This window comes from Kitasatospora sp. NPDC040550 (assembly GCF_055594965.1).
The window spans coordinates 1-47,224 of sequence record NZ_JBVIWC010000023.1; the positions used below are offsets into that span (position 1 = coordinate 1).

General features: G+C 74.3%; 47 protein-coding genes. 22 read left to right on the forward strand and 25 right to left on the reverse strand.

The features are described 5' to 3' along the window. Positions 1-143 precede the first annotated feature (143 nt). The 4 genes from ACZ58X_RS28950 (at position 144) to ACZ58X_RS28965 (ending at position 2,969) form a co-directional block, all read left to right on the forward strand. Positions 144-653: an SRPBCC family protein gene (locus tag ACZ58X_RS28950; protein ID WP_470336535.1), complete on the forward strand. Its 510-nt coding sequence runs from the start codon at positions 144-146 to the stop codon at positions 651-653. A 98-nt stretch (positions 654-751) separates the two neighbouring features. Then, positions 752-1,411: a hypothetical protein gene (locus ACZ58X_RS28955; RefSeq protein WP_470336536.1), complete on the forward strand. Its 660-nt coding sequence runs from the start codon at positions 752-754 to the stop codon at positions 1,409-1,411. Between the two features lie 137 nt (positions 1,412-1,548). Further along, on the forward strand, positions 1,549-2,343 hold the full coding sequence (locus ACZ58X_RS28960) for a DsbA family protein (RefSeq protein WP_470336537.1): 795 nt from the start codon (positions 1,549-1,551) through the stop codon (positions 2,341-2,343). After that, complete coding sequence (locus ACZ58X_RS28965) at positions 2,340-2,969, forward strand: vitamin K epoxide reductase family protein (RefSeq protein ID WP_470336538.1); 630 nt, start codon at positions 2,340-2,342, stop codon at positions 2,967-2,969. Before ACZ58X_RS28960 ends, ACZ58X_RS28965 begins: the two co-directional genes overlap by 4 nt. Before the next feature lie 54 nt (positions 2,970-3,023). Here ACZ58X_RS28965 and ACZ58X_RS28970 read toward each other — a convergent pair whose 3' ends face one another. From ACZ58X_RS28970 to ACZ58X_RS28980, 3 genes are read right to left on the reverse strand one after another with little or no spacing between them, the layout of a single operon-like run. Continuing rightward, positions 3,024-4,022, reverse strand: coding sequence for an adenosine deaminase (locus ACZ58X_RS28970; RefSeq protein ID WP_470336539.1), 999 nt, complete (start codon positions 4,020-4,022; stop codon positions 3,024-3,026). A 47-nt stretch (positions 4,023-4,069) separates the two neighbouring features. Next, positions 4,070-5,401, reverse strand: a complete 1,332-nt coding sequence (locus ACZ58X_RS28975; RefSeq protein WP_470336540.1) for an MFS transporter — start codon at positions 5,399-5,401, stop codon at positions 4,070-4,072. Next, complete coding sequence (locus ACZ58X_RS28980; RefSeq protein WP_470336541.1) at positions 5,398-5,991, reverse strand: ArsR/SmtB family transcription factor; 594 nt, start codon at positions 5,989-5,991, stop codon at positions 5,398-5,400. The genes ACZ58X_RS28975 and ACZ58X_RS28980 overlap by 4 nt, the downstream gene beginning before the upstream one ends. 53 nt (positions 5,992-6,044) lie before the next feature. Between ACZ58X_RS28980 and ACZ58X_RS28985 the strand changes: the two genes are divergently transcribed. Continuing rightward, on the forward strand, positions 6,045-6,419 hold the full coding sequence (locus ACZ58X_RS28985; protein ID WP_470336542.1) for a DUF6158 family protein: 375 nt from the start codon (positions 6,045-6,047) through the stop codon (positions 6,417-6,419). A 114-nt stretch (positions 6,420-6,533) separates the two neighbouring features. Continuing rightward, positions 6,534-7,922: an NADP-dependent succinic semialdehyde dehydrogenase gene (locus ACZ58X_RS28990; protein ID WP_470336543.1), complete on the forward strand. Its 1,389-nt coding sequence runs from the start codon at positions 6,534-6,536 to the stop codon at positions 7,920-7,922. 90 nt (positions 7,923-8,012) lie between these two features. Here ACZ58X_RS28990 and ACZ58X_RS28995 read toward each other — a convergent pair whose 3' ends face one another. Together ACZ58X_RS28995 and ku are read right to left on the reverse strand one after the other, a co-directional pair. Further along, positions 8,013-8,297 carry a hypothetical protein gene (locus ACZ58X_RS28995; protein ID WP_470336544.1) on the reverse strand — a complete coding sequence of 95 codons (285 nt, stop codon included), beginning with the start codon at positions 8,295-8,297 and terminating at the stop codon, positions 8,013-8,015. Between the two features lie 50 nt (positions 8,298-8,347). Next, the gene (ku, locus tag ACZ58X_RS29000; protein WP_470336545.1) at positions 8,348-9,352 is read right to left on the reverse strand and encodes a non-homologous end joining protein Ku; all 1,005 of its coding nucleotides are present in this window, start codon (positions 9,350-9,352) and stop codon (positions 8,348-8,350) included. Positions 9,353-9,755: 403 nt separating this feature from the next. Here ku and ACZ58X_RS29005 point away from each other — a divergent pair, with 403 nt between their 5' ends. The 4 genes from ACZ58X_RS29005 to ACZ58X_RS29020 all read left to right on the forward strand — a co-directional run bounded on the left by ACZ58X_RS29005 (position 9,756) and on the right by ACZ58X_RS29020 (position 16,687). Continuing rightward, the gene (locus ACZ58X_RS29005; RefSeq protein WP_470336687.1) at positions 9,756-11,081 is read left to right on the forward strand and encodes an amino acid permease; all 1,326 of its coding nucleotides are present in this window, start codon (positions 9,756-9,758) and stop codon (positions 11,079-11,081) included. Positions 11,082-11,753: 672 nt separating this feature from the next. Next, a complete protein-coding gene (locus ACZ58X_RS29010) occupies positions 11,754-12,419 on the forward strand; it encodes an aggregation-promoting factor C-terminal-like domain-containing protein (RefSeq protein ID WP_470336546.1) in 666 nt (221 codons plus the stop codon). A 211-nt stretch (positions 12,420-12,630) separates the two neighbouring features. Beyond that, positions 12,631-13,635 (forward strand): glycosyltransferase family 2 protein, encoded by a 1,005-nt coding sequence (locus tag ACZ58X_RS29015; RefSeq protein WP_470336547.1) that lies wholly within the window; start codon positions 12,631-12,633, stop codon positions 13,633-13,635. Positions 13,636-13,780: 145 nt separating this feature from the next. After that, positions 13,781-16,687 carry an FAD-binding and (Fe-S)-binding domain-containing protein gene (locus tag ACZ58X_RS29020; protein ID WP_470336548.1) on the forward strand — a complete coding sequence of 969 codons (2,907 nt, stop codon included), beginning with the start codon at positions 13,781-13,783 and terminating at the stop codon, positions 16,685-16,687. A gap of 130 nt (positions 16,688-16,817) precedes the next feature. On the opposite strand, the gene ACZ58X_RS29025 is transcribed toward ACZ58X_RS29020, so the two are convergent. Continuing rightward, a complete protein-coding gene (locus ACZ58X_RS29025; protein WP_470336549.1) occupies positions 16,818-17,270 on the reverse strand; it encodes a CBS domain-containing protein in 453 nt (150 codons plus the stop codon). 91 nt (positions 17,271-17,361) lie between these two features. Continuing rightward, complete coding sequence (locus ACZ58X_RS29030; RefSeq protein ID WP_470336550.1) at positions 17,362-18,438, reverse strand: slipin family protein; 1,077 nt, start codon at positions 18,436-18,438, stop codon at positions 17,362-17,364. Positions 18,439-18,613: 175 nt separating this feature from the next. Here ACZ58X_RS29030 and ACZ58X_RS29035 point away from each other — a divergent pair, with 175 nt between their 5' ends. Continuing rightward, positions 18,614-19,387: a uracil-DNA glycosylase gene (locus tag ACZ58X_RS29035; protein WP_470336551.1), complete on the forward strand. Its 774-nt coding sequence runs from the start codon at positions 18,614-18,616 to the stop codon at positions 19,385-19,387. A gap of 68 nt (positions 19,388-19,455) precedes the next feature. On the opposite strand, the gene ACZ58X_RS29040 is transcribed toward ACZ58X_RS29035, so the two are convergent. Further along, a complete protein-coding gene (locus tag ACZ58X_RS29040; RefSeq protein WP_470336552.1) occupies positions 19,456-20,229 on the reverse strand; it encodes an SDR family NAD(P)-dependent oxidoreductase in 774 nt (257 codons plus the stop codon). Between the two features lie 117 nt (positions 20,230-20,346). On the opposite strand from ACZ58X_RS29040, the gene ACZ58X_RS29045 reads away from it, so the two are divergent. Both ACZ58X_RS29045 and ACZ58X_RS29050 read left to right on the forward strand, forming a co-directional pair. Further along, entirely contained in the window at positions 20,347-21,195 is an 849-nt protein-coding gene (locus ACZ58X_RS29045; RefSeq protein WP_470336553.1) for a helix-turn-helix domain-containing protein, read from the forward strand. Positions 21,196-21,326: 131 nt separating this feature from the next. Continuing rightward, positions 21,327-21,647, forward strand: coding sequence for a DUF6980 family protein (locus ACZ58X_RS29050; protein WP_470336554.1), 321 nt, complete (start codon positions 21,327-21,329; stop codon positions 21,645-21,647). A gap of 13 nt (positions 21,648-21,660) precedes the next feature. On the opposite strand, the gene ACZ58X_RS29055 is transcribed toward ACZ58X_RS29050, so the two are convergent. Beyond that, the gene (locus tag ACZ58X_RS29055; protein WP_470336555.1) at positions 21,661-22,539 is read right to left on the reverse strand and encodes a CHAD domain-containing protein; all 879 of its coding nucleotides are present in this window, start codon (positions 22,537-22,539) and stop codon (positions 21,661-21,663) included. Between the two features lie 222 nt (positions 22,540-22,761). On the opposite strand from ACZ58X_RS29055, the gene ACZ58X_RS29060 reads away from it, so the two are divergent. The 3 genes from ACZ58X_RS29060 (at position 22,762) to ACZ58X_RS29070 (ending at position 25,162) form a co-directional block, all read left to right on the forward strand. Next, the gene (locus ACZ58X_RS29060) at positions 22,762-23,436 is read left to right on the forward strand and encodes a hypothetical protein (protein ID WP_470336556.1); all 675 of its coding nucleotides are present in this window, start codon (positions 22,762-22,764) and stop codon (positions 23,434-23,436) included. Between the two features lie 145 nt (positions 23,437-23,581). Next, positions 23,582-24,388 carry a DsbA family protein gene (locus tag ACZ58X_RS29065; RefSeq protein WP_380401389.1) on the forward strand — a complete coding sequence of 269 codons (807 nt, stop codon included), beginning with the start codon at positions 23,582-23,584 and terminating at the stop codon, positions 24,386-24,388. 123 nt (positions 24,389-24,511) lie between these two features. Continuing rightward, the gene (locus ACZ58X_RS29070; protein ID WP_470336557.1) at positions 24,512-25,162 is read left to right on the forward strand and encodes a vitamin K epoxide reductase family protein; all 651 of its coding nucleotides are present in this window, start codon (positions 24,512-24,514) and stop codon (positions 25,160-25,162) included. Positions 25,163-25,171: 9 nt separating this feature from the next. Here ACZ58X_RS29070 and ACZ58X_RS29075 read toward each other — a convergent pair whose 3' ends face one another. The 4 genes from ACZ58X_RS29075 to ACZ58X_RS29090 all read right to left on the reverse strand — a co-directional run bounded on the left by ACZ58X_RS29075 (position 25,172) and on the right by ACZ58X_RS29090 (position 27,826). Continuing rightward, positions 25,172-25,672: an NUDIX domain-containing protein gene (locus ACZ58X_RS29075; RefSeq protein ID WP_470336558.1), complete on the reverse strand. Its 501-nt coding sequence runs from the start codon at positions 25,670-25,672 to the stop codon at positions 25,172-25,174. Between the two features lie 118 nt (positions 25,673-25,790). Further along, positions 25,791-26,864 (reverse strand): serine hydrolase domain-containing protein, encoded by a 1,074-nt coding sequence (locus tag ACZ58X_RS29080; RefSeq protein WP_470336559.1) that lies wholly within the window; start codon positions 26,862-26,864, stop codon positions 25,791-25,793. A gap of 29 nt (positions 26,865-26,893) precedes the next feature. After that, complete coding sequence (locus tag ACZ58X_RS29085) at positions 26,894-27,409, reverse strand: GNAT family N-acetyltransferase (protein WP_470336560.1); 516 nt, start codon at positions 27,407-27,409, stop codon at positions 26,894-26,896. A 24-nt stretch (positions 27,410-27,433) separates the two neighbouring features. Beyond that, the gene (locus ACZ58X_RS29090; protein WP_470336561.1) at positions 27,434-27,826 is read right to left on the reverse strand and encodes an ankyrin repeat domain-containing protein; all 393 of its coding nucleotides are present in this window, start codon (positions 27,824-27,826) and stop codon (positions 27,434-27,436) included. Between the two features lie 409 nt (positions 27,827-28,235). On the opposite strand from ACZ58X_RS29090, the gene ACZ58X_RS29095 reads away from it, so the two are divergent. The 3 genes from ACZ58X_RS29095 to ACZ58X_RS29105 all read left to right on the forward strand — a co-directional run bounded on the left by ACZ58X_RS29095 (position 28,236) and on the right by ACZ58X_RS29105 (position 30,810). Further along, complete coding sequence (locus tag ACZ58X_RS29095) at positions 28,236-28,430, forward strand: hypothetical protein (RefSeq protein WP_097238968.1); 195 nt, start codon at positions 28,236-28,238, stop codon at positions 28,428-28,430. Positions 28,431-28,544: 114 nt separating this feature from the next. Further along, positions 28,545-30,158, forward strand: coding sequence for a hypothetical protein (locus tag ACZ58X_RS29100; RefSeq protein WP_470336562.1), 1,614 nt, complete (start codon positions 28,545-28,547; stop codon positions 30,156-30,158). Positions 30,159-30,435: 277 nt separating this feature from the next. Then, entirely contained in the window at positions 30,436-30,810 is a 375-nt protein-coding gene (locus tag ACZ58X_RS29105; RefSeq protein WP_350506367.1) for an RNA polymerase-binding protein RbpA, read from the forward strand. A 133-nt stretch (positions 30,811-30,943) separates the two neighbouring features. Here ACZ58X_RS29105 and fxsA read toward each other — a convergent pair whose 3' ends face one another. From fxsA to ACZ58X_RS29130, 5 genes are all read right to left on the reverse strand, one after another. Continuing rightward, entirely contained in the window at positions 30,944-31,522 is a 579-nt protein-coding gene (gene fxsA, locus ACZ58X_RS29110; RefSeq protein WP_470336563.1) for an FxsA family membrane protein, read from the reverse strand. Between the two features lie 55 nt (positions 31,523-31,577). Continuing rightward, on the reverse strand, positions 31,578-33,218 hold the full coding sequence (gene lnt / locus ACZ58X_RS29115; protein ID WP_470336564.1) for an apolipoprotein N-acyltransferase: 1,641 nt from the start codon (positions 33,216-33,218) through the stop codon (positions 31,578-31,580). Between the two features lie 111 nt (positions 33,219-33,329). Further along, positions 33,330-33,782 carry a GNAT family N-acetyltransferase gene (locus tag ACZ58X_RS29120; protein WP_470336565.1) on the reverse strand — a complete coding sequence of 151 codons (453 nt, stop codon included), beginning with the start codon at positions 33,780-33,782 and terminating at the stop codon, positions 33,330-33,332. 86 nt (positions 33,783-33,868) lie between these two features. Then, positions 33,869-35,476 (reverse strand): amidohydrolase, encoded by a 1,608-nt coding sequence (locus ACZ58X_RS29125; protein ID WP_470336566.1) that lies wholly within the window; start codon positions 35,474-35,476, stop codon positions 33,869-33,871. 31 nt (positions 35,477-35,507) lie between these two features. Continuing rightward, a complete protein-coding gene (locus ACZ58X_RS29130) occupies positions 35,508-35,948 on the reverse strand; it encodes an Lrp/AsnC family transcriptional regulator (RefSeq protein ID WP_218200145.1) in 441 nt (146 codons plus the stop codon). Positions 35,949-36,180: 232 nt separating this feature from the next. Between ACZ58X_RS29130 and ACZ58X_RS29135 the strand changes: the two genes are divergently transcribed. Beyond that, positions 36,181-36,681, forward strand: coding sequence for a hypothetical protein (locus ACZ58X_RS29135; protein WP_470336567.1), 501 nt, complete (start codon positions 36,181-36,183; stop codon positions 36,679-36,681). Between the two features lie 193 nt (positions 36,682-36,874). Here ACZ58X_RS29135 and ACZ58X_RS29140 read toward each other — a convergent pair whose 3' ends face one another. Next, positions 36,875-38,038, reverse strand: coding sequence for an acyl-CoA dehydrogenase family protein (locus ACZ58X_RS29140; protein WP_470336568.1), 1,164 nt, complete (start codon positions 38,036-38,038; stop codon positions 36,875-36,877). 352 nt (positions 38,039-38,390) lie between these two features. Between ACZ58X_RS29140 and ACZ58X_RS29145 the strand changes: the two genes are divergently transcribed. Both ACZ58X_RS29145 and ACZ58X_RS29150 read left to right on the forward strand, forming a co-directional pair. Further along, positions 38,391-38,993: a uridine kinase family protein gene (locus ACZ58X_RS29145; protein ID WP_470336688.1), complete on the forward strand. Its 603-nt coding sequence runs from the start codon at positions 38,391-38,393 to the stop codon at positions 38,991-38,993. A gap of 388 nt (positions 38,994-39,381) precedes the next feature. Further along, positions 39,382-41,409 (forward strand): AAA family ATPase, encoded by a 2,028-nt coding sequence (locus tag ACZ58X_RS29150; protein WP_470336689.1) that lies wholly within the window; start codon positions 39,382-39,384, stop codon positions 41,407-41,409. Between the two features lie 21 nt (positions 41,410-41,430). On the opposite strand, the gene ACZ58X_RS29155 is transcribed toward ACZ58X_RS29150, so the two are convergent. The 6 genes from ACZ58X_RS29155 to ACZ58X_RS29180 form a co-directional block, all read right to left on the reverse strand. Further along, complete coding sequence (locus tag ACZ58X_RS29155) at positions 41,431-42,417, reverse strand: NAD-dependent epimerase/dehydratase family protein (RefSeq protein ID WP_470336569.1); 987 nt, start codon at positions 42,415-42,417, stop codon at positions 41,431-41,433. Positions 42,418-42,591: 174 nt separating this feature from the next. Further along, positions 42,592-43,638 (reverse strand): hemolysin family protein, encoded by a 1,047-nt coding sequence (locus tag ACZ58X_RS29160; RefSeq protein WP_470336570.1) that lies wholly within the window; start codon positions 43,636-43,638, stop codon positions 42,592-42,594. Further along, positions 43,635-44,978 carry a hemolysin family protein gene (locus tag ACZ58X_RS29165; protein ID WP_470336571.1) on the reverse strand — a complete coding sequence of 448 codons (1,344 nt, stop codon included), beginning with the start codon at positions 44,976-44,978 and terminating at the stop codon, positions 43,635-43,637. The genes ACZ58X_RS29160 and ACZ58X_RS29165 overlap by 4 nt, the downstream gene beginning before the upstream one ends. Before the next feature lie 229 nt (positions 44,979-45,207). Next, positions 45,208-45,675 (reverse strand): PH domain-containing protein, encoded by a 468-nt coding sequence (locus ACZ58X_RS29170; RefSeq protein WP_470336572.1) that lies wholly within the window; start codon positions 45,673-45,675, stop codon positions 45,208-45,210. 180 nt (positions 45,676-45,855) lie between these two features. Further along, a complete protein-coding gene (gene hisG / locus ACZ58X_RS29175; protein ID WP_387933582.1) occupies positions 45,856-46,704 on the reverse strand; it encodes an ATP phosphoribosyltransferase in 849 nt (282 codons plus the stop codon). Between the two features lie 49 nt (positions 46,705-46,753). Next, positions 46,754-47,026, reverse strand: coding sequence for a phosphoribosyl-ATP diphosphatase (locus ACZ58X_RS29180; RefSeq protein WP_097238956.1), 273 nt, complete (start codon positions 47,024-47,026; stop codon positions 46,754-46,756). Positions 47,027-47,224: the final 198 nt, after the last annotated feature.

The following is a 47,224-nucleotide window of genomic DNA, read 5'->3' on the forward strand; positions in this document are numbered from 1 at the left end:
CCAGCCCCCGGAGCACCCACCCCCGGAACCGCCCCCGGACCCACCCACCCTCCCGAAAGCCCACCCCCACACCCCAGCCCCGCGCAGCGGCCCCCTTTGCCCCACCCCCCAACAAGGCGCAGGCTGGTTCCGGAGGAGGCCCCATGACCACCCTTGAGGAACAGATCGACATCTCCGCCCCCGCCCTGGCCACCTGGGAGCAACTCCACCGAGTCCACGAGTACCCCCGGTTCGTCGACGGAGTCCGCACCGCCCACCCGCACGGCCGCAACCACGCCCACCTCGCCATCCGCATCCACGGCGCCGAACGCTCCGTGGACACCGAGATCACCGACCGCGGACGGGGCCGGGTGATGGCCTGGCGCACGCTGGACTCCGTCCACCTGAGCGGCGCCTTCGCGCTGCTCCCCCTCGACCCCGAGCACACCCGCCTCCAGATCCGTCTGGAGTACGACCCGGAAGCGGTCCATCGCGAGTTCGGCGGCCCTCGCGGCTTCGCCCTGGCCGGAGTGATCGAGCGCACGGTCCGCGAAGACCTCGAACACTTCCGGGACCTCCTGGAGGCCAGGGTGAGCACCGCCAACGGCCACTCCCCTTCGAGCCCCGACGGCGACCCCGACGGCCACCCCCACGGGAACCCCCACACCCCGTAAGAACCGCATAAGCCCAGCTCAGCAGGGCCGGTGAGGCTCTTCACAGCCCGCCACCACCAAGACCGTTCCACTTTCAACCTGTGGCAGACTCGGATGCCATGGACATCGGCCCGGTCACCAGGACGCTCCGCGCGGCGGTCTTCGCCGCGCTGGTCGTGCTGCTCGCCGGGCTCGGCCAGGTGCTGGTCACCGGCCGTACGCTGCCGGTCGGGACGATGGGCCTGGCCTCGGCCGCCGTCTTCGTCCTGGCCTTCGCCCTGGCCGGCCGCGAGCGCGGCTACCCGGCGATCGCGGCCGCGTTCCTCCCCCTGCAGCTCGGCGTCAGTGCCCTGTTCGACCTGGCCCAGCGCTCCTGCCCGTCCCTGCCGCCCGACGCCGGACCGGGCCTGCGCCCGCTCCTCTGCGGCGGCGGCTCGCTCGGCGGGTTCCTGCTCGGCCACGGCGAGTCCGAGCGGACCGGCATCCTCGTGCTGCTCCTCCTGCACACCGTGATCGCCCTGGCCGGGGCCTTCTGGCTGCGCCGCGCGGACGCCGCGCTGAGCGGCCTCACCCGGGCCCTCGGCATGCTCGGCGAGTTCCTGCACCAGCACCTCCCCGCCGCCGCCCGCCGGCTGCGGCTGCTGGCCGCGCCCGTCCCGGCCCGTCCGGTGGTCCGGGTGCCCTTCCCCCGGGCCAGCCGTGTGCTGGTCCCGGCCGAGGACGCGGTGGTGCGCCCGGCCGTCCGGCGCGGTCCGCCGGTGTTCGCCCTGACCGTCTGAGCCCCTCAGCGCCTCGGCACCCCGGTGCCTCCGCGCCCGAGCCCCCTTCGCCCAGCGGTCCTCTCCCGCCCCGCGCCGACCCGGTTCGCCCGGTCGCGCCGCCCTTCCGTACGCCCGAGAGCACAGGACGACACCCCATGAGCAACACCCGTAAGACCGACCGGAAGACCAACGCCACCGACCGGATGCGCGAGGCCCGCGCCCAGGCCCAGCGCGCCGACCGGATCCGCCGCCGGGTGGTGGTCGGCGGCGCCTCCGTCGCCGTGCTCGCGCTCGCGGCCGGCGTCGCCTTCGCCGTCGGCGGCTCCTCCGGCTCCTCCTCGACGGCCGGGGCCGACGGCCCGCTGGTCGTCCCCGCCAACGCGACCGGCACCGACGGCACCGTGATCACCTACGGCAAGGCCGACGCGCCGCACACCCTGGAGGTCTACGAGGACTTCCGCTGCCCGTTCTGCGAGCAGCTGGAGACGACCACCGGCAAGGCCGTCCAGCAGCTCGCCGACAACGGCACGTACAAGATCGAGTACCACCTGGCGACGTTCCTGGACAAGAACCTCGGCGGCAAGGGCTCGCGCACCGCGCTGGCCGCCGCCGGCGCCGCGCTGAACGAGGGCGTGGACAAGTTCAAGGCCTTCCACGACGTGCTCTACGCCAACCAGCCGGACGAGCGCAGCGACGACTTCGGCGACGTCAACCACCTGCTGGACCTGGCCGGCCAGGTGCCCGGCCTCAAGACCGACGCCTTCGTGAAGGCGGTCACCGACCGGACGTACGCGCCGTGGGCGGCCAAGGTGAACGAGGAGTTCAACAAGAGCGACGTCACCGGCACCCCGACCGTCAAGCTCGACGGCAAGAAGCTGGACGTCCTGACCAACGGCAAGGCCGTCTCGCCCGAGCAGTTCACCGCCCTGGTCAAGCAGGTGACCGGGTGACGACGCCCGCCCCCGCCCCTGCCCCTGCCCGCCGGACCTTCGGCGCGAGTCGCCCCTTCGCCTGGCTGCTCCTGCTCGGCGGCGCGCTCGGCCTGTTCGCCTCCGCGGTCCTCACGCTGGACAAGATCCGGCTGCTCAAGGACCCGTCGTACGTCCCCAGCTGCAACATCAACCCGATCATCAGCTGCGGCTCGGTCATGCGCAGCGACCAGGCGGAGGCCTTCGGCTTCCCCAACTCGCTGATCGGCCTGGTCGCCTTCGGGGTGGTGATCGCGATCGGCGCCGGGCTGCTCGCCGGGGCGTCGTTCCGGCGCTGGTTCTGGCTCGGCCTCCAGGCCGGGACGGTGTTCGGGATCGGCTTCGTGACCTGGCTGATGTACCAGGCGCTGTACCGGATCAGCGCGCTCTGCCCGTACTGCATGGTGGTCTGGGCCGCGATGATCCCGCTGTTCTGGTACACCACGCTGCACAACCTGCGCTCCGGGGTGATCCCGGTCGGGCCGAGGATGCGGACGGTGGTGCGGGAGGCCGTGCGCTACCACTGGGTCGTCCCGGCGCTCTGGTACGCGGTGATCGCGCTGCTGGTGCTCAACCGGTTCTGGTACTACTGGAGCACCCTGATCTGATGCCCGTCCACCGCCCGCTCCCGCCACCCGCCGCCGGGAGCGGGCGGCGGGCGGTCAGCCGTCGATCGGGTCGAAGGTGAACCGCTCGACCTCCGCGAGGAGTTCGGCCCGGCGGCGGTCGTCGATGAAGGAGGCCCGGAAGGAGTTGGCGGCCAGCCGGCGCAGGGTCTCCTGGTCGAGGGCCAGGGCCTGCCGGACGGCGCGGAAGTTGTCCTCGACGTAGCCGCCGAAGTAGGCCGGGTCGTCGGAGTTGACGGTGACCAGCAGGCCGGCGTCCAGCATCTCGCGCAGCGGGTGGTCGGCGAGGGTGTCGATGCAGCGCAGCCGGACGTTGGAGAGCGGGCAGAGGGTGAGCGGGACCTGCTCGCGGACCAGTCGGGCGACGAGTTCGCCGTCCTCCAGGCAGCGCAGGCCGTGGTCGATCCGCTCCACGCCGAGGACGTCCAGCGCCTCGGTAATGTACGACGCCGGGCCCTCCTCACCCGCGTGGGCGACCCGGCGCAGCCCGGCCTCGGCGGCCCGGCGGTAGACCTCGCGGAACTTCGCGGGCGGGTTGCCGACCTCGGCCGAGTCCAGGCCGATGCCGGCGATCCGGTCGAAGTACGGGCGGGCGGCCTCGAAGGTCTCCAGGGCGGAGTCGGCGGACTCGTCGCGCAGGAAGCACATGATCAGCTGGGTGCTGATGCCGTACCGCTGCTCGCTGCGCGACAGCGCCCTGGTCAGCCCGTCCACGACCACGCCGAGCGGCACTCCGCGCGCGGTGTGCGCCTGGGGGTCGAAGAAGATCTCCGCGTGCCGCACGCCCTGTTCGGCGGCCCGGGCCAGGTAGGCGTCCGCGAGGTCGGCGAAGTCCTGCTCGGTGCGCAGCACGGCCATCAGCGCGTAGTAGAGGTCGAGGAAGGACTGCAGGTCGCTGAACGAGTACGCCTTCCGCAGTTCCTCCGTGTCGGCGTACGGCAGTTCGACGGAGTTGCGGGCGGCGAGGGCGAAGGCGAGCTCGGGTTCGAGGGTGCCTTCGATGTGCAGGTGGAGTTCGGCCTTGGGAAGCGGCATGTGCGATCTGTCCGAGCTGTCGGGGATTGGACCTGAAGGTACGGAATTCATCCTATGATCTCCCCGATCTTCGGGGGCGCCGTGGGCAGCTCCCGGAGGGTGCGCAGCGGCGAGAACAGCGGCAGCGCACCGGCGACCACGAGCAGGCCGGTCATCACCCACATGGTGGACCGCAGCCCGATCGCTTCGCCCAACGCGCCACCGGCCAGGGCGCCGAGCGGGATGGTGGCGTGGACGGCGAACATCGAACCGGCCGCCACCCGGGTGAGCAGCCCGGGCGGGGTGTAGGACTGCCGGAAGCTGCCGAGCACGACGTTGCAGAACACCACGGCCGCGACCACCCCGAGCGCGCCGAGGACGTACAGCGCCGTGCCGAGCCCCGGCCCGGCCAGCGGCATCAGCAGCCCGAGCGGGACGGCGCCGAGCAGTACGGTCCGCACCGCGCGGGCCGTTCCCAGCCGGCCGCACAGCGGGCGGGCCGCCGCCGCGCCGAGCACCCCGCCGACCGCGGCCGCAGAGGCGAGCACGCCGACCCAGCCGGGGGCGATCCCGGCCTCCCGGACCAGGAACAGCGCCAGGATCGCCTGGTAGCCCATGAGCGCGAAGTTGGCGGCGGCGCCGAAGCAGAGGAAGGCGCGCAGGTAGGGGTCGCGCAGCAGGAAGGACAGGCCCTCGCGGACCTGCTCGCGCAGGCTCGCCCGCGCCTGCTCCGCGCGTTCCACCCGCTCCACCGGCACGACCCGGTCCACCGGCTCCGGCCGGGCGCGGATCCGCAGCAGGGTGCCGGCCGCGATCAGGAAGCTCACCGCGTCGACGAGCAACCCGGCTGCGGCGCCGACGAGTTGGACGGTCAACCCGGCCAGCCCGCGGCCCGCGACCTCGGCCGCCGAACCGCTGCCCTGGAGCTTGGCGTTGCCTTCGATCAGGTCCTCCGGGGCCACCAGCTCGGGCAGGTACGCCTGGTCGGCGGCGTCGAAGAACACCGAGCAGACCCCGCCGAGGAAGGCCACGGCCAGCAGCTGTGCCAGGGTGAGGACGCCGAGCCACCCCGCCACCGGCACGCTGGCGAGGAGCACGGCGGAGCCGAGGTTGCAGGTGATCATCACGGTCCGCCGGGGCACCCGGCCGACCCAGACCCCGGCCGGCAGGCCGAACAGCAGCCAGGGCAGCCAGATCGCGCTGGTCAGCAGGCCCGCCGCGAGCGGCCCGGCGCCCAGGGTGAGCACCGCGACCAGCGGCAGCGCGACGGTGGTGACGCTGCTGCCCAGTCGGCTGACGGTCTGTCCGGCCCAGAGCAGCCGGAAGTCCCGCTGGGCGAACAGGCCCCAGCGCGAACGGAGTTCGGGGCCCGCGGCGGACGGGGCGAGGGTGGCGGTCACGGCCGCGCCGGGACGCTGTGGGCGAAGGCCAGGACGGTCTCGCGCTCCCGCCCGTCCTCGGGCACCGGCCGCCGCGCCCACTTCTGGATCACCTCGTGCAGGTCGGCGGCCAGCTCCCGGGCCTCCTCGGGGGTGAGCCGCAGCCAGGTCTGGGTGGCCACCGAGCAGCCGTCCCGCCAGTCGGGCCCGTACCCGCCGCGTCGCGCGGACCACTCACGGACCAGCTCGACCTGGCGTTCCAACAGGATCGATCCGGCCGCCTCGGCGACCGCCTCGGTGACCGGGTCGCCGTCGAAGTCGGCTCTGGTCCAGCCGAGTTCGCGGTCGGCCAGCCGCCACCAGCGCTCCCGCCGGTCCCGGGCGAGCTCGGCCGCCTCCTCGATCAGTCCGCTCTCGGCCAGCACCTTGAGGTGGTGGCTGACGTTGCCGACCGCCTGCCCGGTGCGCTCGGCCAGCCTTCCGACGGTGGCCGGGCCGTCGACCCTGAGCAGGTCGATCAGCCGGCGGCGCAGCGGGTGGGTGAGGGCGGCGAGCACCCGGGAGTCCTGGATCTCCCGGGCGCCGCGCGGTTCGTCCGTCGTCTCGTCCATGCCGGGAGGGTATCCACAAGAGCTCTTGTACGACAGTTCTTTTACAATTCTCCTTGTCCATCCGGACCGCCCTGGACGATCGGGTGCACCGGCGGCGGTCGGCGGGCACCCTGGAGGAAGGGGACTTCCGCCGAGGAGGCACCGCGATGCAGCACGCCGACGACCCGCACATCCGGCCCGCGGGCATCTCCCCGCACGCACTGGGCAACGACACCCTGCTGCACGAGCTGGAGCAACTGCACCGCACCCGCCACGAGACCTTCCTGTACGGCTCGGAGGAGGCGCTGAAACGGCACACCCTGCGGACCGGCCAGCTGGAGGCCGAGTACCTGCACCGCTTCCCGCTCCGTCAGGTGACCGCGGCCCGGACCAGGGCCGGCGCCCGGGCCCGGGAGGCGGCCGCCCGGGTGGAGTCGCTGCCCGAGTGACGCCCGCCGGCACCGGCGGGACACGCCGGGCGGCGGTGGCGCGCCCCGGGGCGGGGCGTCGGGGAGGGTGTGAGGGCAGAGCACCGGACCCGACACCCCCACTGGGAGCCCCGCATGCCCATCGCCAGCGTCAACCCCGCGACCGGCGAGATCCTCCAGACCTTCGAACCGCTCGACGCGGCCGGGATCGAGCGGCGGCTGGCCCGCGCCGAAGCCGCCTTCCACGGCTACCGCAGCACCCCGTTCGCCGTCCGCGCCGAACTGATGCACCGCGCGGCCGACCTGCTGGACCGGGACCAGGACGCGCTCGCCCGCACCATGACCGAGGAGATGGGCAAGCCGATCGCCGCCGCCCGGGCCGAGGCCGCCAAATGCGCCAAGGCGATGCGCTGGTACGCCGACCACGCCGAGGCGCTGCTCGCCGACGAGCACCCGGACCCCGCCGACGTGGCCGACAGCGGCGCCTCCCGGGCGTACGTCCGCTACCGCCCGCTCGGCCCGGTGCTCGCCGTGATGCCGTGGAACTTCCCGTTCTGGCAGGTGATCCGCTTCGCCGCGCCGGCCCTGATGGCGGGCAACGTCGGCCTGCTCAAGCACGCCTCCAACGTGCCGCGCACGGCGCTCGCGATCGAGGAGCTGTTCCGGCGGGCCGGCTTCCCCGAGGGCTGCTTTCAGACCCTGCTGATCGGCTCGGGCGCGGTGGAGGGCGTGGTCCGGGACGGCCGGGTCGCCGCCGTCACCCTCACCGGCAGCGAGCCGGCCGGGCGGGCGGTCGCGGCCGCCGCCGCGGACGAGGTGAAGAAGTCGGTGCTGGAACTGGGCGGCAGCGACCCGTACGTGGTCCTGCCGAGTGCCGACCTGGACGCCGCGGTCGCCACCGCCGTCCGGGCCCGGGTGCAGAACAACGGCCAGTCCTGCATCGCCGCCAAACGCTTCATCGTGCACACCGACGTCTACGACCGCTTCACCGCCGCCTTCACCGAGGCGATGCGCGCGCTGCGGATCGGCGACCCGATGGACGAGGCCACCGACGTCGGCCCGCTGGCCAGCCGCCAGGGCCGGGACGACCTGGAGGAACTGGTCGAGGACGCCCGCACCCACGGCGCCCGGGTCGAGTGCGGCGGCAACCGCCCGATGGGCTGGGACACCGGCTGGTTCTACGAGCCGACCGTGCTGACCGGCATCACCCCGGCGATGCGGATCCACCTGGAGGAGACCTTCGGCCCGGTCGCCACCGTCTACCGGGTCGCCGACCTGGACGAGGCGGTGGCGCTCGCCAACGACACGCCCTTCGGGCTCAGTTCCAACGTCTGGACCACCGACCAGGGCGAGCAGGAGCGCTTCGTCCGCGACATCCAGGCCGGCGGGGTGTTCTTCAACGGCATGACCGCCTCGCACCCGGCGCTGCCCTTCGGCGGGGTCAAGCGCTCCGGCTTCGGGCGGGAGCTGTCCGGGCACGGCATCCGGGAGTTCTGCAACGTCACCACGGTGTGGATCGGCTGATCCCTCCCGGAGCCGCGACGCCTCCGGTGCGGGTGCGAGTGCGGGTCGGGATGCGGGTCCGGATGCGGGTCCGGATACGGGCCGGTCGGGTCAGGAGGCCACCGTCCGGTGCCTGCCCCGGCCGGGCGTCGCCCAGCGGGCGACCATGCCGACCAGCGCGATGAAGGTCAGCAGCCAGAAGAAGGCCATCAACCCGATCATCGGGTCCCACTCCGTCTGGACCTCGACCATGAGCAGGCCGATCGAGAGCGCGACCATGAAGGTCACCACGGTGGGGCTGAGGCTGAGCAGCCAGCGCCAGGCCCGGTGGCCCAGGCTCGGGTTCTTCGGGGCCTCGGGCCCGGTTTCGAGTTCCTTGTAGGTGAGCAGGTCCATTCGGGATCGCCTCCGGTACTGAGGTGAGGGGGAGGGGTCGGCCCGCGCGGTCAGGAGGCCTTGCGCGGAGCCGCGGACTTGCGGGTGGTGGTCTTCTTCACCGGGGCGGCCTTCCCGGTGCCCGCGGCCTTCTCGGCGGCGGCGGTCTTCGTCGCGGCGGTGGTCCGCTTCGCGGGGGTGGTCTTCGTCGCGGCGGTGGTCCGCTTCGCGGCGGCGCGCTTGCGGGGCGCCGGCTCCTCCTCGGCCGGCTCCTCCTCGGCCGGGGCCGCCGGTGACCGGCCGCCCTTGGCCTGCTTGAGGCTGCTGCGCAGCGCCTCCATCAGGTCGATCACGTTGTCCGGCGCCTCGCCGGGCTCCTCCTCGTGCGGGAGCTCGACGCCCTCCAGCCGGGCGGTGATCACCTGCTGGAGCGCCTGCTGGTAGTCGTCGTGGAGCTGGGAGAGGTCGAAGTCCTCGGAGAGGGTGTCCATCAGCGACCGCGCCATCTTGAGCTCCTGCGGCCGCACCGCGACGTCCTCCTCGGGGGCGATCCCGGCCGCCGGGCGGACCTCGTCGGGCCAGATGCAGGTCTGGAGCACCAGCGTCCCGTCGTGCACCCGCAGCACCGCGGGTGACTCCCGGGTGCGCAGCGCGATCTTGGTGACGGCGATCTGCCCCGAATCCACCAGCGCGTCGCGCAGCAGGGCGTACGGCTTGGCGGCGGCCTTGTCGGCGACGCCCACGTAGTAGGCCTTGGAGAACATCAGCGGGTCGATCTCGGTGGCGTCCACGAAGGCCAGCACGTCGATGATCTTCTTGCTGGGCAGCGGCAGGTCGGCGAGGTCCTCGTCGCTGAGCGTGACCGTCCGGCCGTCGGGCGACTCGTACCCCTTGGCGATCTCGGCGTACGGGACCTCCTTCTCCTCCCGTTCGCAGTACCGCTTCATCCGCACCCGTCCGCCGTCCTTGGCGTGCACCTGGTGCAGCGGGACGTCGTGCTCCTGGGTCGCGGAGTAGAGGTGGACGGGGATGCTGACCAGTCCGAAGCTGATCGTCCCCTTCCAGGTGGTCTGCATGGTTCCCACTGTGCGCGCGTTCGGCCGGATCGGCCACTTGCTCCGACAGGGCTCTGGCGGGTTCCCGCCAGCGTGACGCTGTGTCAGATTTGAGCCTTCCCCGCCACTTCTCCACCCACTCTGACCTGGCCTTTTGTCTCCGGTGAGCGAACAGTTATCTCTCAGCTGTTCCGATACCCGGGCGTAGAAGTTAGGTTGCACCGCAATGCGCGGATCTGTCCCCCACCCTCCGGCACGACGAGCCGAGGGTCATGCCGCGCTGGAAAGGCAGAAGGCACCCTCCATGAGTGCGGACACCACCAAGCAGGCGGCGGACACCACCCAGGTCCCCCACCAGCTCGGCCCGGTCGGACACGGCGGCGACGGCCACCTGAAGGCCGGGCTCAAGAACCGGCACCTGTCGATGATCGCGATCGGCGGCGTGATCGGCGCCGGCCTGTTCGTCGGCTCCGGCGCGGGCATCGCCTCCACCGGTCCCGGCATCCTGCTCTCCTACACCCTGGCCGGCGTGCTGGTGGTGCTGGTGATGCGGATGCTCGGCGAGATGGCGGCGGCCGACCCGCAGAGCGGCTCGTTCTCGGCGTACGCGGACCGCGCGCTGGGCCGCTGGGCCGGCTTCACCATCGGCTGGCTGTACTGGTTCTTCTGGGTCGTGGTGCTCGCCGTCGAGGCGACGGCCGGCGCCAAGATCCTCAACCACTGGGTGCCGGGCGTGCCGCAGTGGGGCTGGGCCCTGATCGTGATGGCGGTACTGACCTCCACCAACCTGTTCTCGGTCGCCTCCTACGGCGAGTTCGAGTTCTGGTTCGCCGGGATCAAGGTGGTGGCGATCGCCGCGTTCCTGGTGATCGGCACCCTCGCCGTCTTCGGCGTGCTGCCGGACACCCACGCGGTCGGCGCCAGCAACCTGACCGGCCACGGCGGCTTCCTGCCGCACGGCGTGGGCGCGGTGTTCACCGGCATGCTCACGGTCGTCTTCGCCTTCATGGGCAGCGAGATCGTCACCCTGGCGGCCGGCGAGTCGGAGGACCCGGAGAAGGCGGTCAGCAAGGCCACCAACAGCGTGATCTGGCGGATCGGGATCTTCTACCTGGGCTCGATCCTGCTGGTGGTCACCCTGCTGCCGTGGGACTCCGCCGCGGTGAAGGACAGCCCGTACGTCGCGGTGCTCGACCACGTGGGCATCCCGCACGCGGGCCAGGTGATGGACGTGATCGTGCTGACGGCGGTGCTCTCCTGCCTGAACTCCGGGATGTACACCGCCTCCCGGATGGCCTTCTCGCTCGGTCAGCGCGGCGACGCCCCGAAGGTCTTCGCGACGGTGAACTCGCGCGGCGTGCCGATGGTGGCCATCCTCTCCTCGGTGGTCTTCGGCTTCATCGCGGTGTTCTTCAACTACACCTCGCCGAACACCGTGTTCGCCTTCCTGCTGAACTCCTCCGGCGCGGTCGCGCTGTTCGTCTGGCTGGTGATCTGCGCGACCCAGCTGCGGATGCGCAAGATCATCGAGCGTGAGATGCCCGAGCGGCACACCGTCCGGATGTGGCTGTACCCCTATCTCACCTGGGTGGCCATCGGCATGATCGGCTTTGTCGTGGTGTACATGTTCACCGACAGCGACGGACGCAAGCAGATGTACCTGTCGCTGGTGGCCGCGGCGATCGTGCTCGGCGCCTCGGCCGTGGTGGGCCGCCGGCGCCGGCGGGCGGCGGTGGCGGCGGGGTCCTGAACCCGTCCGCCCCCGCGCGGGAACGCCGGGCCCGGGAGCCGTTGCGGAGGCTCCCGGGCCCGGTGCCGTTCCCCGCCCGGACGAGTCCCTGCGCGGGCGGGGCCGGGCGGGCCGGTCCACCGGCGCCCGACCGGCGACCGGCCGGTCACGCTGCGTCGATGTCGACACCGCGAGCGTGTGAGCCCGCCCACAGGGGGTTTCGTATCTACGGTCCTGGATAGTTGTCGCGATCCGCCCGTACCGCCCCCGGCGCCGACCGCCGCACCCCGGCCGCCCGCCCTGACACCGGGCCCGCCCCGAAGAACCCAGGCCGTGGAGCCTTCCGGCCCCACCTTCCGTCGGCGCCCCCAGCCCTCGACCCCCGAACCCCAAAACCGGACAAAGCACTACAAACACACCGACGCACCGCCTGGCAACCGCCCGCCCGGCCACTACTCGTCGTAGTAGCGAGCCCCTTTGCCACCCGTCCCCGGCCCTGCCAAGAATGGCCCGTCGCCAGGCAGCGCCGGCCGGCCCCGTCCGCCGTGCGCAGCCCGCCCGCCCCCGCCGCTCTCGGCCGGGGCGCCACGGCCGTCCCGGACGGCCGCGCGGGCCCCGCTCACCCGGAGCCCGTGCGATGCCCCGCGCCCAGTGCCCCGGCACGGCCCCCGACGGAAAAGGACCGCCCGCTCCATGCAGCTCAGCCATGCCCGCCGCAACTCCCTGATCACCGGCGTCGCCACCCTCGTGGTCGCGAGCGCCGCCACCGCCGCACTCGCCATCCCGCAGGCCGGGAACACCGCCGAGGCCGCCGCCCCCGCGGCCGCCGTCTCGGTGGACGGCAAGCCGGTGGCCGACCAGGCGCAGGCCGACACCGCTGCCGCTGCCCAGCAGGCCACCCAGGCGGCCCAGGAGGCCCAGGCGGCCCAGGCGGCCCAGGAGGCCCAGGCGAAGGCCGAGGCCGACGCCCAGGCACAGGCCGCGGCCGACGCGAAGGCCCAGGCGGACGCCAAGGCCCAGGCCGACGCCGCCGCCTCCCGCTCGCAGCAGCGCCAGAGCCTCGCCGCCCCGACCGGCACCCCGCAGCAGATCGCCGCCCAGATCGTGCCCGCCGGCCAGCTGCAGTGTTTCAGCAACATCGTGGCCCGCGAGAGCAGCTGGAACCCGATGGCCGTCAACGCCTCCTCCGGCGCCTACGGCCTGGTCCAGGCGCTGCCGGGCAGCAAGATGGCCTCGGCCGGCTCGGACTGGAAGACCAACCCGGCCACCCAGATCAAGTGGGGCCTGGACTACATGAACTCCCGCTACGGCAGCCCGTGCGGCGCCTGGGCGTTCTGGCAGAGCCACCACTGGTACTAGGCCGACCCGGCCCCGCCCTCCTCCGTACACGCCCTGGGCCCGCGACACACCCCGCGTCGCGGGCCCTCGGGCTGTCGCCGGCCGGCGTGGACGCGTCCGGAAGGCGGCGTGAAGATATGGCGTACGCTCGTACGATTTGCCACTGATTGGTCGCAATTACGCACCGTCAGCCCTTTGCCACGGTTCGCGCGCCCTCTTACGCTCCGGCGTCATGCCCTCACCCCTGATCAGCGTCGTGCTCACCGCCTACGACCAGCACGGACAGCTCGCCGACTGCCTGGACTCGCTGCTCGCCCAGACCCTGGCCGACGTCGAGGTGATCGTGGTCGCCGACCGCTCCCCCGAGACCGCGGTCGGGCTCGCCGACGCCTACGCGGCCCGACACCCCCGGGTGTCGGTGCTGCACCTGAACGCGGCCGTCGGGGTCGGGGTGAGCCGGAACGCGGGTGCGGCGCGGGCCACCGGCGAGCACCTGCTGTTCCTCGACGCCGACCACCTGCTGCCCCGGGACGCCCTCCAGGCGCTCGCCGACCGGCTCCGGCAGACCGGCCCGGTCGACGTCCTGCTGTTCGGCCACTCCCGCCGCCACAACGACCGCGACTGGCCGGGCGGCGCCGAGGCCCTGCTCGCCGAGACCGGCCCCGAGCCCTTCGCCCCCTTCGACCGGCCCGAACTGTTCGGCGCGCCCCCGCTGGTCTGGGACCGGCTGATCCGCCGCGGCCACTGGGAGGAGCTCGGGCTCGCCTTCCCCGACGGCCGCTACGAGGAGATCCCGGTGGTGCACGCGGCGCTGCTCGGCGCCCGCAAGGCCGCCGTCCTGGCCCGCGAGTGCGTCCAGCTGCGCCGCCGGGAGACCGTCCACCCGGCCGGCGGGCCCGGCAGCAGCGTGTTCGACCTCTTCGAGCAGTACGAGCGCAGCTTCGCCCTGCTGGAGGACCAGCCCCACCTGTACGCGGTCCGCGACGCCCTGTTCGTCCGGATGATCCGGCACTACCTGTTCGTCTTCGACCTCGCCGGCTGCGTCACCCGCGCCGAACGCCCCCAGTTCTTCCACCGCGCCGCCGAGCACCACCGCCGCTTCCAGCCGCCCGGCCACCGCAGGCCGGCCGGCCGCGAGGGCATCAAGTTCTCCCTGCTGGCCGGCGGCGCCTACCCGGCCTTCGAGGTCGCCAAGCTCTCCCACATCGCCCGCGGCACCCTCACCGGCCGCAAGTAGCCCACCGGGCGTGCGCGGCGGGTGGCGCCGCGGCTGCCGCGGGCCTTCGGCATGACACCCCGACGGCGGTACCCCCGTCGCGCCCGGTACCGGTGCGGCGGCCCGGCTGCGATCATCGGCGGAGTCCACTTCCTGGGAGGCCCTGGTGAGCCGTCCGTCCGCCGTCCCCGGGGCCGAACTGGCCCGTGAACTGGCCGCCGTGCTGCGCGGGGAGGTCCGCTTCGACGCCGCCGAGCGCACGGTCTACAGCCACGACGCCTCCAACTACCGGCAGGTGCCGCTCGGGGTGGTCAAACCCGCCGACCCGGACGACGTGCGCACCGCGCTGGCGCTGTGCCGGCAGTACGGCGTGCCGGTGGTGGCCCGCGGGGCCGGGACGAGCATCGGCGGGCAGGCGATCGGCCCCGGCGCGGTGGTGCTGGACTTCCGCCGCCACCTCGGCGCGGTGCTGGAGGTCGACGCCGAGGCCCGCACCGCCCGCGTCCAGCCCGGCACCGTGCTGGACGACCTCCAGCGCGCCGCCCGGCCGTACGGGCTGCGCTTCGGCCCGGACCCGTCCACGCACAGCCGCTGCACCCTCGGCGGCATGATCGGCAACGACTCCTGCGGCTCCCACTCGCTCGCCTGGGGCCGCACCGCCGACAACGTGGAGCGGCTGGAGCTGCTGCTCGCCGACGGCACCGAACTGACCGTCGGCGGGCCGCTCACCGCCGCCGAGCGCGCGGCACTGCCGCACCTGCCCGGCCGGGTCGGCCAACTGCACCGCGAACTCCAGGAGTTCACCGACCGCAACCTCGCCACCATCCGGCAGGGCATGCCGCAGCTGCCCCGCCGCACCTCCGGCTACCCGCTGGACGCCCTGCTGCCCGAACACGGCCACCACCTGGCCCGGGCGCTGACCGGCACCGAGGGCACCTGCGCGCTGCTGCTGGGCGCCACCGTCCGGCTGGTCGAGGACCCGCCGGCCCGCGCCCTGGTGGTAGCCGGCTACCCCGACGAGGGCGCCGCCGCCGACGCCGTCCCCGCGCTGCTGCCGTACGGTCCGCTCACCGCCGAGGGCATGGCCGCCGACCTGATCGCCGCGCTGCTCGCCGCCGGTCCGCGCCCGCCCGCCCTGGACCGGCTGCCCGCCGGCGGGTGCTGGCTCTTCCTGGAGACCGGCGGCGCCACCGCGCTGGAGGCCTACCAGGCCGCCCGCCGACTGGCCGACGCGGTGCGCCAGGAGCCCGCGGCCACCGTCGCCCTGGTCACCGACCCGGTCGAGCAGCGCCAGCTGTGGGCCGTCCGGGAGGCCGGCGCCGGGATCGTCACCCGACTGCCCGGCGGCGGCGAGGCCTGGCCCGGCTGGGAGGACTCCGCTGTCCCGCCCGAGCGGCTCGGCGACTACCTGCGCAGTCTGCGCGCCCTGCTGCGCCGGCACGGCCTGCACGGCGTGCCGTACGGGCACTTCGGCGACGGCTGCGTGCACCTGCGGATCGACTTCCCGCTGGACCGGCCGCACGGGGCCCCGGTCTTCCGGGAGTTCCTGGAGCAGGCGGCCGACCTGGTGGTCTCGTACGGCGGTTCGCTCTCCGGCGAGCACGGTGACGGGCAGGCCCGGTCCGAGCTGCTGCCGCGCATGTACCCACCCGAAGTCATCGACCTGTTCGGCGAGTTCAAGCGGATCTGGGACCCGGAGAACCTGCTCAACCCGGGCGCCCTGGTCGACCCCCGCCCGCTCGACGCCGACCTGCGCTTCGTCACCGCCCCGCGCCGCCCGCTGCCGCTGGCCCTGCCGTACGAGCAGGACGGCGGCAGCCTCACCAAGGCGGTGCACCGCTGCGTGGGCGTCGCCAAGTGCGTGGACCCGACGACCGGGGTGATGTGCCCCAGCTACATGGCCACCGGCGAGGAGCGGCACTCCACCCGGGGCCGGGCCCGGCTGCTCGCCGAGATGCTGCGCGGCGAGGCCATTGCGGACGGCTGGCGCTCGGCGGAGGTGCGGGAGGCCCTGGACCTCTGCCTGAGCTGCAAGGGCTGCGCGAGCGACTGCCCGGTGCACGTCGACATGGCGACCTACAAGACCGAGTTCCTGTACCAGCACTACCGGCACCGGCCCCGCCCGCTCTCCCACTACTCGATGGGCTGGCTGCCGCTGTGGCTGCGCGCGGTCGCGCCGGCACCCGCGGCCGCCAACACGCTGGCCCGCTCCCGGGCCGGCGCCCTGCTCAAGCGGCTCGGCGGGATCGACCGGCGCCGGGTGCTGCCGGTCCTCCCGCCCGAGACCTTCACCCGCTGGTACCGGCGCCACCGCGCCGCCCACCCCGCCCCGGCGGGCGCCCGGCCGGTGCTGCTATGGCCGGACACCTTCTCCGACCACCTCCAGCCCGACGTGCTGCGCTCGGCCGTCGAGGTGCTGGAACACCTGGGCTTCGACGTCCGACTGCCCGACGGGCCGGTGTGCTGCGGCCTCACCTGGTACTCCACCGGCCAACTCGGCACCGCCCGGCGGGTGTTGCGGCGCAGCCTGGCGACCCTGACGGCCACCGGGCTCCCGGCCGACACCCCCGTGGTCGGCCTGGACCCCAGCTGCACCGCCACCCTGCGCGAGGACCTGCCCCGGCTGCTCGGCGCGGACGGCCGCCCTCTCTCCCAACGGACGCGCACCTTCGCCGAGTTCATCGACGAGTACGCCCCGGAGGCGCCGCTCCCCCGGGTCCGGCTGGAGGCCGTCACCCAGACCCACTGCCACCAGCACGCGGTGCTCGGCAGCGCCGCCGACCGCCGGGTCGAGGCCCGACTGGGTCTCGACAACCGGGTGCTGGACTCCGGCTGCTGCGGGCTGGCGGGCAACTTCGGCTTCGAACGGGGGCACTTCGAGGTGTCCGAGGCGATCGCCGAGCGCGTCCTGCTGCCCGAGGTGCGGGCCGCCGGGCCGGACACCGTGGTCCTCGCGGACGGGTTCAGCTGCCGCACCCAGATCGCCCAACTGGCCGACGGGCGACGGGCCCTGCACCTGGCGGAGCTGATCGCCCGGGAGCTGCGGAAGCAGTCGGGCGCAGCCGGGTCCTAGCCATGCCCGGCGAGGAAGGCCCCGGCGTGGGCTGCGACCTCCTCCCGGGTCGGGTGGCCGACGGAGGGCGCAGCGGTGCCGCGCCGCCACCTCGACACCCTCGCGAGCGGCTGACCACGCGCCGTCCGGATCAGCCCTGCAACGCGTCCTTCTTCGGCGCCTCGTCGGCACAGATCGCCGACACGAACTCCGCGAGCCGGGCCTGCGGCAGCCCGCGGGCGATGTCGGCCTCGCTGATCATGCCGACCAGCTTGTGCTCCGGGTGGTTGATCACCGGCAGGCGGCGCACCTGGTACTGCTCCATCACCCGCAGCACCTGCTCGCAGTCCTCGTCCGCCTCCACCGTCATCGGCCGGCCGAGCGCCAGTTCACCTGCCGTCACCTCGGACGGATCGCGCCCCTCCGCGACGCAGCGCAGCACGATGTCGCGGTCCGTCACGATGCCCAGCAGCCGGTCGTTCTCCCCGCAGATGGGCAGCGCGCCCACATGTCGTTCCCGCATGATCCGGGCGGCGGCGGCGAGCGTCTCGTGCTCGCGGATGCACTCCGCCCCCGGGTGCATGATGTCGCTGGCGATGGTCATGGTCCGCCTCCTGGCCTGGCTTCCAGCCCCTCGTCCATCCTGGTCCGACCGGGTGACCCACGCCACCGGGCCCGCGCGGGCCCGACGGCGCTCAGGACGCCGCCCCGGGCCCGGTGCGTTCCTCCGCCCCGCGCTCCCCGAGCCCGCGCTCCGCCGGGCCGGCCGCCTCCGGATCGGTTCCGTCGAGGTCCGTCCCGTCCGGGTCCGCCCCGTCCGGGTCTAATCCGTCCGGGTCCGTCCCGTCCAGCGGCGACGTGCTCAACAGCTTTTCCAGCGGCGGCAGTTCGTGCTTGGGCTGCTCGTGCCGGAGGTCCTCCTCCGGCACCACCCCGCGCTCCACCGCCTGCTCCGCCGACTTCGCGGCGGCGGCGACGGCGGCGGCCGCCAGCAGGTCCCGCTGCTGGGACTCCGTCGCGCTGTCCAGGAACCGCAGCAGCTCCACCGGGAACGGCAGCACCAGCGTCGAGTTCTTCTCCGCCGCCACCTCCACCACGGTCTGCAGCAACCGCAGTTGGAGCGCCGCCGGGGTCGCGCTCATCACCGCCGCCGCCTCCGACAGCCGGGACGAGGCCTGGAACTCGCCGTCGGCCGTGATGATCCGCGCCCGCCGCTCCCGCTCGGCCTCCGCCTGGCGCGCGATCGAGCGCTTCATCGACTCCGGCAGGGCGACGTCCTTGATCTCCACCCGGTCGATCTCGATGCCCCAGCCCAGCGCCGGGCTGTCGATCATCAACTCCAGCCCCTGGTTGATCGGTTCGCGGTTGGCCAGCAGGTCGTCCAGCTCGCTCTTGCCGATGATCGACCGCAGCGAGGTCTGCGCGACCTGGGAGATCGCGAAGTTGTAGTCCTGCACGTTGACCGTCGCCTTGACCGGGTCCTCCACCCGGTAGTAGACGACCGCGTCCACCCGCACGGTCACGTTGTCCCGGGTGATGCCCTCCTGCGCCGGGATCGGCATCGTCACGATCTGCACGTTCACCCGGCGCAGCCGGTCCGCGATCGGCATCAGCGCGACCAGCCCGGGCTCGCGGACCTCGTCACGGACCTTGCCGAAGCGGAACACCACGCCCTTCTGGAACTGCTGGACCACCCGGATGCTCAGCCCCGCCCAGATCGCCCCCAGCCCGGCCAGCCCCCCGAGAGCCCCCAGCACCGCATCGACGATCATCGCGGCCTCCTCGCGGCCTCCGCGCACACCGGCGCGCACACCGGCCGGTCCGGCCGCCACCGACCGGACCGGGCCGGGGGCCACCGGAGCAACTGCTTCCACGCTACGCCTGCCCGGACACCGCCGGACCGAACGTGCTGCACCCCTGGGGACGACCGGCCCTAGGATCAAGGCCATGCAGCCGGCCCCCGCCGATGACCCCGGCGACCCCCGCCACCCGGCCGAGGCCGCCGCCCGCGCCACCGGGCTCACCGTCCTCGACCGGGTCGTCACCGACTGCCGGGCCTGCCCCCGGCTGGTCGCCTGGCGCGAGGAGACCGCCCGCACCAAGCGCCGCGCCTACCAGGACTGGGACTACTGGGCCCGGCCGATCCCCGGTTTCGGCCCGCCCGACGCCCCGCTCGTCCTGGTCGGTCTCGCCCCCGCCGCCCACGGCGCCAACCGCACCGGCCGGATCTTCACCGGCGACCCCTCCGGCGACCTCCTCTACGCGGCCCTCCACGAACTCGGGCTCGCCAACCGCGCGGAGTCCGTCCGGCACGGCGACGGCCTGGAGCTGTACGGCGTCCGGATCACCGACCCGGTCCGCTGCGCCCCGCCCGACAACAAGCCCAGCACCGCCGAACGCGACACCTGCCGCCCCTGGATCACCCGCGAACTGCAACTGCTGCGCCCCACCGTACGGACGGTCGTCGCCCTCGGCGGCTTCGCCTGGCAGGCGATGCTGCCGGTGCTCGCCGACGCCGGCTGGACCGTCCCCCGCCCGCGCCCGGCCTTCGGCCACGCCGCCCTGGTCACCCTCCCCGCCCGGGACGGCGGCCCCGACCTGCGGCTGTACGGCTGCTACCACGTCAGCCCGCGCAACACGAACACCGGCCGGCTGACCACCGCGATGCTCCGCGACCTGCTCCGCGAGGCGGCCGTCTCGGCGGGGCTCAGCCCCCGTTAGCCCACGGCCCCGAGCGGGCCCGAGCGGCTCCGAGCCGCTCCGAGCCGCCCCGAACGGCTCCGTGCGGCTCAATCGAACCGCCGGGTGGCCGTGATCCCGCCGTCCACCGGCAGGGTCACGCCCGCCACGTACGAGGCCCGGTCGCTGAGCAGCCAGGCCGCCGCCTCCGCCACCTCGGTGTCCAGGCCCGGGCGGCCCAGCGGGGTCGAGCGGGCGACCAGGGCGGCGAACTCCGGGCCGGCCGCGAAGTACTCCTCCGTCCCGGGCGTGCGGACCACCCCGGGCGCGACGGCGTTGACCCGGACCCCGTACCGGGCGTAGTCGGCGGTGGCCGCCTTGACCAGGCCGGTCAGTCCGTGTTTGGCGGCCTGCTGGGCGCCGTCGCCGAAGCCCCCGACCAGCGCGCCCACCCCGGAGTTGAGCACCACCGAGCCGCCGCGGCCCGCCGTCGACATCGCCCGCAGCTGGGCGCGCAGGCAGAGCCAGTTGCCCCGCAGGTTGAGCGCGTGGGTGTCGTCCCACTCGGCCTCCGAGCGTTCGGCGAGCGGGACGGGCACCAGGCCGTTGCCCGCGTTGTCGAAGGCCGCGTCCAGCCGGCCGAAGGCGGCCAGCGCCGCGTCCACCGTCCGCTGGGCGCCCTCGGCGGTGGTCAGGTCGGCGGCCACCGCCACCGCCTCCCCGCCGCCGGCCCGCAGTTCGGCGGCCAGCGCCCCCACCTCCGGCGCGGACCGGGCGGCCAGCACCAGCAGCGCGCCCTCCCGGGCGAACAGCCGGGCGGCGGTGGCGCCGATGCCACGCCCGGCACCGGTGACGATCGTGACCTTGTCGTCGAGAAGTCCCATGCGGCGAGCCTGCCGCCGCCCCCGTCGGCCCACCAGCGGCCGGTCGTTCCCCGGACCGCCCAACCAGGGACAGCCCGGTCCTGGTTGCGCCGGCCCGGCTGTGGCAGCCTGGCGCGCATGCCCGAGACCCCGCTGGGCGCGTTCCTGCGCGCCCGCCGTACCCGACTCGCGCCCGCCGACGCGGGCCTGCCCGCGGCCGGTCGCCGCCGCACCCCCGGGCTGCGCCGCGAGGAGGTCGCCGCCCGCGCCGGGATCTCAGCCGACTACTACGCCCGGCTGGAACAGGGCCGCCAACGGGTGCCCACCGGTTCGGTCCTGGACGGTCTCGCCGAGGCCCTGCACCTGAGCGGCCCGGAGCGCGCCTACCTGCACCGGCTGGCCGTACGGCGCGGCCCTACAGCGCCGCCCTCCGCTCGCCCAGCCGCCGAACCGGCGGCCGCCCCGGCAGTCCCCGCGGCCACCCTGGCCCTGCTGGAGACCCTGGACGCCGCCCCCGCCTTCGTCACCGGCCCGACCTTCGACCTGCTGGCCTGGAACCGGCCCGCCGCACTGCTGCTGGCCGGGCCGGAACGGCGACCGCCGCACGAACGCAACCTGCTCTGGCAGGTCTTCTGCTGCCCGTACCGGGACCGCTCGGCGGGCAACACGGCCGCCGACCACTCGATCGGCGCCGACCTGGTCGCCTCTCTGCGCGCCCAGCACGCCGACCGCCCCCGCGACCGGAGCCTGCTCGCCCTGGTCGGCCGGCTCTCCACGGCCAGCCCGGAGTTCGCCGCGCTCTGGGACCACCACCGGGCCGCCCCGCCGGGCCCCGGCCGCCTCCACGTCCGCCACCCCGCGCTGGACACCGCCGTCCTCGACTACACCGTGCTGCCGCTCCCCGAGGAGGGCCGCCACGTCTTCGCCTTCCTCGCCCCGCCGGACAGCCCCACCCGCCGCGCCTTCGCGGCCGCGCGCGGAACGTGACGCAGCGGGCAGGGCGAGCAGGACCGACGGAGCAGGCAGGACGGGAAACGGGTACCGCCGCGACCCCGAACCGCCGTAGCCTCCACCCGAACCGACGTGCCCCCACCTGACGAACCGGAGCGTCCGAGGCGATGACAGCACACTGTTGCGAGTCGATGACCAGGCAGCTGGACCGACAGTGCCACCGGCACGACGACCCGTTCGACTGCCCCGACGCGGTGGTGCTGTTCATCGCGAAGTACCAGGAGTACGGGATCATCGTCCGCGACGGCGGCCGGTCCAGCATCGGCATCGACTTCTGCCCGTGGTGCGCGGCACGGCTCCCCGGGTCCCAGCGGGACCGCTGGTTCGACGAGCTGGAACGCCGGGGCATCGACCCCTGGGCGGAGGACGTCCCCGCCGAGTTCGAGGACGACCGCTGGCTCGCCCTGCCCGACGGCGACACCCGCTAGGTCCCCAGGCCGCCTAGCCGAACCGCGCCAGCTTCCGGCCCGCCGCCCCGGCCCAGACCTCCGGCAGCCTGGCCCGGGCCGCCTCCGCCGCCGCCAGCTGGCCCGCGTAGAGGACCCCGCAGGCGAAGGGCTCGCCGGCCGCCGCGGGCCGGGCCGCCAGGGCCGCGGCGGCGACCACCGCGTCCTGGTGCTCGCCCAGCACCTCCTGGACGGCCTTCATCCGCTCCGCGTAGCGCTCCGCCGCCGCGCCGACCGCGGGTGCCGCCGTCTCCCCGGCGTAGCGGGCGCGCTTGGCGGCCTTGCGGGCCTCGTGCAGGGCGCCGTCGCGCTCCGCAGGGCCGGCCGCGAGGGCGGTGCGGATCCGGGCCGCGGTGCGGCGCTGTTCCCGGGCCGCGATCCGGGAGAGCTCGGGGCCGGCGGCCCGGGCCGCGCGCGGGCGCAGCGGCGGGTCGGCGAGCAGGGTGGTCAGGGCTTCGGTGAGCGCCCGGCGGCGGGGGCTGTCGAGGGCGGCGACCACGTCGGGCCGGGCCCGGCGGTACTCGGTCCGGCCCCACTCCCGCAGCGCCCCGGCGACCCGTTCCGGCCCGCAGGCCTGCGGCAGTTCGCCGGCCCGGGCGGCCAGCCGTTCGGCGAGCACCTCGCCGTCCCGGGCCCGGCCGAGGGCGGCGCCCAGCCAGCGCAGGTCGGCGACCAGGGTGTCGGTGGTGCCGGGGTCGAGCAGTCGGCGGAAGGTCCGCAGTGCGCTGCGCAGCCGTCGGCAGGCGACCCGCATCCGGTGCACGGCGTCGGGTTCGTCAGCCCGGACGGCGTCGTCCAGTCCGGCCAGCACCACCGCCTGGGCCTCGACGCGGTCGAGCAGCACCCGTCCGACCGTGGTCTCGGGCCTCGCCATGGACGCGCACCCCCTCGTCGGGGTCACCGGTGATGCCTTCCAGGGTAGGCACCGGGCGGCGGCTGTCGACCCCGCACGGCCCGGGCGGGCGCCGTCACGGCCCGGGCGGGCGCCGTCACGGCCCGGGCGGGCGCCGTCACGGCCCGGGCGGGCGCCGTCACGGCTGTCAAGGGTCCTACGCGCCCTCGTGCCCGGCGCGAGGGGCATGGCATACTCCGGAGCGTGCTGACCTCCACCCATGCGACCAGGGCCCTGCGGGCCGCGGTGTTCACCGCGCTCGCCGTGCCGATGGCCGCGTTGGGCCAGGTGGTCATCACCGGTCGCCCGCTGTCGCTGTCGCTGGTGGCCACGGCGAGTGCCGTCGTCTTCCTGGTGGTGGCCGCGCTGGCCGGCGGGGAACGCCGGCTGCTGCACATCACCGCCGTGATGGTGCCGGTCGAGCTGCTGCTGAACACCACCTTCAACCTGGGCCAGACCGCCTGTGGGCCGGTGCTCTCCGAGCACGTGTCCGCGCGCGGGGTGAACCTGTTGGTCTGCGGCGGCGGTTCGGTGGACGGCTCGCTGCTGGGCGGCCCGCTGGGCCACACCGGGGAGCTGGCGCCCGCGGCGACGCAGCTGCTGCTCCTGGTGGTGCACCTGGCGATCGCGCTGGCCGCCTCGGCCTGGCTGCGGCTGGGTGACGCCGCGCTGTCCGGCCTGGCCCGGGCGCTGCGCGCGCTGCACCAGTCCCTGGCCCGCCCGCTGCGGGCGCTGCTCCTGCTGCTGCTCCCGGCGCCGGTGCGCCCGGTGCTGCGGGTGCCGCTGCCGGTGTCCGACCACGAGCGGCCGCGCCGCGAGGACGTGGTGCTGAGCCCGGCTCCCCGGCGTGGTCCGCCGGTCCTCGCGCCTGCCTGCTGAGCGCGTACCCCCTTCCGGCACCTGAGCGTGCACGGTTCCGTACGCCCGTGGGCAGTGCGCTCGACTCCGCGTCACTTGCCCCCGCCGCACCCGAGTGCGGCCACCCGCGCGCGCCCGCGCGCCGCGTACAGGAGTTGACTTCCCCATGGCTCAGGACAAGAACAAGAAGCGCGTCAGCGCCCGCGAGCGGATCCAGGAGGCGCAGCGCCGCGAGCAGCAGGCCGCCAAGCGCCGTCAGCTGATCGTCGTGTCGGTCTCCGCCGTCGTCGTGCTGGCACTGGCCGGCGGTGTCGCGCTCGCGATCAACACCGGCTCGAAGAACGACGACAAGGCGGCCGCGGCCGCCTCCTCGGCCCCGCTGGTCGTCCCGGCCAACGCCACCGGCCCGGACGGCACGGTGATCACCCTCGGCAAGGCCGACGCCCCGCACACCATGGAGGTCTACGAGGACTTCCGCTGCCCGGTCTGCAAGCACTTCGAGGCGGCGAACGGCCAGACCGTCAAGCAGCTCACCCAGGACGGCCAGATCAAGGTGGAGTTCCACCTGGCCGCCTTCCTGGACAAGAACCTCGGCGGCAAGGGCTCGCGCACCGCGCTGGCCGCCGCCGGCGCCGCGCTGAACGAGGGCGTGGACAAGTTCAAGGCCTTCCACGACGTGCTCTACGCCAACCAGCCGGACGAGCGCAGCGACGACTTCGGCGACGTCAACCACCTGCTGGACCTGGCCGGCCAGGTGCCCGGCCTCAAGACCGACGCCTTCGTGAAGGCGGTCACCGACCGGACGTACGCGCCGTGGGCGGCGAAGGTGGCCGACGCGTTCAACAACAGCCAGGTGACCGGCACCCCGACGGTCAAGGTGGACGGCAAGACGATCAACCTGTTCGCGGGCAACACCACCGCCACGCCCGAGCAGTTCACCGCCCAGGTGAAGCAGGCCGCCGGCCTCCAGTAGGCCGCACCGCCCCGCACTCGCACCGTTCCGCACTCGCACCGCCCCGCCCCGCACGGCACCACCGGCCCGGCCGAACTCCCGGCCGGGCCGGCCCCTCCCAGCCAGCCACCGGAGTGTGCTGTCATGACCGCCCCGACCACCGTGCACCCCTCCCCGTCCGTCCCCGACGCCGCCGGCCGTGGCCCGATCGGCGCGAGCCGGGCCCTCGCCCTCCTGCTGTTCCTCGGCGGGCTGGTCGGGCTGGCCGCCTCGGCCGTCCTGACCTTCGACAAGCTCCGCATCCTGGAGAACCCGTCGTACGTCCCCAGCTGCAACATCAATCCGGTGATCAGCTGCGGCTCGGTGATGCGCACCGAGCAGGCGGAGGTGTTCGGCTTCCCGAACCCGCTGCTCGGCCTGGCCGCGTTCGGCGCGCTGGCGGCGATCGGGGCGGGGCTGCTGGCGGGCGCCGCGTACCGGCGCTGGTTCTGGCTGGGCCTGCACGCGGGGACGGCGCTGGGCGTGGTGTTCGTGCACTGGCTGATCGACCAGGCGCTGTACGAGATCGGCGCGCTGTGCCCGTACTGCATGGTGGTCTGGGCGACGGTGGTGGTGCTGTTCTGGTACACCACGCTGCACAACCTGCGCACCGGCGTGATCCCGGTCGGGCCGAGGATGCGGGCGGTGGCCCGGGAGGCGGCGCGCTACCACTGGGCGCTGCCGGTGCTGTGGGCGGCGGTGATCGCGCTGCTCGTCCTGAGCCGGTTCTGGTACTACTGGAGCACCCTCGTCTGACCGGCCCGGTCAGCCCACGTACCCCGCCGAGTGCAGCAGCACGGCGGCGCCGGTCCGCCGGGCCTCCAGGGCCCCGGTGAGCCGGCGCGCCGCGCAGGGGTGCAGCAGGGCGGCCGCCCGGGCGGGGGTGAAGTAGCCGTGGTCGGCGATCTCCTCCGCCTGCAGCCGGATCTCCGCGCCGGGCTCGACCGCGCCGCCGTCGAACATGAAGTGCACGGCCGGGTGGGCGTGCCGGCCCTGGTCGGGGATCGCCTCGCGCCACTCCACCACCAACAACCGCAGCTCGCCCGCCGACAGCCCGGTCTCCTCCCGCAGTTCGCGGGCCGCGCACTCCGCGGGGCCCTCCCCCGGGTCCATCCCGCCGCCGGGGAACTGCCACTGGTCGCGGTAACTCGCTTTCAGCAGCAGGATCCTGCCGTCCTCGTCGGTGAGCAGCACGCTGCAGCCGATGTAGGCGCGCAGTATCCGGGCGAGCCACTGCTCCTCCGTGAGTGCCCAGGTCTCCGTCATCGCGCCTCCTCCGCCGGCCGTTGCCCGTCCCGGCCACTCTGCCGCAACCGCCGCCCCGGCAAAGGTGGTTCGTACCTAATCCACCCGATCGGGTCACCGTGTCGCGCCGCTGGGCACGTCAGCCGAAGACGGCCCGGCGGAAGGCGTTGCGCAGGTCGGTCAGCGGCTGGGTGTTCCGGTCGTGGTGCACCTTGTTGGTGAGCAGCAGGGCCCAGCGGCCCTGGCGGTGGGAGACCCAGCAGCCGGTGCCGGTGAAGCCGTAGTGGACGAAGGTGCCCTCGGCCGGATCGGTGCCGGCGGAGACCAGCCAGGACAGGCCGCGCGCGGGGGCCAGACCGCCGGTCTGCTCGCGCAGCGATTCGGCGATCCACCGCCCGCCCCACGGGAGTTCGGGCGGCGGGGCGAGCACGGCGGCGAGGAAGCGAGCCAGGTCGCGGGCGGTGGAGAAGACGCCGGCGTTGCCGGAGACGCCGCCGAGCAGCCGGGCGGAGGGGTCGTGCACGACGCCGCGCAGGTGGGCACCGGTCGGCTCGTGCCACTCGGTCGGCGCGGTCCGGGCGGTCTCCGCGGCGCCGAGCGGCCCGTACCGGGTGTCGGTCATGCCGAGCGGCCGCCAGGTCCAGCGCTCGGCGAGGACGTCCAGCGGCGCGCCGCCGAGGTCCTCGACCAGGTAGCAGAGCAGCACGGCGGCACGGTCGGTGTACTCCACGGCCGCCCCCGGCGCGCGGTGCAGCGGGGCGGCCAGCACCCCGGCCCGGATCGCCGCCGGCTCCCGCCCGTAGAGCTGCTCGAAGCGGGTGTACGGCAGCAACCCGGCAGTGTGGGCCATGAGTTGACGGACAGTCACCGCGCCGACGGGCCGCCCGGCGGCGGGCGGCCACCAGCGGCCGAGCGGCTCGTCCAGCGGCAGCCGGCCGGACCGCCACAGCACTCCGGCGGCGGGCCAGAGCGCCACCACCTTGGTCAGGCTGGCGAGGTCGTACAGGATGTCCGGCCCCGGCGCGAGCCGCGCGTACGGGCCCTGCCCGAGGGTGCCGTGACTGCCGCCGCCGAGGGTGCCCGCGGCGTCGCCGACGGCCCAGACCCCGCCGGCACCGACGGCCCGCAGCCCGGCCAGGACCAGCCGCTCCAGCTCCCCGCCGGGCGCGGCCAGGGCGGGGAGGCGTTCCGCTTCGGGTGCTCGGTGGTCCACCCCGGGTGTCTACCCGGAGCGCCCGCCGCTCAGACCGCCGCGGGGAGTTCCTTGCCGAGGCAGATGCTCAGCGGGTGGTCCCGGTAGATGCCGAACTTGCGGATCGCCGTGTAGCCCTCGGAGCCGTACAGCGCGATGGCCTCGGGCTGCTCGCTGCCGGTCTCCAGGATGACGCGGGTGTGCCCGGCCTCGACCGCGGTCTCCTCCAGGCGGTGCAGCACCGCCCGGGCCAGGCCCCGGCCGCGGGCGGCGGGGACCACGAACATCCGCTTGAGCTCGACGTCGCCGTCGCGCAGCCCGTTCGGCCCGGCCTGCTTGGCCCGCCAGCCGCCGCAGGCGACCGGCCGGCCGTCCAGGTAGGCGATCATGAACAGGCCGGCCGGGGCCTCGAAGTCCTCGGGGTGCATCACGGTCTCGTCCGGGTCGCCGTAGCGGCGGACGTACTCCTGCTGCACCTCCGCCGACAGGGCCTGCGCGTCGGGGTGGGCGTACCCGGTGATGCGGAACTCGACGGTGCTGGCGGCCTGCTCGGCGGTGCTCTCCATGGTGGAAGAGCCTACGGCCAGGCCCTAGCGACCCTCGAACCGGGCGAGCAGCTCGGTCTTGCCGAACATCGCGGCGGCGTCGACGGCGGACGGGACGCCGGCCCGCGGGTCGGCGCCGCCGGCCAGCAGGGCCTCGACGACGTCCGAGCCGCCCTTGAAGACGGCCCCGGCCAGCGGGGTCTGGCCCTTGTCGTTGGCCCGGTTCGGGTCGGCGCCGCGCTGGAGCAGGGTTTCGACGGTGGCCGCGTGGCCGTGGTAGGCGGCCAGCATCACCAGGGTGTCGCCGCTGCCGTTGGTGAGGTCCGCGGAGACCCCGGCGTCGAGCGCGGTGGTCAGGGTGGCGGTGTCGCCGGCCCGGGCGGCGTCGAAGAGCTTCCCGGCGAGCGCGATCACCTCGGCGTCGGGGGCATCGGTCATGGCGGACTGCCTTTCCAGAGGGGTGACGAGGGCTCGTGCGTACCGCACCGTAGCGGCCGGTGCCGCCGCCGGACCAGCGGGCGTCCGGATTCCGGACGACGGCCCCACCGGCCCGGGGCGCGGAACGACGCGCGGCCGCACGGGTTGCGCGGCCGTTCGAGCGAACTTCCGGGACCCCCCGGAAACTTCCCGCCCACCCCGCGGGAATGCCTCGCGGCACCGGCACCACCCGGATCCCACCCGACTCCAGGCCCCCACCCCGGCCGGTTCGCACACCGCCGTCCGGCCCACCCGACGGCAATGAACAGCAGAACCACCCATTTGCGCCGTTCCATCATCTATTACTTTTTGTCACGATTAGGGCACTTTAAGTAACACTGTCCCCCGTCCCCCTCCCCGAGGAGCAGAAGTGATCCTCTCGATTTCCGGCATCGTCCTGTTCGGCACCATCGCCTTTCTGTTCTTCCGCAGGGACGGACTAAAGGTCTCGCACGCCATCGTCTGCGCCCTCTTCGGCTTCTACGTCGCCGGTTCCTCGATCGCCCCCAGCATCACCGCGGGCGGGGCCAGCCTGGCGAGCCTGCTCGGCGGCATTCGGTTCTAGGCGCCGCCTCTCCCCCCACCGGCCCGGGCGCGGATCCCACCGCCCCGGGCCCCGTCGTACCACGAGCAGTCCCCCCTCACCCCCACCCGTCCCACTCGTCCGGGGAGTCACGGAATGCCGCTCCACCGCCATCTCAGCAAGGGCCGCGAGTTCGCCCGAACCGCCGGGGACCACGCCACCGACATGTTCGCCCCGCTCACCGTGATCGGCCGCGGGCTGCGCCACCACGCCGGCTGGGCCAAGGGCCGCTGGCAGGCCACCCCGACGGAGCGGCGCGGCCCGACGCTGTTCCTGTCGGCCGCCGTGCTGGTCGGCATCTACCTGCTGCCGCACGGCCTGCTGTTCGCACTGGTCGGCCTGATGGCCAGCGCCGCCTGGGCCGGCCGGGCCCCCAAGGCGGCGCCCGCGCCGCCCGCGCCCGACGTCGCCGACGTCAAGCTCACCGCCCTCTACTCGGCGCTCACCCCGTACCTGTGCGGCCCCGAGGACGCCAACCCGCTGTACCACTTCGAGGGCAGCTACAAGAACGCCTTCGGCTCCTGGGAGTTCGACGGCGAGGGCCGGCTCTCCCGGCTGGAGCTCAGCTACCCGGCGTACTTCACCGACACCGAGCCCGCCGCCCGGGCCCGGATCGAGCAGGTCGTCCAGGGCAAGGCCGGCCGGGCCCGGGAGTACCGCTTCGACTGGGACGAGGAGTCCAACCGGCTGCGGATCACCGCACTGGCCCCGCTGCCCACCGACATCGCCGCCCAGCGCTTCGTCGCCGCCCCGGGCGAGATCGTGCTCGGCTTCACCGACGAGGACGGCACCGCCCGCACCATCCCGGTCCACCAGGGCGGGGCCACCGCCCAGCAGCCGCCGGTGGTCTGGCGCACCGGCCCGCGCTCCTCCGAGCCGCACCTGCTGGCCCTCGGCGTCACCGGCTACGGCACCTCCAGCCTGATCCGCTCGATCGCGCTCCAGGCGCTCCCGTACGCCGACCTGGTGGTGGTCGACGGCGCCGGCACCGGGGAGCACGCCTGCCTGGTCAACCGGCCCGGCGTGCACACCGTCGAGACCAGCCTGCACGGCGCGCTGGCCGCCCTGGAGTGGGCCGCCCAGGAGACCGAGCGGCGGCTCGCCGCGCTGAACACCGCCCGGCACACCGGCACCGCGCTGCCCGAGGACCTCACCCGGCCGCTCTGGCTGCTGCTGGACCACCCGACCGAGCTGGGCGAGCTCGCCCACGCCGAGGGCCGCCCCGACCCGCAGGAGCTGCTGGAGCTGCCGCTGCGGCACGGCCGGGCCGCCCGGGTCACCGTGGTGATCGCCGACGACGTCGAGGCCCGGGACCGGATCACCCCCACCGTCCGGGCCACCACCCGGGCCAGGGTGCTGCTCGGCCCGGCCGGGCCCGAGGAGGGCCGCGCCGCGCTCGGCGCGCCGCTGGACATCGTGCCCGCCGCCCACGCCCCGGTCGGCCGCGGCTACGCCCGGATCGGCAACGGCGCCCCGGTCCGGCTCCAGGTGCCCGCCACCGTCGACCCACTGGACGAGGAGGCCCCGGCCCAGCTGCGCGACGCGGTGATCGCCCTGCTGCCGCACCGCGACAGCCGGACCGAGCCCGCCTCCGCGGCGCCGCCCCGCCCGGACCGCCCGCCGGTGGTACCGCTGGACGCCGCCCCGCCCGTCCGCCCGGTCGACCTCGGCAAGACCGAGCCGATGATCCGTTCCCGACCGATCTCCTGACCGCCCGGGAAGCGGGGGCGACCGGCGCCGCGGAATCGCCGACCGGTAGGCTCGTCACAGAAAGTCCGCACGATCACCAGATGTGAAATAGGTGACACCTGGGGTGATATCACCGGCCAGATGTGACAAATCGGGCGACGGTGGGTACAAACAGGGGCGGCACGACAGACGACGCATGTCCCCGGACGGGAATCTTCGTCGGAAGCCGAGCGTTGACCGAACGACGAAGAACAGCGACCACTAGTCCTGTGGGCCATAAGCCCGGGAGGCACGATTCATGAGCGAGCGAGCTCTCCGCGGCACGCGACTCGGGGCCACTAGCTACGAGACCGACCGTGGTATCGATCTGGCCCCGCGCCAGACCGTCGAGTACGCATGTCAGAACGGACACCGATTCGAGGTTCCTTTCTCGGTCGAGGCGGAGATCCCTCAGGCCTGGGAATGCCGCTTCTGCGGCCAGGAGGCGGTTCTCCTCGACGGTGACGAGCCTGAGGAGAAGAAGACCAAGCCCACGCGCACCCATTGGGACATGCTGATGGAGCGCCGGACGCGCGAGGAGCTGGAGGAGGTGCTGGCCGAGCGGCTGGCCGTGCTCCGCTCCGGCGGGATGAACCTCGCGGTGCACCCGCGTGACACCCGCAAGAGCGCCTGACCCGACTCGCTCCCGCCACGAGCGGGAGGACGCGAAAAGGGACCCTGGTCACCAGGGTCCCTTTCGCGTTGTCCGGAGCCGTGTCCAGGTCCGGAGCCGTGTCCAGCCGACGTGTCCGGAGTGTCCGGACAGGTCAGCCGGCGATCGGCGGGCGGTAGGTGGTGTCGGGGCCCTGCGGACCGCGCGGACCGGTCTCCTGGTCGACCACCTCGCCCTGGACGACCTTGCCGTCCGGGCGGTGGATGCGCATCTGCTCCTGCAGCCGCAGCGCGTCCGCGAAGGCGTCGGAGCCGACGGTGGCGGTGCTGCGCATCGCCTTGTCCGCGATCCGGCGGCCGGCCGCCCGCCACAGCGCCCGGGTCGGCGGGAAGAGCAGGGTCAGGGCGACCAGGTCGGACAGGAAGCCCGGGACGATCAGCAGCAGCCCGGCGCCCACGGTCATGCTGGTGCCGGTCTGCGGCTGCTCGGACTGCGGGTTCTTGCTCTGCTCGATCGCCGCCGACAGGGCCTTGAGCCCCGCCCGCTTGATCAGCGAGGCACCGATCACCGCGCCGGCGATGAGCAGCAGCAGGACGGTGAGGCCACCGAGCCAGGAGGCCACCTGCACCAGCAGCCAGATCTCCAGCACCAGCCAGGCGGTGAACAGCAGCGGCAGCACCCGGCGCAGCCTGCTACGCGGGGCCGGACGGGCGGGGGTAGCTTGCTGGGTCACGGTACGAATCCACTCCAAGCGGTGCTCTGCGCGCCGCACGGGAGGTCCGGGCCGGCTACGGCACCACCTGGTCCAACGATTCCGCCGCGGCCGGTGTTCCGTCCGCGGCCTTCCGGCGGCGGCCGACCAGCAGGGCGGCGGCGCAGGCCAGCAGGCCGCCGACGGCCAGCGTCCACTCCGGGACGGCGCCGACCCGGTCGGCCACCGTGGTGCCGTCACGCAGCGGGACGGTGGCGGACAGCTCGGCCGGGGTCAGCTCCTGGGTGCGCTGCTCGACGGTGCCGTCCGGGGCGATCACGGCGCTGATGCCGCTGGTGGCGGCGATCAGCACGGCCCGGCCGTGCTCGACCGCGCGCAGTCGGCTCATCGCCAGCTGCTGCTCGGGCTGGCCGGTCTCGGCGTAGGTCGCGTTGTTGGTCTGGACGACCAGGACGCGGGCGCCGCTGTCCACGGTGTCCCGGACGATCTCGTCGTAGGCCACCTCGAAGCAGATCACGTCGCCGATCTTCGCCGGGCCGAGCTGCATCACACCGTTGTGGTCGCCGGGGTAGAAGTCGCGGGCGACCCGCTGGAGGCGGGTGATCACCTTCATCAGCTGGGCCCGGAACGGCACGTACTCGCCGAACGGGACGGGGTGCTGCTTGGTGTAGGAGGCGCCGGGGCCGGTGACCGGGTCCCAGACGATGCCCTCGTTCTGGACGTGCTGCGCGTCCGGGCCGTCCACCAGGGTGCCGACCAGGGTGGGCACGCCGACGGCCTTGACCGCCTCGTCGATGCGCTGGCGGGCCAGCGGGTCGCTGAACGGGTCCAGGTCGGAGGAGTTCTCCGGCCAGATCACCACGTCGGGGCGCGGCACCTTGCCGGCCTGCACGTCGGCGGCGAGCCGCTCGGTGGCCGAGGCGTGGTTGTTGAGCACCATCATCGGGCGGCCCAGGAAGTCCATGCCCGGGTTGGGCACGTTGCCCTGGACGATGGCGACCTTGACCGTGTCGGCCGCGGCGGTGGGCACCGGCACCAGGTAGCCGGCCAGCAGCGTGGCCACCGCGCCGAGCGCCGCCAGCGCCGCCGCCTTCGGGGCCCGGCCCGGCCCGCGCAGGCGCAGCGCCGCCCAGGCGAGCAGGGTGCCGGACAGGGCCACGGCGAAGGTCACCAGCGGCGCGCCGCCGAGGGCGGCCAGCGGGGTGAACGGCGTCGCGGTGTTGGCGAAGGCCAGCCGGCCCCAGGGGAAGCCGCCCAGCGGCAGCCGGTCGCGCGCCCACTCCTGGGTGACCCAGAGGGCGGCCGCCCAGAACGCCCAGCCGGGCAGCCGGGAGGTGAGCGCCAGCGCCCCGCCGAGCAGGGCCAGGAACAACGCCTCGATCACCGACAGGCCGACGGTCGCGTCCCAGCCGACCACCCGCAGCCAGCTGAGCAGCATCAGGAAGAACGGGAAGCCGAAGGCGAAGCCCGTCCAGGCGCCCTGGCGGAAGGTGCGGCCGCGGGTGAGCAGCGACAGCGCGGCGACGCCCAGCAGCGACAGCGGCCAGAGGTCGTACGGCGGGAAGGCGAGCGCGAGCAGCAGGCCGGACAGCGCGGCGAGGCCGGTGCGCGGCAGGCCGGCCCGGACCTTGGCGAGCACGCGGGCGGGGCGGCCGGGGGCCGGGGCCGGTTCCTGTGGCTCGGGAGCGGTCCCGGACCGCTCCTGGGTGACGGGCATGGCCACCGGCGCACCATCTTCCTGGGGCTTGCTGTTCGGACGCTGTGCGAAGAAGGTACCCCGGAACGTCGCGGGCGCGTGAGGTCAGGGTGGTGGGCCGGTTCGGGGGGGTCAGCGCTCCGTGTAGCGGAAGCGCCCCAGCGGCCAGTGGTCGGTGAGCCAGGCGGAGACGGCGCGGTACAGCGGGGCGTCCAGCTCGGCGCGGTCGGCGCGGACCCAGGAGCTGACCGAGACCAGGGAGGCGTCCTCGCGGTCCGGGTAGATGTACACGCAGCCGATCACCTCGCCGCGGTCCGGCTCCAGGACGGTGTAGGTGAAGCCCCGGCGGGCCTCGAAGTCGGCGGCGTGCCGGCGCAGGTCGGCGAGGTTGTCCGCCAGGGGCATGCCGTCGGCGGGCGGCCAACCGCGGCCGGCCCAGCCGGGGGTGGCGCGGATGTGCTCGATGCTGCCCGTCCAGGCGGCGTGGTCGGAGGCGTTGTGCTGCTCGCCCAGGGGCTCCAGGCGGAACTCCGGGGCGAGCAGCTCGCGCGGGACGGAGAAGTCGGCGGGGACGATCTCGGTCATGGTCGGCACCCTACGAGGGCGACCGCCCTCCGATCACCCCGATTACCGCTCGTGCGCGGTCCTACCGCTACCGCCCGTGCACCGTCCTACCGCTCGTACACGGTGCGGCCGCGGACCACCGTGCGCAGGCAGAGCGGGAGTTCGTGGCCCGGGGTGAGGTCGGGCAGGCCGGGGGTGCCGGAGCGCGGGTCGGTGGACCAGCCCGCCACCCGGGAGTCCGGGGCCTGGACGACCAGCTCGTCGGCGGCCCAGAGCGCGTAGTTGGCGACCGCGCCCGGCACCAGCACGCCGTCGTGGTCGCGGCCGATCGCGCGCCAGCCGCCGCGGGTGTGGGCGGTGAAGGCGGCACGGACCGAGATCCGGTGCTCCAGGGTCCGGTGGAACGCCGCGGCGCGGACGGTGCCCCAGGGGTCGAGCGGGGTGACCGGGGCGTCCGAGCCGAAGGCCAGCGGGACACCGGCCCGCAGCAGGGCCGCGTACGGGTTGAGACCGGCCGCCCGCTCGGCGCCCAGGCGCTGGGCGTACATGCCGTCCGGGCCGCCCCAGGCGGCGTCGAAGGCGGGCTGGACGGAGGCGGTGAGGCCGAGTTCGCCGAAGGCCGCGATCGCCTCGTCGTCCAGGGCCTCGGCGTGCTCGACGCGGTGGCGCAGCGCCTTGACCCGGTCGGCGCCGACCCGCTCGCCGGCCGCGCGCACGCCCTCGATCACGGCGGCGAGCGCCGCATCGCCGATCGCGTGGAATCCGGCTTGCAGCCCGGCCTCGGTGCAGGCGGCGACGTGGTCGGCGACCTGCTCGGCGGTCAGGTAGGCGGTGCCGGTGTGCTCGGCATCGGCGTACCGGGCGTGCAGGCACGCGGTGTGCGAGCCGAGCGCGCCGTCCACGAAGAGGTCGCCGCCGGCGCCCACCGCGCCGAGCCGGCGGGCGGTCTCGGTGCCGCCCAGCTCGCCCCAGTAGCCGAAGACCTCGGGGCCCTCGCCCTCGGCGGCCAGCTCCAGCAGGGCGGCCAGGTCGGCCTCGGAGGAGATCTCCGGGCCGGCGCACTCGTGCAGGGCGCCGATGCCGAGCTCGGCGGCGCGGGCCAGGGTGGCGCGCTGGGCGCGGCCGCGCTGCTCGGGGGTGAGGTGCGCCAGCGCGGTCTGCCGGACGGCGTGGTGGGCGTCCTTGGTGAGCGGGCCGTCGGCGTGGTGGCCGGGGCGCTCGGCGAGGTCCTCGGTGAGGGTGCGCAGCGCGGTGGTGGCGAGCGCGGAGTGGACGTCCGTCCGGGAGAGGTAGAGCGCCGCGCCGCGGGCGGCCGCGTCGAGTTCGGCGAGCGTGGGCGGGCGGCCCTCGGGCCAGCCGGTCTCGTCCCAGCCGTGGCCGATCAGCACCCCGTCGGGCTCCGGCCGCGCCGCCACGAAGGCGGTGACGGCGGCCAGCGCGGCGGCCAGCGAGGGGCTGCCGGTGAGGTCGAGTCCGGTGAGCGCCAGGCCGGTGGCGGTGGCGTGCACGTGCGCGTCCACGAAGGCGGGGGTGACCAGGGCGCCGTCCAGCTCGACGATCTCGTCGGCGGTCGCGGCGTACGCCTCGGCGGCGCCGTCGCTGCCGACCCAGGCGATGTGCCCGCCCTCCACGAGCATCGCGGTGGCGAAGGGGTCGGCGGGGCTGTAGACGGCGCCGCCGCGCAGCAGGACGGTCCGGGAGGTGCGTTCGGTCATGCGCCCAAGTCTGCACCCCGCCGGTTCGCGCTCAGATCTTCGGGGGTCGTGCCTCGTAGGGAGTGGAGAGCACCACGGTGGTGCGGGTGGACACTCCGGCGGCGCTGCGGATCCGGGCCAGCAGGTCCTCCAGGTCGCCGGGGGCGCCGACCCGGACCTTGAGGATGTAGTTCTCGTCGCCCGCGACGCTGTGACAGGCCTCGATCTCCGGCAGGCCGGCCAGTCTCTCCGGGGTGTCGTCCGGGGCGCTGGGGTCGAAGGGTTTGACCGAGATGAACGCGGTCAGCGCCAGGTCGACGGCGTCGGGGTCGACGATCGCGGTGTAGCCGCGGATCACCCCGCGCTGTTCGAGGCGGCGCACCCGCTGGTGCACCGCCGAGGTGGACAGGCCGGTGGCCTTGCCCAGGTCCGTGTAGCTCATCCGGCCGTCCTCTAGGAGCAGCTGGACGATGCGTTGGTCGAGATCCTCCACGGTGCGCAAACCTACCCGCTCGGGGAGCACGGGGGGCGCACGGTGGTTGCCCGGGGTCGGACCGCAGGTGTCGCACGGGCATGTGCCTGGTGAATGTGGCGGGCGGTGTGGCCAAGGACACACCCGGTGCATCACGGTGCGCAACTCCGCAGGATTATGAGCCCGAGTCGGAGGGAAGTGCTGGTTGTGGCCCCAGAGCGACCACGCCGGGCCCGATCCTAGGGGGATCTCCATGCCTGCTACCGACCAGCGCGCGCTGGCTCTCGACGAGACCGACGATCTGACCGGCCGCGACGACCTCGCGGTCGACCACGCGCCGGGCACCGACCCCGGCGACGCCGAGACCTGGGACATCTTCCGGGTCCATTGCCCCGAGTGCCGCCGCCCGATCGCGCTGGTGGCGGACGAGGAGCGGCTGCCGCAGCACGCGCTGCTGCCCACGGCCTGGAACCCCTTCGCCCCCGCGATCTGCCCCGGCTCGGGCACCCTGACCGACGACCTGGCCGAGGCGGAGATCCGGGAGGACGCCGAACCGACCGGGTTCGAGGCGCTGTTCAAGCTCCCGAGCGGACTCGACTGGCGCACCCAGCCGTTCTCGCACGCGCTGGTGCACCGCCCGGTGCGCAGCGCGGGCGGGGGCGCCGGCGCCCCGGCCAAGGCCGGGCGGCAGATCGCCTCGGCCGTCCCGCTGGCCACCATCCCGGAGCAGCGCCGGCGGCTCGCGCGGCGCTGATTCCCTTCGGCGGCGGGCGAGTTGACGCCTAGTCAGAGAATCGCCCCCGGTCGTCACTCCGCACCCTGGAGTGACGACCGGGAGCCGTATCGGGGAGGCCTCGGCCCTCGGGCCGGACTTCGGAACCGGGCTCCGGGACCCGGCCGTTGGCCCGGCCCGAGGGCCGGGGTCCGGGGTCCGGGCCCGCTTCGGCTCAGCCCTTGGTGAGGTGGCGGCCGATCACCAGGCGCTGGATCTGGTTGGTGCCCTCGACGATCTGCAGCACCTTGGCCTCGCGCATGTAGCGCTCGGCCGGGAAGTCCTGGGTGTAGCCGTAGCCGCCGAGCACCTGGACGGCGTCGGTGGTCACCCGCATCGCGGCGTCGGTGCAGAACAGCTTGGCCATCGCCGCCTCCTTGGAGAACGGCCGGCCCGCGTCCCGCAGCCGCGCGGCGGCGAGGTAGAGCGAACGCCCGGCCTCGATCTGGGTGGCCATGTCGGCGAGCATGAAGGACAGGCCCTGGAAGTCCGCGATCGGGCGGCCGAACTGGCGCCGGGTGCGGGCGTAGTCGACGGCGAGGTCGAGCGCGGCCTGGGCGACGCCGACGGCACAGGCGGCGATGCCGAGGCGGCCGGAGTCCAGCGCGGCGAGCGCGATCTGGAAGCCCTGGCCCTCCTCGCCGACCAGCCGCTCGCGGGCCACCCGGGCACCGTCGAAGTGCAGCTGGGCGGTCGGCGAGGACCGCATGCCCATCTTGTGCTCCGGCGGCGCGGCCGACAGGCCCTGCTGGGCGCCGGGCACGAGCAGGCAGCTGATGCCCTTGGGGCCGTCCACCCCGGTGCGCACCAGGGCGCTGTAGAAGTCGGCCTGACCGCCGTGGGTGATCCACGCCTTGGTGCCGTTGACGACGTACTCGTCCCCGTCCAGGTCGGCGCGGGTGCGCAGGGCCGCCGCGTCGGAGCCGGACTGCGGCTCGGAGAGGCAGTAGGCGCCGAGCTGCTCGCCGGAGAGCATGCCGGGCAGCCACTTCTCGCGCTGCTCGTCGCTGCCGAAGGTGGCCAGCGCGTGGCAGGACAGCGTGTGCACGCTGACCCCGAGGCCCACCGCCAGCCAGCCGGCGGCCAGCTCCTCCAGGACCTGGAGGTACACCTCGTAGGGCTGCTCGCCGCCGCCGTACTTCTCGTCGTACGGGAGGGAGAGCAGGCCGGCCTCGCCGAGGGTGCGGAAGACCTCCCGGGGGAAGCGGTCCGCGGCCTCGTCCTCCGCCGCGCGCGGCTGGAGCTCGCGCTGGACCAGGTCCCGGGTGAGGCTCAGCAGCTCGCGGGCCTCCTCGCTGGGCAGCTGGCGCTCCACGGCTTTCACGGGGGACGGGGTCATGGCGAGGGTCGCCTCCTCGATCGGGCGCCGGCCCGGGGTGGCGGGTGGTCCGGCGCGGGTGTGGCAGGTCGGCCCGACCGGCACCGGGTTGCGGTGAACGGCCGTTCACAGGCGTGGCGAAGGCGAGTATGCCCGAAACCCGCGCTGCCGTCACGACCTGCACAGATGATCTGTCCGCAGTGGTGGGCTACGGCACCGTAGGGTTGACGTTGTGGCTGCATCCGGAACCGCTCGCTCCCCCCGTCCGCCCGTTCCCGGCTCCCCGCCGGCCGGGCCCGACGGAATCAAGGGGCCCAGCGGGCTCGACGGGCAGGCCGACGGGGCCGACGCGCCGGCCGGCGGGGCCGATGCGCTGGCCGGGCTGGCCCGGGAGCTGCGGGCACTGCCGCCCTCCTGCGGGCCGGTGCGGCTGGTCGCGGTGGACGGGCACGCGGGCTCCGGCAAGACGACCTTCGCCGGGCGGCTGGCGGCGGCGCTCGGTGGCGCACCGGTGGTCCACCTCGACGACCTGGCCACCCACACCGAGCTCTTCGGCTGGACCGGTCGGCTGCGCGAGCAGGTGCTGGAGCCGCTGGCGGCCGGTCGGGACGCCGAGCACCGGGTGTACGACTGGACGCTGCGCCGCTTCGCCGGCACCGCCCGGGTGCCGCTCGCCCCGGTGGTGCTGGTGGAGGGGGTCGGCGCGGGGCGCCGCGAGGTACGGCCCTGGCTGGCCCGGGTGATCTGGATGGAGTTGGAGGCCGCTGCGGCCCGTCGGCGCGGCGAGGAGCGGGACGGGCCGGAACTCGCCGCGTTCTGGGCCGGTTGGGCCCGCGCGGAGGCGGCGCACTTCGCCGCCGACCCGAGCCGTCCGCACGCCGCCACCAGGGTCGACGGGGTGACCGGACGGATCGCGTCGAGCACCGTCGGTGAACCTTCAACTAAGCCCTTGACCTGCGACATCACCAGGACTTAGGTTCTCCCCAGTCGCCGGAACCCACCGTTCCGGCCGCTTCGGACCCGGCGCTCCCGACTTGTTCCCCCGTGAGCCGGGAGCGCCGTCCGGTCCCCTCCCCCAGCCCGCCGGTCAGCGGTTTTTCGGCCATCCGGCCGCCCAACCACCGTGTGCGCGATCGCATTTGACCCTGTGCGGCACCCTTCCGGATCAGCCCCGCGCCGGTACGATTCCCGGTAGGCGCATATGCGCCCCGGGGGCTCGACGACCACCGGCCCGGCTGCGCACAGGCGATCCGCCGGCCGAGCCCCGGGCCACACCGCGGGGGGCGTGAGTGACGACGGTCGACAGTTCCGACAGCACGGCGGGCGGCCCGGACCGGCTCGCCGACCGGGCCTGGCTGCGGGCCATGGACGCCTACACGGCCGGCGCCTACGCCCGGGCCGAGGAGGAGTTCCGGGCGGCCGTCCGGCTGGACCCCGGCATGGCCGACGCCTGGCTCGGCCTGCACGCCCTGCGCAGCGACACCTCGGCCGCCCTGCTCGCCATGTACCGCAACCAGAGCCGCTTCGGCGAGCAACGTCGGCTGCACCGCCGCCCGCTCAGCTCCTGGTACTGGCTGGGCTGGTGGGTGCAGCCGGTGCTGGAGGACGCCCGCGACCTCGCGCTGGCGCACGCCTCGCACTGGCTGGACGGCCGCCACCTGGCCGAGCTGGACCGGGCGTTGGAGCAGTGCCCGGCCCCCAGCGAGGACCCGTCCGCGCAGTTCCTGTACGCCTGCCGGTCCTACCTGCTCAAGGACTGGGAGCAGTTGATCCGGGACACCGACCGGCTGCTGGACGACCCGCTGCTGGGCATCGAGGCCGGGCTCTTCGCCGGCATGGCCCGGGTGCGGCTGGACATGTGCGCCCAGGCACAGGCCCCGCTGGCCGCCTCGCTGGCCCGCTGCCGCTCCGAGCAGCCGCAGCGCAAGGAGCTGCGCTACTGGCTGGCCCGGGCCTACGAGGGGGCCGGGCGCAGTGCCGCGGCGCTGCCGCTCTACCGGGCGGTGCACCGGGCGGACCCGGCGTTCATGGACACCTCGGCCCGGCTGGCGGCCATCTCGGCCGAGGACTCGCTCGCCGACGGGCTGCTCGCGGACGGGCGTTCGGGCGGGCTGGACGGGACCGGCCCGGACGGCGTCGGGCTCGACGGGACAGGCTTCGACGGCGTCGGCCTCGACGGTACCGGGCTGGACGGCACGGGGCTCGACGGCGCGGGCCCGGACGGCGCCGGGGCGGGCGGTGGAACGGGCTACCAGGACGACCCCGGCTACGCCGAAGGGCCGCTCTACGACACCGAGTTCGGCACCGGCACCACCCCGGTCGGCGGCGGTCCCGCGGTGGACGCGACCCTCGTGGACGGCCCGCTCACCGCACCGGAACCGGACACCGCCCCGGCGGACGGCGCACCCAGGACGGCCGGTGAACGCTCGGGCTCGGGCGCCCCGGCCGGCCCCGCCGCGCCGCCCCCGCCGCTGCCGGTGCGCGGCGAGGCCCAGCCCCGCACGGCCGCCGCTCCGCCGCCCCGGGCCGCGGGCAACGAGCGGGAGTTGGACGCGGCCCTGGCCGAACTCTCGCTGATGGTCGGCCTGGAGCCGGTCAAGCGCCAAGTCAGGGCGCTGTCGGCCCAGTTGAGAATGTCGCGACTGCGCGCCGAGCAGGGGCTGCCGGTCCAGCCGCCGAAGCGGCACTTCGTCTTCTCCGGCCCCTCCGGCACCGGCAAGACCACCGTGGCACGGATCCTCGGCCGGGTCTTCCACGCCCTCGGACTGCTCTCCGGCGACCACTTGGTGGAGGCCCAACGCGCGGACCTGGTGGGCGAGTTCCTCGGCCAGACCGCCGTCAAGGCGAACGAACTGATCGACTCCGCACTGGACGGTGTGCTGTTCATCGACGAGGCGTACAGCCTCTCCAACTCCGGCTACACCAAGGGCGACGCCTACGGTGACGAGGCGCTCCAGGTGCTGCTCAAGCGGGCCGAGGACAACCGGGACCGGCTGGTGGTGATCCTGGCCGGCTACCCGGAGGGGATGAACCGGCTGCTCGCCACCAACCCCGGCCTCAACTCCCGCTTCACCACCCGGGTCGACTTCCCCAGCTACCGGCCGAACGAGCTGACCGCGATCGGCGCGGCACTGGCCGGCCGGGACGGCGACGGCTGGGACGAGGACGCGGCCGAGGAGCTGGCCAGCATCTGCACCCACGTGGTGCGCGAGGGCTGGATCGACGAGCTGGGCAACGGCCGGTTCATCCGCACCCTGTACGAGAAGTCCTGCGCCTACCGGGACCTGCGGCTCTCGCTGCTGCGCGTGCCGCCGGGCCGGGAGGACCTGGCGACGCTGCGGCTGCCGGACCTGGTGCAGGCGTACGGGGAGCTGATCGACGGCCGGGGCTGACGACCGGCTCCCCTCCGGGCCTCAGCCCTTGAGCAGCTCCGCCTCGCGCTCCGGGTCGAGCCCGACGCCCGGCCGGTCGGCGCGCTGCGGGGCCTCGCCGCCGATCGACCGCAGCCAGGCCCAGGTGTCCTCTACGGTCTCGGCGACCGGGCGGCAGCGCAGCCCGGCGTCGACGGCGCGGGCGACCGAGGCGCCGTGCAGGAAGTCGTAGAGCTCACCGGGCGCCAGCCAGACCGGCAGCTCCGTCCACGGCTGCACACCGGCCGCCAGGATCCGCTCCGGGTCCGTCCAGCGCAGCTCGGCGTCCGAGCCGGTGGCCCCGACGCAGGCCTCCAGCAGCCCGCCCATGGTGGTGTGCCCGGCCGGGCTGACCACGTTGTACGGTCCGCCCAGCCGGGCCGCCACCGCGTCCAGGGTCCAGGCGGCCAGGTCGCGGCCGTCGATGTACTGCAGCGGCAGCTCGCGCGGGCCCGGGGCGAGCACCGGGCCGCCCCGCGCGATCCGGTTCAGCCACCAGGGCAGCCGGCCGATGTCCTCGTACGGGCCGAGGATCAGTCCGGCGCGGACCAGCAGGGCGCGCCCGCCGTACTCCGCCTCCAGGGCCAGTTCGGCGCCGCGCTTGGCCTCCGCGTAGCCCACCTCGCCGGTGAGGTCCGGGGCGGAGTCGACCACCGGTGCGGTCTCGTCGGCCCCGGCGCGCAGCGGGTGGTCGTACACCGAGCGGCTGGAGACGTACGCGTAGTGGCCGATCCGGCCGTTCAGCCGCCGGGCGCTGTCGCGCACCGCCACCGGGGCCCAGGACCAGGTGTCCACCACCGCGTCCCACTCCCCCGTGCCGAGTGCGGCGAGGCCGTCCTCGGCGGTGCGGTCGCCGCGCAGCACCCGGACGCCCTCGGGCGCGGGCTGCGTGCCGCGGTTGAGGGCCGTCACCTCCCATCCCCTGGCCAGCGCCTCCTCGGCGACGGCCCGTCCGACGAACTTCGTTCCGCCCAGCAGCAGCAGTCTCATGCCGACCACCCTCCTCCGGGGTGGCCGGCATGGGAACCGTTGCCTGCTGTGGGCAGATTCGCCCTCGGCGGACAGACCGTCGGCGGACAGACCGTCGGCGGACCGGGGTCCTCCCGTGCTGCCCTGACTTCCAGGGCTTCCCGTGCTGCCGCGGCTTCCACAGCTTCCAGGGGGCTAGGCGGTCGTCCGGTGGTCCGGGTCGTGCATCTCGCCGACCAGTTCCTCCAGGACGTCCTCCAGCATCACCACGCCGACCGTGCGGCCGTCCTGGTCCAGCACGGCGGCCAGGTGGCAGGTGGCCCGGCGCATCGCGCCGAGGGCGTCGTCCAGCGGGAGGCTGCCGCGCAGCACCGTGATCGGCCGCCACAGCCGGGCCGGGACGGGCTCCGACGGGTCGTCCACGTCGAGGATGTCCTTGAGGTGGAGGTAGCCCAGGTAGCCGTGGCCGGCCGGGTCCCCGTCGGTGACCGGGAAGCGCGAGAAGCCGGTGCGCAGGGCGAGCTCCTCGACCTCGGCGGCGGTCGCCTTCGGGTCCACGGTGACCAGTTGCTCGGGCCGCAGCAGGACGTCGGTGACCGGGCGGCGGCCCAGCTCCAGGGCGTCCTCCAGGCGTTCCTGGCGGTCCTCGTCGAGCAGTCCGGCGTCCCGGGAGTCGACCAGCAGGTACATCAGCTGCTCGGTGGTGAACACCGACTCGACCTCGTCCTTGGCCTCCACCCGGAACAGCCGCAGCACGCCGTTGGCGCAGGCGTTGAGCGCCCGGATCACCGGGGCGAGCCAGCGGGCCAGCCGGTCCAGCGGCGGGCCGAGCAGCAGCGCGGCCCGCTCCGGGCCGGCCATCGCCATGTTCTTCGGCACCATCTCGCCCAGCACCATGTGCAGGAAGACCACGAGGGCCAGCGAGATCCCGTACGAGAGCGGGTGCATCAGGCCGGACGGGACGCCGATCGCGTGGAACGGGCCCTCCAGCAGGGAGGCGATGGTCGGCTCGGCGAGCGCACCGAGGCCCAGCGAGCAGACGGTGATGCCGAGCTGGGCGGCGGCCAGCATCGCGGAGACGTTGGACAGCGCGTGCAGCACCGTCCGGGCACGCTTGTGCCCGGCCTCGGCGAGCGGCTCGATCTGGCTGCGGCGCACCGAGACGACGGCGAACTCGGCGCCGACGAAGAAGGCGTTGCCGAGCAGGAGCAGCACGGCGACGGCGAGTTGCAGCACGGTCATCGGACGCCCTCCCCGTTCTCCCCGAACCGGCCGGGCGCGCTGGTGCGCTCCAGCCGGACCTGGCTGGTGCGGTGCCGGTCGACGCCGGTCACGGTGAGCCGCCAGCCGGGCAGTTCGGCCTGCTCACCCACCGCGGGGAGCTTGCCGAGCAGGTCGGAGACCAGACCGGCCAGGGTCTCGTACGGGCCGTCCGGGGCGTTCAGGCCGATCGCCTCCAGCTGGTCGAGCCGGGCTCGGCCGTCCGCCTCCCAGGCGGGCAGGCCGTCGACGGCCGGCAGCGGGAGCAGGTCGGGGTGGTCCTCCGGGTCGTGCTCGTCCTGCACCTCGCCGACGATCTCCTCGACGATGTCCTCGACGGTGACGACCCCGGCGGTGCCGCCGTACTCGTCGACCACGATGGCCATCGGCTGGAGGCGGCGCAGCTGGTCCAGCAGCCGCTCGGCGGGGAGGGTCTCGGGCACCAGCAGCGGCGGCGAGGCCAGCTCGGCGACCCGGACCAGGCCGCGGCGGGCGGCCGGGACGGCGAGGGCGTCCTTGAGCGTCACGATGCCGGTGATCTCGTCCACGGTGTCGGTGTAGACGGGGAAGCGGGACAGGCCGGTGGCCCGGGTCAGGTTGATGACGTCGGAGGCGGTGGCGTCGCGCTGGAGGGCGGCGACGTCGATCCGCGGGGTCATCACCGACTCGGCGGTGAGCTCGCCGAGGCCGAGGGTGCGGACGAACAGGGTCGCCGACTCCTCGTCTATCGCGCCGGCCTTGGCCGAGTGCCGGGCCAGCGAGACCAGCTCGGCCGGGGTGCGGGCGTGCTCCAGCTCCTCCTGCGGCTCGATGCCGAAGGCCCGGACGGTGCGGTCCGCGGCGCCGTTCAGGAAGCTGATCAGCGGGCGGCAGGCGAAGGAGAAGGCCATGTGCGGGGCGGCGACCGCGCGGGCCACCTGGAGCGGGCGGGAGATCGCCCAGTTCTTGGGTACCAGCTCGCCGATCACCATCTGCACGACGGTCGCCAGCACCATGCCGACCACCACGGCGACGCCGCGGGCGGCCGAGTCCGGCACCCCGATGCCCGACATCACGGGCGAGAGCAGGGTCGACAGGGCCGGCTCGGCGAGCATGCCGACCACCAGCGAGGTGACGGTGATGCCCAGCTGGGCGCCGGAGAGTTCGAAGGACAGGTGCCGCAGGGCCCGGGAGACCCGGCGGGACTTGACGTCGCCCGCTTCGGCGGAACGTTCCACCGCGCCGCGGTCGGCGGTCACGAAGGCGAACTCGGCGGCCACGAAGAGGCCGTTGGCGAGGATCAGGAGCAGGGCCGCGAGCAACAGCAGCCAGGCGGTGATCACAGTGCCGCCTGCCTTCCGGGGGTCGGAAGCGAGGCGGCGCAGGTACTACCGGACGGATCGTCCATCGAGGGGGAGTGTCACTCCTCTGGTCGGTGCGGTACAGGTGGTGCTGGGGCGGGACAGAAGTTTTGCCCCGCTTTTACCAGCGTAGACCATACCGGCGCGACGGTAGGAAGCGTGTTCGGACCCGCCGGGACCCCCGGACGGGGGCCGGGTCCGGGGTCCGGCGTCAGACCTGGGCGTGGTGCTCGACCAGGTCACGCAGCGCGCGGGCGTCCGCGATCGCCCGCTCCTTGCCGACGCCGGACTGGATGCCGACCGCGGCCAGCGAGGTGCCGTCGGCGAGGTCCAGGGTGGCCCACGGGTCGCCCTGGCGGAAGTTGACCCGGACGATCTCCGGCCAGGACAGGCGGCGGCTGCGGACGAAGTTGACCACCGTCACGCCCTCGGCGTCGGCGCTCACCCGGGGGCGGGCCAGCATCAGGCCGACGGCGGCGAACAGCACGCCGCTGGCGACCATCATGATCCGGTCGTTCAGCTGCCAGTTCGCCGGGAGCAGCACCGCCAGCACCACGAACAGCGCCACGAGCACGGCGCAGACCGGCAGCAGCACCGCGCGGGTGCGCCGGGGCGCCCAGGTGACGGGGAACTCGACGGGCGGCGTGGACACGTGGGGTCTCCGGTGGGTCTGGATCATGACGGGTCGTGACGGCCGTGACGGGTCGTGGCGGCCGCGACGGCCGTGACGGGTCGTGACGGGTCGTGGCGATGGGGACCGCTGCGACGGCGAAGGGGCGGGGACGCCGGTCGGCGTCCCCGCCCCTATTGAACCGTTCTTTACTCTCTGCCGTGCGGGCAGGTCAGCCGTGCGGGCAGGTCAGAGGCGGCAGGCGTGGATGTTGGTCACCAGGATCGCCCGGGCGCCGATGCCCCACAGGTCGTCCATGATCTGCTGGGCCTCCTTGCGGAGCACCATCGAGCGGACGGCCACCCAGCCCTCGGTGTGCAGCGGGGAGACGGTCGGCGACTCCAGGCCGGGGGTGAGCGCCACGGCGGCGCCGACCTTCTCGGCCCGGATGTCGTAGTCCATCAGCACGTAGCGGCGGGCCACCAGCACGCCCTGGAGGCGGCGCAGGAACTGCTCCACCCGGGCGTCCTCACCCGCGCCCTTGGGGCGGATCACCACGGAGTCCGAGACCAGGATCGGCTCACCGAAGACCTCCAGGCCGGCGTTGCGCAGGCTGGTCCCGGTCTCCACCACGTCGGCGATCACGTCGGCGACGCCCAGCTGCACCGCGGTCTCGACCGCGCCGTCCAGCTTGGTGACCGTCGCCGTCACGCCGTGGTCGGCCAGGTGCTGCTCGACCAGGCCGGTGTAGGAGGTCGCGATCCGCAGGCCCTCCAGGCCCTGCACGTCCTTGACGTCCACGCCCTCGGGGCGGGCGAAGCGGAAGGTCGACCCGGCGAAGCCGAGGGCGAGCACCTCCTCCGCGTTGGAGTGCGAGTCCAGCAGCAGGTCGCGGCCGGTGATGCCGACGTCGAGGCGGCCGGAGCCGACGTAGACGGCGATGTCGCGCGGGCGGAGGAAGAAGAACTCGACCTCGTTGTTCGGGTCGACGAGGACGAGCTCCTTCGGGTCCTTCCGCTGGCGGTAGCCGGCCTCATGGAGCATCTCCGCCGCGGGACCCGAGAGAGAACCCTTGTTGGGGACGGCGATGCGCAGCATGGGAAGTCGGTTCCTTACCTGTTCGGGGAGGGGTGCTGTCGGGAGCGGTTCAGAGGTACTTGTAGACGTCGTCGAGCGTCAGCCCACGGGCGATCATCATCACCTGAAGGTGGTAGAGGAGCTGCGAGATCTCCTCCGCCGTCTGCTCGTCCGACTGGAACTCGGCGGCCATCCAGACCTCGGCGGCCTCCTCGACGACCTTCTTGCCGATCGCATGGACGCCCTGCTGGACGAGCTGCGCGGTACGGGAGGACGAGGGGTCGCCGGTGGCGGCCTTCTGCTGGAGCTCGGCGAAGAGCTCCTCGAATGTCTTCGAAGCCATGATGGGACTCACCATACGGCGTGCGGGGTGGCGGACGGTAAACGGTCCCGGGGGGGGGGGGGGGGGGGGGGGGGGGGCGGGGGGGGGGGGGGGGGGGGGGTGGGGGGGTGGGGGGGGGGTGGGGGGGGGGTCTTTTCCTCGGCGTACGGGTCCGCGAGTGTGCTCCGGTGTGGCGTTCGGCCGCGGGTCCGCGGGTCC

Coding starts and splice junctions, on each gene's coding strand:
- ACZ58X_RS28950 (WP_470336535.1), top strand. CDS start 144: ATGACCACCCTTGAGGAACAGATCGACATCTCCGCCCCCGCCCTGGCC.
- ACZ58X_RS28955 (WP_470336536.1), top strand. CDS start 752: ATGGACATCGGCCCGGTCACCAGGACGCTCCGCGCGGCGGTCTTCGCC.
- ACZ58X_RS28960 (WP_470336537.1), top strand. CDS start 1,549: ATGAGCAACACCCGTAAGACCGACCGGAAGACCAACGCCACCGACCGG.
- ACZ58X_RS28970 (WP_470336539.1), bottom strand. CDS start 4,022: ATGCCGCTTCCCAAGGCCGAACTCCACCTGCACATCGAAGGCACCCTC.
- ACZ58X_RS28980 (WP_470336541.1), bottom strand. CDS start 5,991: ATGGACGAGACGACGGACGAACCGCGCGGCGCCCGGGAGATCCAGGAC.
- ACZ58X_RS28990 (WP_470336543.1), top strand. CDS start 6,534: ATGCCCATCGCCAGCGTCAACCCCGCGACCGGCGAGATCCTCCAGACC.
- ACZ58X_RS28995 (WP_470336544.1), bottom strand. CDS start 8,297: ATGGACCTGCTCACCTACAAGGAACTCGAAACCGGGCCCGAGGCCCCG.
- ku (WP_470336545.1), bottom strand. CDS start 9,352: ATGCAGACCACCTGGAAGGGGACGATCAGCTTCGGACTGGTCAGCATC.
- ACZ58X_RS29005 (WP_470336687.1), top strand. CDS start 9,756: ATGATCGCGATCGGCGGCGTGATCGGCGCCGGCCTGTTCGTCGGCTCC.
- ACZ58X_RS29010 (WP_470336546.1), top strand. CDS start 11,754: ATGCAGCTCAGCCATGCCCGCCGCAACTCCCTGATCACCGGCGTCGCC.
- ACZ58X_RS29015 (WP_470336547.1), top strand. CDS start 12,631: ATGCCCTCACCCCTGATCAGCGTCGTGCTCACCGCCTACGACCAGCAC.
- ACZ58X_RS29025 (WP_470336549.1), bottom strand. CDS start 17,270: ATGACCATCGCCAGCGACATCATGCACCCGGGGGCGGAGTGCATCCGC.
- ACZ58X_RS29030 (WP_470336550.1), bottom strand. CDS start 18,438: ATGATCGTCGATGCGGTGCTGGGGGCTCTCGGGGGGCTGGCCGGGCTG.
- ACZ58X_RS29035 (WP_470336551.1), top strand. CDS start 18,614: ATGCAGCCGGCCCCCGCCGATGACCCCGGCGACCCCCGCCACCCGGCC.
- ACZ58X_RS29040 (WP_470336552.1), bottom strand. CDS start 20,229: ATGGGACTTCTCGACGACAAGGTCACGATCGTCACCGGTGCCGGGCGT.
- ACZ58X_RS29045 (WP_470336553.1), top strand. CDS start 20,347: ATGCCCGAGACCCCGCTGGGCGCGTTCCTGCGCGCCCGCCGTACCCGA.
- ACZ58X_RS29050 (WP_470336554.1), top strand. CDS start 21,327: ATGACAGCACACTGTTGCGAGTCGATGACCAGGCAGCTGGACCGACAG.
- ACZ58X_RS29055 (WP_470336555.1), bottom strand. CDS start 22,539: ATGGCGAGGCCCGAGACCACGGTCGGACGGGTGCTGCTCGACCGCGTC.
- ACZ58X_RS29065 (WP_380401389.1), top strand. CDS start 23,582: ATGGCTCAGGACAAGAACAAGAAGCGCGTCAGCGCCCGCGAGCGGATC.
- ACZ58X_RS29070 (WP_470336557.1), top strand. CDS start 24,512: ATGACCGCCCCGACCACCGTGCACCCCTCCCCGTCCGTCCCCGACGCC.
- ACZ58X_RS29075 (WP_470336558.1), bottom strand. CDS start 25,672: ATGACGGAGACCTGGGCACTCACGGAGGAGCAGTGGCTCGCCCGGATA.
- ACZ58X_RS29085 (WP_470336560.1), bottom strand. CDS start 27,409: ATGGAGAGCACCGCCGAGCAGGCCGCCAGCACCGTCGAGTTCCGCATC.
- ACZ58X_RS29090 (WP_470336561.1), bottom strand. CDS start 27,826: ATGACCGATGCCCCCGACGCCGAGGTGATCGCGCTCGCCGGGAAGCTC.
- ACZ58X_RS29100 (WP_470336562.1), top strand. CDS start 28,545: ATGCCGCTCCACCGCCATCTCAGCAAGGGCCGCGAGTTCGCCCGAACC.
- ACZ58X_RS29105 (WP_350506367.1), top strand. CDS start 30,436: ATGAGCGAGCGAGCTCTCCGCGGCACGCGACTCGGGGCCACTAGCTAC.
- lnt (WP_470336564.1), bottom strand. CDS start 33,218: ATGCCCGTCACCCAGGAGCGGTCCGGGACCGCTCCCGAGCCACAGGAA.
- ACZ58X_RS29120 (WP_470336565.1), bottom strand. CDS start 33,782: ATGACCGAGATCGTCCCCGCCGACTTCTCCGTCCCGCGCGAGCTGCTC.
- ACZ58X_RS29125 (WP_470336566.1), bottom strand. CDS start 35,476: ATGACCGAACGCACCTCCCGGACCGTCCTGCTGCGCGGCGGCGCCGTC.
- ACZ58X_RS29135 (WP_470336567.1), top strand. CDS start 36,181: ATGCCTGCTACCGACCAGCGCGCGCTGGCTCTCGACGAGACCGACGAT.
- ACZ58X_RS29140 (WP_470336568.1), bottom strand. CDS start 38,038: ATGACCCCGTCCCCCGTGAAAGCCGTGGAGCGCCAGCTGCCCAGCGAG.
- ACZ58X_RS29150 (WP_470336689.1), top strand. CDS start 39,382: ATGGACGCCTACACGGCCGGCGCCTACGCCCGGGCCGAGGAGGAGTTC.
- ACZ58X_RS29155 (WP_470336569.1), bottom strand. CDS start 42,417: ATGAGACTGCTGCTGCTGGGCGGAACGAAGTTCGTCGGACGGGCCGTC.
- ACZ58X_RS29160 (WP_470336570.1), bottom strand. CDS start 43,638: ATGACCGTGCTGCAACTCGCCGTCGCCGTGCTGCTCCTGCTCGGCAAC.
- ACZ58X_RS29170 (WP_470336572.1), bottom strand. CDS start 45,675: ATGATCCAGACCCACCGGAGACCCCACGTGTCCACGCCGCCCGTCGAG.
- hisG (WP_387933582.1), bottom strand. CDS start 46,704: ATGCTGCGCATCGCCGTCCCCAACAAGGGTTCTCTCTCGGGTCCCGCG.
- ACZ58X_RS29180 (WP_097238956.1), bottom strand. CDS start 47,026: ATGGCTTCGAAGACATTCGAGGAGCTCTTCGCCGAGCTCCAGCAGAAG.